The sequence below is a fragment of the Dehalobacter sp. genome (assembly GCF_030063005.1).
GTDB classification, from domain to species: domain Bacteria; phylum Bacillota; class Desulfitobacteriia; order Desulfitobacteriales; family Syntrophobotulaceae; genus Dehalobacter; species Dehalobacter restrictus.
Genome location: NZ_JAPDHR010000036.1, coordinates 1 through 48,930 on the forward strand (window position 1 = coordinate 1; position 48,930 = coordinate 48,930).

Genomic DNA, 48,930 nt, shown 5'->3' on the forward strand with positions numbered 1-48,930 from the left:
ATATTATAACACATTACCACAAATTGCTCAATACTAAATAGCAATAATTTGACGATTTTCTAACAAAAAAAGCCCTGTTTTCAAGGCTTTCAAAGATTTTAATATTTATGCAAGTGTCAAAGACCCGACATGTTATATATTTGAAAAAATGGATGAATTGCGAAATGCCTATAGAGAGGCGTTATTTTCTGGCTCCCTAAATAAAAAAGCAAGTTTGGCGGACTTATTTTCAATGTCCTTATTTACAAGTAAAGCTAATGCAGAAAAAGAAAGGTATACAATAACTTTTGTTTGACAGCCAAAGAATCTATACGGTATAATGAACAAAACTCAAAAGTACCTTTTGGGAGAATGAAAATGCTTAACGGTAAGAGAATGCTAGAACAAATCAATAGCTTTACGTTTAGAAGCTTTAGCCAGTGCTATTATTACTTTTATTTTAGCACCGGTTATTTTTGGTTGTTCTACAATCGAATACTTTCTCTCTTCACTAATGAGCATCCGGAAAAATGCCTTGCGGCCTGATCCCGGTCGAGAGGAACCCGAATACGAATTGCGATACCGTTAAAGAAGGCTCATTAGAAATAATGAGCCTTCTGTTTTTATTCAAGCTTGCGTAGTATCATGTAAGTAAGTAGGACAGTTTAGGAGGTAGGGAAAATGATTATTGTAATGAGGCCAAAGACGCCACCAGAGGAGATCACGAAAATGAAACAGAAGATATTGGACCTGGGATGTGAGGTTCATGAGTCTTTAGGCGTGAACTACCATATTCTTGGATTGATCGGGAATACCAGCAGCATTGACCCGGACACGCTGCATGCAAATGATTATGTTGAAAAAGTCATTCATGTTCAGGAGCCTTTTAAAAAGGTTAACCGTTTATTCCACCCGGAAGATACGGTCATCAGTGTCGGGGACAGAAAAATCGGCGGCGACACCTTTGCTGTGATTGCCGGACCATGTTCGGTAGAAAGTGAAACGCAAATCGTCGGCATTGCCGAAGCGGTCAAAAAATCCGGGGCTGCTTTTTTAAGAGGTGGCGCTTTTAAGCCGCGTTCCTCACCGTACAGCTTTCAGGGTTTAAGAGAAGATGGTCTGGAACTTCTGAAAATAGCCAGAACCAAGACAGGACTGCCGATTGTATCGGAGTTAATGTCAACCGAATATCTGGAGAGATTCGTTGAAGACGTGGATATTATTCAGATCGGCGCCCGCAATATGCAGAACTTTGAACTCTTAAAAGAAGTCGGAAAAATCCAAAAACCGGTGATCCTAAAAAGAGGGTTATCCTCGACGATTGAGGAATTATTACTCGCTGCGGAGTATATTCTGGCGCATGGCAACGAGAATGTTATTTTCTGTGAAAGAGGCATCCGTACTTTTGAAAATTACACCCGGAATACGCTTGACCTGACTGCTGTGCCGGTGATCAAGAAACTGAGTCACCTTCCGGTCATTGTTGATCCAAGCCACGCGGCAGGGCTCTGGTGGCTTGTCGAACCGATGGCTAAAGCAGCGATGGTCGTAGGTGCCGACGGTGTCATGATCGAAGTGCACAACGACCCGGCCAATGCCAAATGCGACGGGCAGCAGTCTATTAAACCGGAGAAATTTCAGGCTTTAATGGACTCGCTGAGACAGCTGGCGGTTATACAGAACAAGATTATTTAATTAATGAGATGATCCCTGGAGGTGGATTTCTTGGAAGAACCGGACTTTGGTAGCATGGAAATTACGGTGGTAGGTCTGGGACTTATTGGCGGATCATTCGCCATGGCTTTGAATAAACTAAAACCAAAGAGAATCTGGGCAGTCGATGTTAACAGCAGCGTACTGGAACAGGTAGAAAAAACGGGTGTGATCAGCAAAGGATTCACGGAGGCAAGCATTCCGCTGCAAAGCTCGGATATTGTTGTGATCTGCATCTATCCGGAGCTTGCCGTTCAGTTTGTGAAAGACAATCTGGCCTATTTTAAAAACGGTGCCCTGATTACAGATACGGCAGGACTCAAAGAACAAGTCGTTCAGGAGATTAGTTCAGTCTTAAGGGAAGATTTGAGCTTCGTCGGGGGACATCCGCTGGCTGGCAAAGAATCCAGCGGATTTGCCTATGCTTCTGAAGAGATTTTCCGGGGGGCCAACTATCTGATTACCCCAATCGACGGGACGAAGAATGAAAGCTTGAGACTGGTGGAAAGGTTGATTCTTGGTCTCGGCTGCAGACAGCCAATCCGAATGGAACCGCATAAACATGACGAAATAATTGCGCTGACAAGCCAGCTTCCTCATGTCATTGCGGCCGCCCTGATGAACAGTTCCGGCTCCGAGGATACCGGCAGCTTTGTCGGAGGCAGCTTCCGCGATGCAACACGGGTGGCGAGAATGAATGCCGAGCTCTGGAGTGAACTTTTACTTGAGAATAAAGACAATATTTTAGAACAGATTGACGTGTTCACCGAAAACGTTCGGCTGATCAGGACAGCGATCGCGGAAAAAGACCAGAATTCGCTGAAAGAAATGCTTGAGAATGCCGGCCGGGGCAGAGAAAAGTTTTAAGGAGAGATTTTCTTGACGTGCTTACGCTTGCAACCTTCAACCTTAACAGGGGAGATCAGGATACCTCCTTCTAAAAGCATCAGTCACCGGGCAGTGATATGCGCCGCGCTGGCTGAAGGAATCAGCAGCATTGACAATCTTGTCTTCTCTGAAGATATTTCTGCAACCTTGGACGGGCTGGTGTCTCTGGGTACAACCGTCGGAGAAGTCTCGGTGAACCCTGGTGAACCAGGCGCGCTTTGGCTGGAAGGGAACCCGAAGCTTCAAATCGCGCAGGAAACAATCAACTGCCGGGAATCCGGATCTACGCTGAGATTTCTGATACCGCTGGCCACACTGACAGGAGGCCCGGTGACCTTTACCGGTGCCGGCAAGCTGGTGGAGCGCCCGCTGGACGCATATTATGAGCTGTTCCAACTGCACGGAATCGAATATCAGACCCGGAACGGTTATTTGCCCTTGACGATCAAAGGGAGGTTTTCACCGGGTGAGTATAAACTGAAAGGCAATGTCAGTTCTCAATTTATTACAGGACTTATGTTTTTACTGCCGCTCTTGGACGGAGATTCCAGAATTGTCATTACAACGGAACTGGAATCCCGCGGTTATGTTGACCTGACCATCGATGCGCTGGAAAAGTCGGGAATAACCGTACAAAACAACGCATACCGGGAATTTTTTATTCCAGGAAAGCAGCGGTATAAGGCAATTAATTGCCGCATTGAAGGAGACTACTCCCAGGCCGCGTTCTGGCTGGTGGCAGGGACACTGGGGTCCGGTCTGAAATGTCTAGATATCAACGCTCAATCCTTGCAGGGGGATAGGATGATCCTCGATATTATGTTGGCGATGGGTGCCCGAATTGTTTGGACGGATGATAGTTTGGGAGTCCTGAGCGCCCAGACTGTGGGAACAGTGATCGATGCCGGGCAGTGTCCGGATCTGGTCCCTGTACTTGCAGTCCTGGCTTCTTTAAGCAAAGGAACAACCAGAATCATTAATGCCGGAAGACTCCGGATCAAAGAATCGGACAGACTCAAAGCAACGGCATCAGAGCTGAACAAACTTGGGGCCAGGATTCAGGAGCTGCAGGAAGGGCTCCTCATCGAAGGGGTAGAAACCCTGCATGGCGGAACCGTCGACAGTTGGAACGATCACCGGATCGCGATGGCCATGGCTGTGGCCTCCATCAGGTGTACAGAACCTGTGTTTCTAACCGGAGCCGAAGCCGTAAAAAAATCATATCCGCATTTCTGGCAGGATTTTTGCAAATTGGGAGGTAGAGCTGATGAGTGGAACATGGGGTGAATACCTTAAACTATCGTTGTTTGGGGAATCACACGGAAAATGCATCGGGATCGTACTTGATGGTCTACCGGCGGGACTAAAGCTTGATTTGCCCTTCATCGGCCGGGAACTGGCCAGAAGGGCACCAGGGAAGAATCCGCTTTCAACCCCGCGAAAGGAAAAAGACGAATTTGAAATCCTGAGTGGTTTCTTTAAAGGAACTACGACTGGAGCCCCACTCTGCTGTGTGATCTGGAATAAAGACCAGCACTCCGGGGATTATTCCGAATTGAAAGACACGGTGCGGCCCGGCCATGCGGATTATACCGCGATGGTAAAACACAGAGGCTTCAACGACTACCGGGGCGGAGGGCATTTTTCAGGCAGACTTACAGCGCCGCTGGTATTGGCTGGCGCGATTGCCAAGCAAGTCCTGGAGAAGAAGGGTATTATGATCGGCAGCCATATTTTAAATATTGGCGGTATAAGAGAGGATCATTTTGATAGCCTCCGAATTGATTCAGGGTTGCTTTGGAAACTGACAGAGCAGGAATTCCCGATTCTATCGGAAGAAGCGGGTATTCGGATGAAACAGGAGATTCTCCAGGCCAAAGCTAAAGAGGACTCTGTCGGCGGTGTGATTGAAACTGCCGTAGTCGGTTTGCCCGCCGGTTTGGGGTCACCATTCTTTGACTCAGCTGAAAGTAAAATTGCCCATCTGCTGTTTGCTGTTCCGGCGGTGAAGGGAGTCGAATTCGGTACTGGGTTTGCAATTACGCAGATGAAAGGATCCGAAGCCAATGATCCGTATGCTCTCGCAGATGATAAAGTAGTGACGCTTTCCAATCACAATGGCGGAATTCTTGGAGGGATCACGAATGGAATGCCTTTGCTATTCCGGGCTGCCGTGAAACCGACACCTTCGATTGGCAAAGTGCAGCAGACGGTGAATATGGCCTCCAGGGAAGAGACGCAAATTACGGTTCAGGGGAGACACGACCCTTGCATCGTCCCCCGGGCGGTTCCTGTGGTAGAAAGCGCCGCTGCACTGGCCTTATTGGACTTGATGATAGAAAAGGATGGGGTAACGTGGATGAACTAGAAAATCGGAGACTGCAGGACCTCAGGTCTAAGATAGATGAAATCGATACCGAGCTGCTTCGCCTTTTTGAAGCAAGAATGGAGACCGTCATTGAGGTAGCCGAATATAAGATTTTGAACAGCATCAATATTTTGGATGAATCCAGGGAGAATAAAGTCCTGCAAAAAATTGAGCAGGTCAAAAACAAGGATCTGGCTAAGACAGCAGAAGAATTCCTCAAAGCCGTCATGAGTATTAGCAAAGGTGTTCAGGCCGAACGCTTTTTCAGGCCAGAAACAGGTTCCTGGCAGGTCATTCCGGAAATTGAAGAGGAGTCGAAAATTGAAGAACCGGGAAAATGTGTTTCCGGAAATGTGATCGGGTTTCAAGGAATTCCGGGTTCCTATAGTGAGCAGGCGCTTAAGGAATATTTCGGGGAAGGCAAGAATACCAAGAATTATGTGAACTTTGAAGATGTGTTTCAGGCGTTGGCTGCAGAAGAGATTGATTACGGGGTTCTTCCGCTGGAGAATTCTTTTACCGGCGGTATTGCCGACGTCTACGACCTGCTTTGCCGGTTCGGCTTTTATATCGTTGGTGAAAAATGTATCCAGATCGATCATAACCTGTTGGCGGTTAAAGGAACAAAACTCGAAGATATCAGGGAAGTATGCTCCCATACCCAGGGTTTTCAGCAGTCCAGTAATTTTTTAAGAAAACATCCCGAATGGAGCCAGGCGACCTGCAGCAATACCGCGGTAAGTGCCAAGAAAGTCGCCGATGCAGGTTCGAAAGCCCTGGCATCCATTGCAAGCAGGCGAGCGGCAGAGCTCTATGGTCTGGACATTCTGGCTGAAAAAATCAATAATAACCCGGCGAACTTTACCCGGTTTATCATTATCGGCAGAAAACCTGAGCTTAGAAGTGCGTGTAACAAGATCAGTCTCGTTGTCGCCATTTCCCATGAACCCGGTTCATTGTACAGGGTTCTCAGTCATTTTGCCCGCAATGGGCTGAATATGATGAAGATTGAATCTCGTCCGATGACGGATAAGACCTGGGAATATCTCTTCTATATTGATTTCGAGGGTAATCTGAATAATCGTGTGGTCAAGAAAGCCGTTGAGGGGATCGAGAAAGAAAGCGCTTACTTCCAGATGCTCGGAAACTATCCGTTGGATAAACAAGACAGGTAAAAATAATAAAATAAATAATAAAACTGAATATCAAGTTGTTTCAGGGATCCATTAATTCTTAATTACCCCAGACTAACCCGATAAGTCGATCACCGGAGTAAACTCGATATTCAGTTAATAAAACAGAGAAATCAGATCGGAGGCGAAACGATGATCGTCGGACATGTGAACGAATTGGCAGGGGTCCCTATGCAGGGAGCAGGAATACAGGGTGCCATCAAAAAAGTACTGGTATCTCCCAAAGAAGGCTGGGAGGGCTGGACGATGCGGCTCTTTACGCTTGAACCAGGGGGCTTTACACCCAGACATACGCATGATTGGCCCCATATTAATTATATTGCTTCAGGCGAAGGTACACTGCATTTAGACGGTCATGATTATGCCCTGAAGGAAGGCGCGTATGCCTATGTTCCCGGAGGTGCGCTCCATCAATTTCAGAATGACTCCGGGAAAGAATTTTCATTCCTATGCATTGTACCCGAAGAAGGAGATAAGTAACCTTTATCTTTGCCTTGGATACTATCAATTGAGAATGTCAAGATCGCTTCATTTTTCAATTTGTTTGAATAAAGATTTAGGGGCTGCCAGAATAAGTGGCAGCCTCTTTCAATACGTTCTTTTGGTATGTTTCTTTGTTCAAATAATTGTTACCTTACCCGGACGCCGGGTTCGATGCCCCACGGTCCTCGAAGCCGAACAGTTTGGCAGGAATTGATTCCACCAAAGGTAAAGCCTGCTGATATTAGAAAAAGCTGAGATGTCCCGCTTCTCTTAGGCGCTTCTACCTGTGTAGTAACTCATAACGTTTTGAACAAAATTTCTTGTTTCGGCAGGCATTTTCACAAGATCCTCCAGCCCCTGGACGCCTCTGGCCCGGATTGTTCCTGATCCAGCATTATAGGCAGCCAGAGCCATCTCCGTAGATCCGTAACGGTCGATCAGCTGCCGTAAATAACGCGTTCCACCGTCAACATTCTGTTCAATATTAAAGGGGTCGGTTACGCCCAGCCCTGAGGCTGTTGCCGGCATCATCTGCATGAGCCCGATTGCGCCTGCTGAAGAGACCGCGTTCGGGTTAAAGGATGATTCCTGACGAATGACGGCTGAGATCAAAGATTTTTCCACACCGTATTTTTCCGAAGCTCCCGTAATCGCAGCTTTAATTGAAGCATCAATCGAAGACGCGTCGAAAGAGCTGTCTGTATTATTCGTGTTGTTCATGTTATTCATGTTGTAAGCACTGTAAGCACTGTTGTATATCTGCCCGGATGAGGGCATGTTATTTGTTCCTAGGAAGTCCCCGGTTCTGGTCAGGCTTTCGGTTCCGTCTCCTGTGTTGAGCAGTGAATTCTGCAGATTGATAAGGTTATAGAGATAGAGCATTTGCATCTGGTCAGACGTGTTGGAAGGATCCGTTTGATCCATCTGACTTGACAGATCCGATGTGACATTGCTGTCTTGCTGCATGGTCTCCAACAGCATTTTATAAACCATCTGAAAAGCTTCGGAGTTTTCAGAAGTGCCTTCCAGGGCCTGGACCATATTTTGAAGCTGCAGCTGCAGCAGTTCATTTTGAGCATCAATTTTCATACGATCACCCCGGTAAGCTTGTTTTTAGAAAGATGGAAACGTACTGTTTGTCTTAACTATTATTATGCGATGAACAGACGCTGAAAGCAAGCATGGGATTGTCTTTATTTACCTGCACAATTTCCCGCGGACTTGTTTTATAATAGATGAGTACTTATACAATACAACTGCAGCAGGTGGGATAATAAAGGTGAAACCTCTTTTTGAAAGATCGACAACCCTATTTGAGAAAGTTTTCTTAACTTTGGTTATATTGAGTTTGATAGCATTCTTAGTTGGCTGCAATGTGGATCTGGACATCCTTGTCTATGCGGGATTCGGCGCGTATGTAATCCTTGGCTTCTTTGCTTTTATGCAGCCGAAAAAAATGATGGAAGTACTGAAAAAAGAAAATGAAGATTTTTTAGTCAGAAATCAAAAAAGAATCCCGCTAATTAAAACAGGATTCAGATTTGGTGGATTCACACTGGCCGTTCTTGGGATAGCGCTCGGCTACATTTTCACTGTTTATTATTAGTCTTAGTCTTGCCTGTGGGCCTTGTAGGGATTTCCTTACAATTTTGTACGAAATTAAGATTTGAACCCGGTTTCAAACGCTCTGATCAGGGCGTAAGCTGTATCAGCGCGGGTCATAGGCTGAAGCGGATAAAATTTGTTGTTGTCCGCTTTCAGAATGCCGAGACCCGTGGCGAGTGAAGCGTATCCGCGCTCTTCAACCGGGACATCATCGAAGGAAGTCTGGAACATTGGGTTCAGCGCGGCAATCTTTTCGAGCCCGAGGAAGCGGACGATGATTTGGCTGCACAGTTCTTTGGTAACGATTTGGGACGGGCCAGGTTATCCTGAATCCATCCTTCTTCTTTAGCTTTTTTTATGACATCGGTATCGGGAAGATTGTTCTCCGAGCCGTTTTTTATTGTGTAAAGAGCCCGCAGGAAGGCACTGGCAGTGATATTTTCGGTCGGCCGGAACTGGCTTCCGTATTCACCGAATAATCCAGCCATCCCCAGCACGGTGATTTCTTTTTCCGCAGTGTTTCCGGCAATATCTGTGAAGATATGAGTCTGAGGCTGATCTTTTAAGGAATTTCCCTGGAAATCCAAAAATGATCCGGTTCTGGCATCTATCAGGCCGGAGGTTTGACTGCTTTCTGAGGAGGGCTGATAGACAAGCCGGACTTCCTTGGCTTCTCCTTGATCGTACAACAGAACATAGGTCAATTGCATAGGTCTAGCCTGGAAGAGTATTTCCTGGACTTTGGCTGGAGACATTGCTTCCGACAATTGCGGGAAATCGAGATTCCACCAATTCAGATAATAAGAAGTGATTTTCTTCGTCTGCAAGTCAACAGTAATGCTGATGTTATTGGAAGGGAACAGAATGCCGTTGACGATCCGTTCATAGTTGAACGTGATGCTGGTGAATTCTGCTGATTTGACGAAATCAGCTGTGTTGTCCGTATTGAGTTTAACCTGCTGAGATTTGGCCGGCTGGATTTTTCTGATAAAATCCAGCGCAATGGTCTGGGCCTGTTCGCTTGTAATCGCATTCAGGCTTCCGTCGGTGTTTGCGGAAGAGGAGTAAACAGAGAAAGAGATTAATTCGCCGCTGGCTGCATTGACCCTGGAATTAATCGTTTGGGCTCCGGACCCGCTTGGGGTTCCCCATTCAAAGGACCATACCTTTCCGCCGCGTAGACTGTAGTCCTGGTAAAGATTGATGCTTTTCAACGTAACGTTCGAAGGGATTTCTACCCACTGCTTGACGGCCTCAATCGCTTTTTCCCTGGTTAAAAGCTTCGCATTTTCGGCGATTTCCTTTTGTTCCTGCGGCGTTAAAGGAACGGATTTGGCTGCGCTTTCAGCCGAGCCAAGTCCACCCAGCGCCCGGTCATTCGTAAACAGCCATTGACCGGAGTTCAGGACCAAGGGTTTTCCGGTGAATGCATCGATTGTTCCACCGTTTTTCAGGGTATAAACCAGCTGGACTTTCTCACTATTTTGTGCTGTGGTCAATGGCTTATAAGCCGGTGCCAGAAAGTATTGCAGTTCCAAAAGTTTAGCGGTATTAAAGTATTCAGTTGCTTGCCCGGCATTGATGATATTATTCACTTCAGGGATCTTAAAATCATTCCAGATGATGTTATAAGCAGTGACCTTGCCGCTCGAAGCACTCACCTGTACACTGACCAGGTTGCCCTGAAACGGGATGCCGTTTTCAAACCGCTGCCAATTGTAGCTGTAAATGGTCTCGCCATAGAGATTGATCGGAACAATCGCCTTATTCTCGAGGAATTTCAATTTGGCATATTTCGTCCCGGTTAATTTTTGGACAGTAGCTTCCGCGACTTGTCTGGCCTGTTCCGGGGTTATCCGCGGAAGTGTATAGGCCTGATTGCCCTGGACAGACTGCCAGGAATATATGGACAGAATTTCTCCGCTGACAGCGTCGACCTGGGCTGAAAAATTACCGCCGGAGCTGCCGGAAGTGTTCCAGTCCAGCGACCAAACCTGACGGGACTGATAATTGCTGAAGCTTGAAGTGAACTCGGTCAGCTCTTTAGAAATTTCAAAATTTTGTTTGACAATCTGCAGGGCTTGTTCCAGGGAGATTTTTGTTTCCGCCGAACCTGTCTGAGGCGTTACGGTATCAGCGCCCAAAAGCGGTACCGGCAGCTGGAAGATCAAAACAAAAACCAGAGGAAGTATTAACCAGCGATGACGTTTCATTTTTCCAACCATCCTTTCACAACATTTTGATCTGTATGCGTTTTCTTGCTAAAATAGACTGTAATAAGGCAGCGATTATGACGCAGCCGAAAGAAAATATTTCCTGTTTTTCCGCAAACTGATTAATCAAAAATTTTAGAGATCACCAATGCCAAGAAACCAATGCCAAGAAAGTGGAAACTAGAAAGGAATCGGATTCAAGGCGGTTGAAATGCTGGAGGCTAAAAAGAAAAGTAAATAACAGATAGCTAATGATTAGCTGTCAAATATGAAAAATTGAGAATAGGAGTAAGAAATGGAACCATATTTGATCTCGACAAAAGAAATCCAGGTAAGTTATGCCGATACCGATATGATGGGCGTAATCTACCACGCCAATTATCTGAAATGGTTTGAACTCGGAAGATGCCAGCTGGTCGAAGATGCCGGATATCATTATCTGGATATGGAAGAAGCCGGGTATTATGCTCCGGTCTATCAAGTCGAAGTAACCTATAAAAAAGCGGTACACTACGGTGATCGTGTGTTCGTGAAAACCTGGGTCGAAGAAAATCAGGGTTTATGGACGGTATACGGCTACAAGGTTGTTAATGACAGCGGTGAAGTCTGCGCCGAAGGACACACGAAACATATTCTGGTCCGGAAAGACAATTTTAAGCCTGTCCAATTCAAAAAAGCATTTCCTGAATGGTTCCGCCGCTACGAAGAAATCAAGAAAAAATAGACACAAAACATATTGCTTATTTTTTGTTTGGTATTATCAATTTTGTTCCAATGCGTCGTAACGGAGGTTACCGATTTTTCCATGATCATTGCGCTATAGTAGAGATATCAAAATGACGAAGATCAAGGAAAAGGTGATAAATATGATCAGAAAGATTATAGAAATCGATCAGGAAAAATGCAACGGCTGCGGGTTATGTGTAAACGCCTGTCATGAAGGTGCGCTGCAGCTGATTAATGGCAAAGCCATTTTGGTCAGTGATGCATATTGTGACGGGCTTGGTGACTGCCTGCCGGGATGTCCGACAGGTGCAATTCAGATTATCGAAAGAGAAGCCACAGGCTATAACGAAGAGCTGGTCAAAGCCAAGCTCGCCCAGAAAAAAGAAAAACCGGGTTGCTCTTGCCCGGGCACCATAGCCGCAATGATCAAAAAAACGCCTGCAGGGGAAAAACAGGATTCCGGAGATATCGGGGCTGAACGCCCGTCGGAACTCAGGCAATGGCCGATTCAACTGAATTTGATTAACCCGCAGGCTTCTTACCTGCAAAATGCTGATCTGCTGGTTGCGGCAGACTGTACTGCCTATGCCTATGCTTCTTTCCATGAGAAGTTCATGAAGGACAGAATCACGCTGATCGGCTGTCCCAAACTCGATGACAATGATTATTACACGGAAAAGATCGCGGAGATCATCAGAATCAATCATCCGCAGAGTATCAAGGTGGTCCGAATGGATGTACCATGTTGTTCCGGGATTGTACGGGCTGTAAAAACAGCCATGGTCCAGGCTGGCATTTCGGTGCCGTACAGTGAAGTCATCATCGATTATCGGGGAACGCTATCCTGTTAAATCGAGCTAACGGCAACGAATAAGAAGGTAACGCTTATTCGTTTCTGACAAGTGATTGAAGTGCTAGGGCGTAGATCTCAGTGCACTTGATCAGATGTTCAATCTCCATATATTCATCAGGCTGGTGCTCAACTTTAGGCATCCCGGGAAAAGTCGGACCAAAGGCAACTGCGCGTTTGAAAGCTTTGGAAAAAGTGGTTCCGCCCATTCCCAGAGGTTTTGTTTCAGTGTCTCCGGTAAAATCCTGATAGACCTGTATGAGTCTGCGAATATTGGGATCATCTTCCGGGAAACTCAAAGATTCCAGTGAATCGATGATTGTAAGGTTTCCCTGGAAAACGCTAAAGGCTCTCTCGATTTTGGGTTTGATTATGTCAAGCCGCTCCTTGGCCGGGAAACGAATATCCACCTTCAGGATAATGTTCTTCTCGTCAATCAGGATATACCCGGGGTTAACAGTAAGTTTACCAGTCAGTTGATCTTCAAGACTGAGGCCCAGGGATTCACCATAATATTCCATTGCCATGCTTTGGGCATAGGCTTGGATGAACTCCTTTTGCCCGCCTTCAAGCTCCAGCAGACTTAAAAACATAATGAGCTGGGAAATGGCATTTCGTCCTTCATTGCAGATAAAGGCATGGGCGGATTTTCCCTTGGATATAAGTTTGCAAACAGAAGCATTTTTTTCAAGAGAGATATCATATCCTGTTTGTTCTTGGAATAGCCTGAGTTCCTTTTTGATCTGTATTTTTTGGTCATCATTCAATCTGAGTGTAGCTTCGCAGTAATCAGGAACAATATTAAGGGACTGTCCTCCCCCTTGCATGGTTTCAATCGTAATCCCACTATAGCCGGAGGATTCCAGACTTAATGTTTTCTTGATTTCCAGCCAGACCAGGCCCTTCTCGGCAATTACAACCGGGAATTTCGAATCGGGAACAAAAGAAAAATCAGGTTCTTTAATTTTTTTCAATAATTTGGGCGTTGTATGCCAGATACCCTCTTCATCAATCCCAATAATAATCTGAACCTTACATTCAGAGCTAATTCCTGATCCGGAATCCTTTAAGGCTTTTAAAGCATAGAGGGCTGAGAGCGCCGGCCCTTTGTCATCGATTGCGCCCCGACCATAAATTTTTCCTTCCTGAATCAGACCTCCGAAAGGGGGGGATTTCCAGCCGCTTCCCTCAGGGACAGTATCAAGATGAACAATCATCCCGTAGGTTTTTTCCCCTTCTCCATATTCGATTACTCCACCCAGATTTTCTACGTTATGTGCCGAGAATCCCATGCTATGAGCCAGGGCAAGGTAATATTCCAAGGCTCTTTGGGTACCATCCCGATCGCTAGAGACACTTTTAATCCGAATGCAGTCTTGCACAGACTGAATCAAATCTTCTTTAAAAGAATCTATGGCATCTTTTAACCCCTTCATAAAACCTCCGTATGCTTGCATTATTGTCTGTAGATATTACTAGTATTGTTATTGGAACTTTGAAATATGATTTTTATTCTGAACTTTCGGTTCTGATGGAAAATGTTCCAAGAAAATAATATTTTGGCCAAGGTATATGTTAATAAACAAAAATTATTGCGGCGTATGAAGGAATACGTCGCAATAATTTTTATTATGCAGTTAAACTATACTTTCTAGCTTGGTATATTAATTTTATGAAGCTCTGGCCATTCCAGCCACCATTTGTATTTATCAACAATTTCAGTCCCGTAGCCGAACATATCATCAATGGCTTTCAGCATTGTTGAAGCAGTTTCTCCTTTACTGCCTATCCACAGGCCTGCTTCATGGAACCAGGAGTTTTCTTTGGAATTCCATGGACAGACTTTCATACACCTGCCGCAGTTGACGCCTTCCTCATTACTGCAACGGAATACGGCACATTTTTTGTAGTCGCTGTTCCACCGCAGGTAGCCGTTCATTTCCACTGGCTCTTTATCTGGGCTGATAGCTTTAGAAGGACATTCAACAGCACATTTCATGCAAACCCTGCAAAAATCCAACATTCCAAAATCAATGGGTTTATCGGCAACCAAAGGCAAATCGGTGGTAACCGCAGCACATTTGTTGCGGAATCCCATTCTGGGATGAGCAACACAGTCTCCGGTACGGGTATGTTCACCCAGTCCGGAAGCTATAAGTGCCGGAGGAACGGCAAGACCATAATTGCCAAAATGATGGGCTCTCGCATTATAGCCTATATTTCGAATATATCGCGCCATAATGACGGCAATATTAGCTGTGGCATGATAACAACGCATTGACTGGCTTACAGATATTCCGTCATACCCAGTCGATGCCAAATAGGTTTCCAAATGCTGTTCAACCGCGACAGTAATGACATAGGGGTACTCCGGTTCTGTATTTGGTACTTCTGCGATCGGCGTTTGTGGCGGAAGGATACCGGCAGCTATTACAGTTATGGGAGGCATACACTTCGTGCCGTAATAACCGTATGAAGGCATTTGGCCTATACCAACATCATCTGCCCTGAGATAATAAGCGAGATCTTTGATATGCTGGGACATTTGTTCGGGGTCGGGAATAGGAAGTTTATCTTTTCTCGGCGTGCCCATGACAGTCTCATCTCCACTAATCATCCCAAGAGCCTGCATTATGCCACCCGTTAAAGGACTTCTTTCGCCCTGACTAAGGAGTCCGAATCTCGCCTTATCACCCAGTAGACCTCTGGTAGCAAGCCCGAAACCCGAATTAAATTCTCCCGATTTTTTGATCGGCCCAACAATTTTGCTTGTTCCCAACCACTGATCGTTATTTTCTACAAAGTGAACCGTGGCACCACCATAATGGTTTACAGGGCGTAATTTCGACCATTGTCCTTTGGCAGGTGTATAGCTTAGGTCATGAATAGCCGCGTTTGCCACCTTGGACGGGGCTGCGATTGCCCCCATGACACTCATGGCGGCAGCAGCTGCCCCCGTTTTAAGAAAACCGCGGCGGCTCACTTGATATTGCGGCTTGGTTTCTTTTTCCCCATTTTTTGAAATCTCCGACATCAGTTCTCCTCCTTTTAAGCCTGAATTGACTCTTTTGCCTTGCTTTTTGCGCCGATAAAACCTAATATGCGGGCCAAAACAACGGCCAATATCACTGAGATTCCTCCGAACAGGAAAATCGCTGTGCTTGTTGCCTTGACATGTCCTACGCTGGCATTAATGTAAACAAATGAAATCCCCATGCATGTGATTAAAAACCAAATTACATATAATGCCCAAACCAGCGCGGTCTGCCAATTTTTCTCTTTTTTGGCACGCGGCTTGATAAAAAGGATACCGGCCAAAAAAAGAATCCCCGCTAAAAAAATTAAGAATGTACTCATCATTCTCACCTCCTTAAATTTTGCTGCCTGTTTTATAAGATTATTGTATTGGTCATTACATTATCGGTTATAAGTCCCGGATTACATTGCGTATTGGGTGGAACATTTTTTTTATGAAGAAAAAAATAAACCGCCTTTCGGCGGTATTTAATGATTCATCCAATCCTCAATCAAAGCTTTTAGTTGTGGTAAGTCATATATAATAATCTTATTCCTTGTTTTATTTAAAATGTTTTCTTTTTTTAGATATCTTAAGATTTTATTGACCGTTATAAAGTGAACCCCTGTTATTTCGGAAATTGCCCTTTGAGATATTTTCACATCGATTTCATAAACATTATCAACCAGTTTCCCTTGTGTATTGCAGAGTAAATAAAAGAATCGTAAAATCCTGACGGATGGCTTATAAAGAACCGCCTCACTAGCCTCATGCATGAAATAACAACGTTTGGATGAAAAACACGTAATATATTCTAAAAGCAATTCTTTGTTCTCATGAAGGAGCATAAGAAATTGAAATTTTTCAAAAAAACAGACGCTGCTATCTTCCTCCGAAACAACATGAACATAAGAGCTTGTAAATATGCCAAGGGCTTCATCTATGAAAGTGTACGGATCCGCATGATACATAAATTTTTGCTTTCCATTCTCATGCATGAAGCTGATACCCAATTTTCCCGAAAGTACTAAGATGATACTATCAATGGTTTCTCCAAGGAAGACGATGGATTCCCCTTTGCGATAATGACGGATGATTCCCAAATGAAGGTAATCACGCAATTTCAACATCGGATAAAAATTTTGGGGCAAAATATAATGATCATTCATCATTTTTCCCATGTTTATCTCCTCCCGAAAGAGTCTTCCAATAAGATTTTAATAAGATAGCAACTATTTATTATTATCCTAGACTTATTTTGGATCGAGGGCAAGAAATATATTTTAGTAATTACTAATTCCTCCTGTGTTTAGCTTAAATGCCTCCTGGCTGTAACCGGCAAAGTTTACTCTGTTCCCATCATGTATGGGTCGCTAGAAGTTCTGAGGAGGTTCTGGTTTGGGCAAAAACTTTGCTTTGAAAAGGGTAAATCTGATTTACTTGACTTCAACACTGTACTAGTGTACTATTTATATAGTTAACTAGTACGATGTTAAAGGGGTGACATAATGAATTTTGATAATACTGCGCCGATTTACATTCAGATTATGAATTTGATTAAGAAAGACATAATTCTAGGAAAAATGAATTTAGGCGAAAAACTGCTGTCATCAAGGGAGTATGCCCAAAACCTGAAGGTGAATCCCAATACCATGGTAAGGGTCTTCAATGAACTGGAACGGGAAGGAGTGACCTTTACCAAACGAGGAGTAGGAACTTTTATTACAGAATCGGAGGAGAAGGTGGAGATTATGAAGAAAGAAATGGCAGAGGATATCGTCAGAAACTTTATTGAAGGAATGATGGAATTGGGATTTAATTTTAACGACATGATTGCGCTGATAAAAAGCAGGCTGGATAAGGAGGCTGTTCAATGACATCTGTATTAGTTGCTGAAAATGTCAGCAAAGGATTTTTCCGGAACAAGGCACTGCACGACCTGGATCTGCAGATTGAAGAGGGCAAAGTGTACGGGCTGCTCGGTCCTAACGGCAGTGGGAAAACCACCTTTTTCAAGATTGCCGCAGGGCTTTTTAAGCCAACTTCCGGCAGAATGACGGTTATGGGTTATCCCATCGGGGCAGAAACCAAAAAACTCACGGCTTTTATGCCAACGGATGATTTTCTGTTCGGCTGGATGAAAATTGACGGGATCCTCAGTTTTTACACAGACATGTATGAGGACTTTGATCAAAATAAAGCACTGGAATATTTAACGTTCATGGAATTACAGGAAAATATGAAAGTCAGCAGTTTATCCACGGGCATGAAAGCCAGGCTCAAACTGGCCGTAACGATGGCCCGGAAGGCCAGGCTTTATCTTCTGGACGAACCGCTGAATGGGATTGACCCGATTTCCAGGGAAAAAATTGTAAAGATGATTATGGGTGCTTTCCGCGATGACTGTGCAGTGATTATTTCGAGCCATCTGGTCAGTGAATTGGAAACGATTCTGGATGAAGTAATTTTCCTGGATCGCGGAACGGTCGTCCTGGCTGGTGATGCGGAAAAATTCAGACTGGAGAAATCCTGCTCGATTGAGGCACTGTATAAGGAGGTTTACCATGGCTAATCTGATAAAATATGAATTTATCCGAAAATGGAGGGGCCTGGGCATTTTTATGGCCATCGTCCTGATCCTGAATGCATTTGTTTTGGTGAAGCTACAAATTGGTATGCATACAACCGAAGAACAGATGATCGTGCTGGGGGCATTTTTTTCGGGAATACTTGGTATCTTTTTTGTGCTGTATATTATTGATGTGATTATGATGTACAGCCGCGATCTAGATCATAAGACAGGATATATGTTTATGCTGACACCGAACAGTGGTTACAAAATCCTTGGGAGCAAGGTTATTACTGCAATATTGGAAGGATTACTGTTTCTACTGGTCTATATTCTGCTGCTTGCAGGCAATTTTATGGGGTTTTACGGAGAACCTCTTCGGGCTTTGGTCGGAAGTGATCTCTTTTCTAACATCATCAGTCAAGTCCATCTGGAAGGGATTAATCTGACTTCTTATTTTGCAGTGAGTCTGTTGATGATGTTTGTATCGATTGTGGGCTTGTTTTTAATGGTCTATGCCGCCATATCCATTCGCAAGAGTATCCTTGCTGAGAAAAAATTCGGCGGTTTGATCAGCTTCATCATCTTTATGCTGTTAGCCTGGGTTGACAGTGCCATAACAAATACGCTGACAACGGATATATTTAGTGCCAATTCGATGATCAGTCCAGGGGTGCCAAGCTATACGTTTCTTTTAATTCAAATTTTAATTCAGGTGGTGCTGGGTGCCATTTTCTTCTGTGTTTCCGCCTATTTGCTTGAGAATAAAATGGATATGTGATCAAAAAAATATCTGAATAACAAAAAAAGCTGCTGCAGACAAGGATCCGATGTCTGCAGCAGCTTTTTTCTAGGTATAGGCATTTCTTCGGCAAGTGTTGATACTACTTCCGGAGGGGACGCAACAATTAAAGAACAATTCGGATCAGAAGAGTCTGAGGACATCAGTGTCTTATATTTCTTTATAAAATTGAGGAAATGATAAAAATCGTTATAAACCGCTTAAATGCAATATAAATTATGGCATTTTAATGGTATAATTACACCAGTCAAAGTACCTTTAATCTTGATAACAAGGAGTTCACATGAGGTTAGTCAATATCAAATACGTTCAGGAAGGATCTGTGCTGGCCAGACCGATAAGAAACTCCTACGGCAGGATACTTCTCGGTAAAGGAGTCGAGCTCAATAAGAACTATTTAGCAAAGCTTAAAGATATCGGCTACGATATGGTATTCATTCAAGATGAACGGTTTCAAGATGTTGAAATCGGTTATGCCATTATGGACAAGACCAAAGAGATTGCATATAATGCGGTTCGGGGAGTTACCGATGAACTGGAGAAACATCCGGAGGCAGAGATAGATGCGGATTCAGTCCGTTTTGCGGTTCTGAATCTAGTTCAGGATTTGTTGCACAGTTTTGATATCCTTAGTAATCTGACTGATATTAACGGCTACGACGAATATACGTATCATCATTCGATCAACACCACAGTCCTGGCTTTGATGCTCGGAATCGGCAAAGGTTTTACACAAAACCAGCTTTTGGAGCTTGGGATGGGAGTTCTGATGCATGACATCGGAAAAACAAAAATATCGAAAGAAATTCTAAACAAAAAAGGTAAATTGGAAAAAGAAGAATTTGAGCAGATTAAGACCCATCCGTTGCATGGTTATGAATATATCCGCGGCAATCGCGATTTCAGCATCCTGTCTGCCCATGTTGCGCTGCAGCATCATGAGAAATGGAAGGGCGGGGGCTACCCCAGGGAACTAAGAGAGAATGAAATTCATGAATACGCTAGGATCGCCTCTGTCGCCGACGTGTATGAGGCCTTGACCAGCAAGCGCCCTTATCGCGATGCAATGCCGCCTTATCTGGCATACGAATATATCATTGTTCATTCAGGGCTGCAGTTTGACCCTGAAATTGTCCGCATTTTTGCTCAGTCTGTGGCGCCGTATCCGACAGGAACAGGTATAGAGCTTAGCAATGGTTTGCGCGGTGTTGTTATCAAACAAAACCCTATTTTGCCAACAAGACCGGTGGTCAGGGTAATCACTCAAGGCAATCAAGCCCTGGACAATCCGGACGACCTGGATTTATCCAAGCATTTATCTACGATGATCACCAGCATTGTGGATCATTGATGAAGTATTATTCCTCTACGAAAATTGGAACGAAGGCGGCAAGAATATGGATATCCAAGGCCTAAATGTATGAACCGATAAGGAGACCTTTCGTAGCTTTGCTGTGGGAGGTCTCCTTATTATTGGTCATATTCCGAACATTAGAACAAAAAAACAAAATAATGTTCGGATTCTGATTGACCCTGTATTTGTTGTCGGGTAAAATATGTTTAGAATTTATTGCAGATAATATGGTGAATTTGTGATTATTTCTGCTCACAAATAAGGAAAAGCATTTAAAGGAGGAAATAACGAATGATCTCTGTTGGTGTAATCATGGGTAGTGATTCTGATTTTTCCATCATGGAAGAAGCAGCAAAAATCCTGCAGCAATTCTCAGTACCCTTTGAAATGAAAATATCTTCTGCTCACCGTACGCTGAAAAGAACCGTGGAATGGGTGGAAAGTTTTGAGAAACAGGGAGGAAAAGTGATCATCGCCGGGGCCGGTATGGCTGCGCATCTTCCAGGTGTGATCGCCGGAGCCACGACGCTCCCTGTTATTGGTATCCCGATCAAGAGTGGTGCTTTGGAGGGTGTAGATGCGCTTTATGCGATTGTGCAAATGCCTCCCGGTATCCCGGTCGCCACGGTCGGGATCAACGGTGCCCGCAACGCAGCGCTCTTGGCTGTAGAAATGCTGGCGATCGCTGATCTGGAACTGCAGAACCAGCTGAAAGCTTTTAGACAAAAAATGGCGGCAGATGTTGAAGCCAAGGACAGTGCACTTCAGGATAAACTGAAAGCTTAGAAAATATTTAAATAAAGGAGAATTTCTGTGATAGAAAGGTACACGCTTCCCGCTATGGGGAGACTATGGCAAGATGAATACCGTCTAACGCTCTGGCTGAAGATAGAAATTGCAGCCTGCGAAGGATGGGCGAAAAAAGGAAAGATCCCGCAAGAGGCTGTCGAAGTAATCCGTCAGAAGGCCGCTTTTTCCTGGGACAGGGTCAAGGAAATTGAAGAAGTCACCCAGCACGACGTATTGGCCTTTTTGACCAATGTCGCTGAGAACGTCGGCGATGAAGCCAAATATATACATCTCGGACTGACCTCTTCCGATGTACTGGATACATCGCTCTCGCTGCAGCTGGTTGAGGCTTCCGATATCCTGCTCGAGAAGATGGATAAGCTGATTGATGTTTTGGGCAGAAAAGCCCTCGAATACAAAGATACGCTGCAAATGGGAAGATCGCACGGGATTCATGCCGAACCGATTACATTCGGCCTGAAATTCGCACTCTGGTATGACGAAATGAAACGGCAGAGGGAGCGGCTGAAATATGCGCGCGAAGAGATTCGGGTAGGCCAGATTTCGGGTGCAGTCGGCACGTTTGCGAACGTTGATCCTGCCGTGGAAGAATGGGTCTGTGAGAGCCTGGGCTTAAAGCCGGCTCCAGTGTCAACCCAGATTATCCAGAGGGACAGGCATGCATTCTATGTAGGCGTGTTGGCCGGAATCGCTTCTTCACTTGATAAGATTGCCACGGAAATTCGTAATCTGCAGCGGACGGACGTCCATGAGGTCGAAGAACCTTTTGGTAAGGGACAAAAAGGCTCTTCAGCGATGCCGCATAAGAAAAATCCGGTTATTTCGGAAAGAATTTGCGGAATGGCCCGCCTAATCCGCGGGAATGCCCAGGTCGCTTTTGAAAATGTCGCACTCTGGCATGAAAGAGATATATCCCATTCCTCAGCTGAACGCGTGATCCTTCCTGACAGCACCATTGCGCTGGATTATATGCTGCATAAGATGATTCAGACTTTGGAAGGATTAAGAGTGTCCCCGGAACAGATGATGACAAATATTGAAAAGGTCTATGGTCTGATCTTCTCCCAAAGGGTTATGCTGTCGCTGGTCGATAAGGGCATGAGCAGGGAAACATCCTACGCGCTGGTACAGAAAAATGCAATGAGAGCCTGGGATACCAAGGTGCCGTTTAAGGATTATGTGCTTCAGGATGCTGAGATCATGCAGTTCCTAACCAAAGAAGAAGTTGATGCGCTGTTTGATTATGAGTATCATACGAAAAACATTGACTATATTTTCCGCAGAGTCGGACTACTGAAATAATAAACATAATATCAACTTTTTGGAAATTACCTATTTAAATCACATTGTTATAGGTAGCCTTAAACTCGAACGGTTTATTAAACGATGAAAATTGAATATGGATGTAAATTTAGACATTATTACTGGAGGGTTATGATATGGAAAAGCTCGCAATGCTGTATGAAGGCAAAGCCAAAAAAATCTATGATACGAATGACAAAAATGTTTTCTGGGTCGAGTACAAAGATGATGCAACTGCCTTTAACGGGATAAAAAAGGGTACCATTGTTGACAAAGGGATTATCAACAACAAGATGTCCGCGATGATGTTTTCCTATCTTCAAAAGAATGGCGTCGATACACATTTTGTTGAGCTTTTAAGTGACAGGGAACAAATTGTCCGGCGCCTGCAGATGGTTCCGCTGGAAATTGTTGTCCGCAATATTGTTGCCGGCAGTCTCGTAAAGAAGGTTGGCAAAGAAGAGGGCTATTCCCTGGCTTCGCCTGTGCTTGAGCTTTATTATAAGGACGACGCGCTCGGTGATCCGATGGTCAATGAAACCCATGCGCTTGCGATGGGATGGGCAACGATCGAACAAATCAACAAAATGAAGGAAATTGCTTTGAAGGTCAATGAGCTTATGACCAAAATTGTTGCCAAGGCCGGGATTGACCTGGTTGACTATAAGCTGGAGTTCGGTCTGATTGACGGCAAAGTCATGCTCGGAGATGAGATTTCTCCGGACACTTGCCGCTTCTGGGACAAAGATACCGGAGAAAAGCTGGACAAGGACCGTTTCCGCCGGGATCTTGGCAAGATTGAAGAAGCGTATGCCGAAGTCTATACCCGTCTGAAGGACGCTCTAGAAAATGCTTAAAGCGATTGCTAAAAATACAATGCTGGAAACATAACTGCTAGAGGACAGAGACAGTATATACAGTAGATGAAAGGAGTTCTTGACTGTGGATTTGCTCTGGGATGACAAGCCCAAAGAGGAGTGTGGTCTCTTCGGAATCTTTGCTCCTGAAAAGGAAATTGCCCGTCTGACTTATTATGGCCTTTATGCGTTGCAGCACAGGGGACAGGAAAGTGCGGGGATTGCTGTTTCCGATGGAAGAAAAATCGTTGTAGAAAAAGGAATGGGCTTGGTATCTGAGGTATTCTCGCCTGATTTACTCGCAGGACTGCAAGGGAAGATGGCGATTGGACATGTCCGGTATTCAACGACGGGTTCAAGCCTGTTATCGAATGCACAGCCGCTGGTTGTTCATTTCCAGAACGGAATGATGGCGCTGGCGCATAACGGAAATCTGACGAACGCCGTAGAAATCAGACAGGAGCTTGGCAGTCAGGGAACAGTCTTTCAGACAACCATTGACAGCGAAGTGATTCTAAATATGATTGCGCGTTACCGCAGGCATAGCCTGGAAGATGCGATTATCAAAACGATGATTGATATCAAGGGAGCCTACGCACTGCTGATCATGGCTGAAGACAAAATTGTCGGGGCGAGAGATCCCCATGGCCTGAGGCCCTTGTGCATCGGACGGCTGGGAGAGCGGTACTGTTTCGCTTCCGAAAGCTGTGCGCTCGATACGATCGGTGCGGAATTTGTCAGGGACGTTAAACCAGGAGAAGTCGTGACGATCGACGACGCAGGGCTTCATACCCGTTTCGGTACGCCGCAGGAACGGATTGCCCCCTGCTCTTTTGAATATATTTATTTCGCGCGGCCTGACAGTACACTGGATAATCTGAATGTCTGGGAAAGCAGGAGGCAAATGGGTGTTCAGCTGGCGAAAGAATGCCCGATTGAGGCTGATGTGATTATTCCGGTTCCGGACTCCGGGACACCGGCCGCCCTGGGCTATGCCCAAACGCTGGGTATCCCTTTTGAGGAGGGGCTGCTCAAAAACAGGTATGTTGGACGGACGTTCATTCAGCCCACGCAGGAGTTAAGAGAAGTTGCTGTCCGGATTAAGCTGAATGCCAACAAGCAGGTCATCCATGGACGCAGGGTTGTGATGATCGATGATTCGATTGTCAGGGGGACAACAAGCTCCAAGCTTGTCGAGATGGTCAAAGGATGCGGCGCCAAGGAGGTTCATCTTCTGATCAGCTCACCTCCGGTGAAGTATTCCTGCTATTATGGCATCGATACGGCCGAAAGGGAAAAATTGATTGCTAATCAAATGAACATCGATGAAATTCGCAGGTTTGTCGGGGCGGACACCCTGTACTATCTGTCGGAGGAAGGGCTGAAAAAGGCTTTGGGTAGTGATTCAGTTTGTCTGGCCTGTTTTAACGGTGATTATCCGACCACTGTCCCGAAGAAGTTTTCCAAAGAAGACATGGAGTGTTAAACTAGCCGTTAGGAGGAGTAATCATGGGAATTACCTATAAAGATGCCGGTGTGGATATCCAGGCCGGAAATGAAGCTGTAGAGAAAATTAAGCCTGCGGTAGCTGCAACCTGGCGGCCCGGAGTTTTAGGGGGACTCGGCGGATTCGGCGGATTGTTCAGTCTGGATCTGCAAAAATATTCTGATCCCGTGCTGGTTTCCGGTACGGATGGTGTCGGAACAAAATTGCGGCTGGCTTTTCAGTTGGATAAGCATGATACCATCGGCCAGGACGCTGTTGCGATGTGCGTGAATGATGTTCTGGTCCAGGGCGCCGAGCCATTGTTTTTTCTGGATTATCTTGCGGTAGGGAAACTGGTTCCGGAAAGAATTGCTTCCATTGTAGGCGGCGTGGCCGAAGGCTGCCGTCTGGCAGGCTGTGCACTGATTGGCGGAGAGACTGCTGAGATGCCCGGTTTCTACGCTGAAGAAGAATATGATATTGCTGGCTTCGCTGTCGGTGCGGTGAACAGGGACAAGCTGATTGACGGCTCGGACATCCGCGAAGGGGATATCCTTCTGGGATTGAAGTCCAGCGGACTGCACAGCAACGGCTTTTCTTTGGTCCGTAAGATTTTTGCGGAATACCCCCTTGACAAGGTATTCCCCGAACTCGGGAGACCGCTCGGGGAAGTATTGATCACCCCGACCAGAATCTATGTAAAGTCAGTGCTGGCGCTTCTGGACAAGATTGCTGTTCCGGGTATGGTACATATTACCGGTGGCGGTCTGACTGAAAATATTCCAAGGGTTCTGTCGTCCGGACTCGGAACGGAGATCGTCACTTCCACGTGGCAAGTTCCGCCGGTATTTGAATTAATGCAGAAGCTTGGCAATGTTGAAGATGAGGAAATGTTAAGGACGTTTAATATGGGAATCGGGTTTGTTCTGATCATTCATCCTGAAGATGAAAAGCAGGCCATGGATATTCTGGCTGCAAACGGCGAAGAGCCGATCAGGATAGGCAGTGTGATTTCCGGTCAAGGAGTGAGCTATCGATGAAAGCAGCCGTACTCGCTTCAGGGCGTGGCAGCAACCTGCAAGCCTTGCTGGACGAATGGCAGGATGGCCAGCTCCCTGTAGAATTTGTCGGCGTAGGTTCGAATAAAATAGACGCAGAGGCCCTGACTAGGGCAGAAAGATTCGGTATTCAGGTCCGGACTTTTCCGAGGGAAAGCTATGCAGACAATAGCTCTCAGGAAACGGATATCTTAAACTGGCTTGAAGTCATCGGTACGGAACTGCTGATTCTGGCCGGTTACATGCAGGTGTTAAGCTCGGATTTTATCCGCAGGGCCGAATATCCGATTCTGAACATCCATCCTTCGCTGCTGCCGTCTTTTCCGGGCTTACATCCCCAAAAACAGGCAGTGGAATATGGTGTTAAAGTCAGCGGCTGCACGGTGCATTTTGTGGACGAGGGAATGGATTCCGGACCGATTATCCTGCAGGAGACGGTGCCGGTTTTTGCTGAGGATGATGCCGACCAGCTGGCTGCAAGAATTCTGAAAGTTGAGCACACGATATATCCAGAGGCAGTCAGACTGATTGCGAATGGGAAGATAAAACGAGAGGGAAGAAGAGTGATCGTCCTCAGAGACTCATAATCGCGCGTAAAATTATCATATAACGAACGCAGTATTAGGAAAAATATGCCGTTAGGATATATAAGATTTAGGGCTGACATGGCACTAATGTATTGGCGATATCAAGGATTATTCCGGGATATTATTCTATAGGATAATTCTGAGTATTGTTCTGAGGAGTTATTTTGAGAAATGATGATAGGGGGTTGGACATGATGGCGAAAAAGGCAGTGATCAGTGTTTCGGACAAAACGGGTATTGTGGAATTTGCCGAAGGCCTTGTTGCCGAGGGGTTTGAACTGATTTCAACAGGCGGTACGTATAAGACATTGAAAGAAGCGGATATTCCTGTTCGTTATGTCAGTGAAATTACAGGGTTTCCGGAAATTCTTGATGGCAGGGTAAAAACCTTGCATCCGAAGATTCACGGCGGAATCCTGGCAATGGATACTGAGAAACACCGGGCGCAGTGCGCGGAAAACGGAATTGATTTTATTGATTTGGTTTGCGTAAATCTTTACCCTTTCAGAGAAACGATTGCCAAAGAAGGGGTTACCTTCGAAGAAGCGATCGAGAATATTGATATCGGCGGACCGACCATGGTCCGTTCAGCTGCGAAAAATCACAATAGAGTAACCATTATCGTCAATCCGGAAAACTACGGCAGGGTGATTGAGAGCCTCAGGGAGAACGGTCTAATCCCATTGGCCTTGCGGAAGGAACTTGCAGCCGAAGCGTTTGCGCATACGGCGGAATATGACCGTCTGATTGCTGGATATCTGGAAGGTCAAATCGGTACAAAAGCCTCTTTTCCCCAGCATCTTCGTCTCGTGGCGGCGAAGGTGCAGGATCTTCGCTATGGAGAAAATCCCGGGCAGCTGGCGGCCTTTTATGCAGACCCGGAGGCCGGAAAAGGGACACTTGCTTATGGCCAGCAGCTCCAGGGCAAGGAGCTGTCCTATAATAACTGGATGGACATGGACGCGGCCTGGAAAATCGCTATGGAATATGACAAGACAGTCTGTGTAATCATTAAACATACCAATCCATGTGGTGTTGCGCTTGGGAACTCACTGCTGGAAGCTTATCAAAGAGCGCTGGAAGCGGATCCGGTCTCGGCGTACGGCGGAATTATTGCACTTAACCGCGTGGTAGATGAGGCCACAGCTGAAGCGATTAAAGAGAAATTCTACGAAGTGGTCATTGCTCCGGATTTCAGCCCGCGGGCGAAGGAAATTTTGGCTGTGAAAGTTAACCTTCGTCTGTTCGCAGTTGGCAGGGAAGCATGCGGTAAGACCCGGGGTTGGAAAATCCGTACAGTAAACGGCGGTTTTCTGGTTCAGGATGAGGATGAAGGGACGACACCGTCTGTCGAATGGGAAGTCGTTACAGAAGCCAAGCCGACTGAAGATGATTTGGCGGAACTGGAGTTTGCCTGGAAAGCCTGCAAGCATGTCAAATCCAATGCGATCGTCATTTCGGCGAAGAGACAGGTCATCGGTGTTGGAGCCGGCCAGATGAACAGAGTCGGCTCGGCGAAAATTGCGCTTGAGCAGGCTGCAGAAAAAGCACAGGGTGCCTATATGGCTTCGGATGCTTACCTCCCGTTCCCGGATACGGTCGAACTGGCCCATTCCCATGGGATCAAAGCCATTGTTCATCCCGGTGGTTCTATCCGGGACAAAGAAGTGATTGAAACAGCCAACAGGCTTGGGATGATTATTCTCCATACCGGAAGAAGGCATTTTGAGCACTAAGAATAAATATTACTTATTGAGGTGGGAAAACGATGGCTGACTTGTCTGGTTGTCAAAAAGACGGGAAGAAAATTTTGATTGTAGGCTCAGGAGGAAGGGAGCATGCTCTTGCCTGGAAAATCAATCAGAGCACTTCTTGTCAGAAACTCTTTGTAGCTCCGGGTAACGCAGGAACAGAGCAATGGAATGTCCCGATCAAGGCCAATGAACTTGACGCTTTGGTTGACTTTGCCAAGGATGAAGGGATTGATCTTACGGTTGTTGGTCCTGAGGAACCGCTTAGTCTGGGAATTGTCAACGCTTTTCAGGCTGCAGGTCTCAGAGTATTTGGCCCGTCCGGAGCGGCGGCGACACTTGAAAGCAGCAAAGCTTTTGCCAAGGAAATTATGGTACAGGCGAAGGTCCCGACAGCAGACTACCGGACTTTTACCGAGAAGAGCGAAGCAGAAAGATACATCAGACAAACCGGCGCTCCGATTGTCATTAAAGCGGATGGTCTGGCAGCAGGTAAAGGGGTTATTGTGGCAGCTACACTGGAAGAGGCGTTTGAAGGTATCGAGACCATTATGGGTGGGGCCTTTGGTGCTGCCGGAGACAAGGTCGTGGTAGAAGAATTTCTGGAGGGGCAGGAGGTCAGTCTGCTGTGCTTTTGCGACGGTGAAAAGGCTCTCCCGATGACCCCCGTTCAGGATCACAAGAGAGCACTCGACGGGGATATGGGGTTAAATACAGGCGGAATGGGGACTTATTCTCCGCCTCCTTTCTGGACCAAAGCATTGGAACAGGAAGTTATCGATACGATCGCTCAGCCGACGCTTTCTGTTATGCGCCAAAGAGGAACCCCATTTACCGGCGTACTGTTTTTAGGCTTAATGATTACGGCCAAAGGCCCAAAACTCCTGGAATACAATGTCCGGTTCGGTGATCCTGAGACACAGGTTGTGATGACCCTGCTCAAGTCGGACTTGATCCCAATCTTCGAAGCATGTATCGACGGGAAACTGTCCGAAGTCAAAGTCGAATGGCACGATGGCACCGCGCTGTGTGTGGTCATGGCAGCTCCAGGTTATCCGGGTGAATACAGGAAGGGGATTCCGATCAGTCTTACGGTGACCCAAGAAAACCAGGTAGTTTTCCATGCCGGCACGGAGATGGAAGACGGAAAACTGGTCAGCTCAGGCGGCCGGGTACTTGGAGTTACCGTCCGTGATGCATCCATCGCGGCAGCCAGGGAGAATGTCTATGCACTAGTGGACAGCATCGATTTTCCTGATGCCCATTTCCGCACCGACATAGGGATTAAAGGACTCAACATGTGATGATCCAATTCCGGAGCTTATTCCAACCGGAATTGAATGAGTTTGGGATTGTATTAAAGATGAAGGAGGTTTTAGAATGTTTATCAGCGAATTGTTCCAACAGAAAAAGGTCGTATCTTTTGAGATTTTCCCACCAAAGCTTACTTCATCTATAGAGGTCATTTACGATACGATTGATGCTCTGGCACCGCTCCGTCCTGATTTTATCAGTGTTACCTACGGTGCCGGAGGAAGTACCAGCAAAACGACCGCAGAAATTGCATCCATTGTTGAGAATAAATACAACATTAATTCTTTGGCCCATCTGACCTGTATTACCTCTTCCAAAGAACAAATTGAGGGAACACTGACGCAGCTGGCAGACAGCAATGTCTCCAATATTCTCGCGTTACGGGGAGATATTCCAAAGGGTTCGGAAGAGACCGGCAGGGTAAGGGATTTTCAATATGCTTCCGATCTTGTCGCGTATATCCAGAACAAACATTCTTTCTGTCTGGGCGGCGCTTGTTATCCGGAAGGCCATCCCGAGTGCCCCGATAAAGACCAGGATATTGAAAACCTTCGGCGGAAAGTGGATGCCGGAGTCGGGTTTCTTGTTACACAGTTGTTCTATGACAATGACGCCTTTTTTCGTTTCCAGGAAAAAGTTGCTAAGCTAAACATCAATGTTCCGATTCTGGCAGGGATCATGCCAATCACTAATCGGGTTCAGATTGAAAGAATATTAGCACTGTCGAATGCACGGATGCCGCAAAAACTGATTAAAATACTTGACAAATTTGAGCATAACATGGAAGCTTTAAAAGATGCCGGTATTGCTTACGCGACCAAACAAATTGTGGAATTGCTTGCGAATGATATTGACGGTGTCCATATCTATACAATGAACAAACCGCAGATTGCGAAGGACTTAGTCCGCAACCTCGATTCTCTTTTCTATGCGGTGAACAGCCAGGAAACCAGGAAGGTAGGCAACCTGGATTAATCTAAAGCGACAGGACTGCAGAAATGGATAATCATCGAATTGATTCAAAGTTAATCGCTGAAATTCTGGGGGTATCTGTGCCAAGTATCCGCAACTGGGTCCGGCATGGCTATCTCCATCCTTCTGATCCTGACGGAAAGGTCTTTGATCTTGATGAGGTGCTCCTACTTCGGGAACGGATTGCGCAGGGAGAGCTTGACCGCTTAAGAAAAAGAGCAAACAAAGCCGGTGCTGATAAACGATTTGTCCCGACAGAATACATCCCAAACGAAAGAACACGTAAGCAGATCATGGATCTATTGGCTTATCTGCTCCGGCACAACATAGACCGGGGATGGGCAGTCTTCATTCTGGCTTTGAATTTTTTTCGGAGATCGGGAGACATATTGTCCGACGACCTGAAACAAATTATTGATTTCCCGGAAGCTATTTTCCAGCGACAGCATGTCCGCATAGAGCTGAAGAATTTTTATCAGGATATACTCAGGACATCTAAAAAATCTTCTTTAGAATCTTCTTTGAAGTTTTCGTACGGCAGGCCGGATTCACAGCACCTTGAATATCTTTTTAACATCCGTTTTTCTTTAGAAGAAGATATACTCGGTGTCATCTATCAATCACTGACCATGGAGGGAAATAAAGCTCGCCTTGGTTCTTACTTTACCCCACCAGGCATTGCGTATGACGCTGTCCGGGCTTATATCCGCAGCGGACAGAAGGTGCTTGATCCTTGCTGCGGCACGGGACAGTATCTTTTATCCTTTGCCCGGAATATGGACGAACCCGAAAACATCTACGGGATGGACCTCGATCTGACATCGGTAAGGATTGCCAGACTCAATCTTCTGTTGACATGTTCCCGGGATTTTCAGCCTAACGTTATTCACTGCAATACTTTAACCGATATGCGACGGGAATCTTCTGCTTTCGGGAAATTTGATTTTGTCGCCACGAACCCTCCGTGGGGAGCGGAGATTGATCTGGGTGTCCGCCAGAAAATGGCTGTGGAGTTTCCAGAAATAACTTCTGGGGAGTCCTTTTCTTATTTTCTCAGGGCGAGTCTTGATCTGCTGAAAGACGGAGGGGTTATCTCATTTATTCTGCCAGAATCCATTCTGAACATCCGTGCTCATGCCGATATCAGAGGATATTTGCTTGAGAATTGCCAGATCATCAGGATCGAATATCTGGGCAGGAGATTTAAAAATGTCTTCTCAGCCGTGGTCCGCCTCGATCTCAGAAAAGCCTTGCCATCGGTGCAGGACCAAGTTCTGGTGAAATTCCCGGAACAGGAATACCTGGTTTCTCAGGAAAGGTTTCGGAGTAATGACTGGCACATTTTCGATATTTACCTGAGCAGCCAGGAGGAAGTTATTTTCAGCAAGGTCTATTCGACCAGACATACTTACCTGAAAGATAAGGCCGGCTGGGCCTTGGGAATCGTCACCGGAGATAATCGGAGATACCTGCTTCAGATGAACGGGCCGGGTGCTGAGCCGGTCTACAAGGGCTCGGATGTGGACAGGTTCGTTCTGAAGAAGCCGTCTTCTTTTTTACGGTTTCAGCCGGACAAGTTCCAGCAAACAGCACCGGAGCAAAAATATAGGGCGGCGGAGAAACTGATTTACCGTTTCATTTCTGAAAGACTTGTTTTTGCCTATGATGATCAGGGCAGTCTTACCCTGAACAGTGCCAATATCCTGATCCCCGAACCAGGAAACTATCCGGTGAAATTAATTCTTGCTTTATTTAACAGCAGCCTTTATCAATTCCTTTTCCGCAAGAAATTTCATACCCTGAAAGTGCTCCGGGGAGATCTGGAACTACTTCCGCTGCCCTTATGGGAACAGGCAGTGATTGACCATATCCTGCAATTAACAGACCGAATCATCGTTGGGGAAGATCAGTTTGAAATCCTAGATGAATTCATTATGGAACAGTTTAGGCTGACGCCCGAGGAACGCCGTCATATCAGAGATTTTTCCGCATGAATAGATGACGGGTTATCTGCTATAATTGATACATCCAATTTTTTGACATCAGCAGGGAGGAGCCTTGAAATTGAGCGGATACGCAGAGGTGCTGATCGATGTCGCCAACAGGCGTCTTGATCAGAGTTTTCATTATTACATTCCGGACAATCTCGTAATTCATTTGGGGATGATGGTGGTTGTCCCGCTTAAGTACAGAAAAGTCCGGGGCCTCGTTGTCAGTATCAGTTCCGACCCGCCTGAACTCGACGGTGAGCCCAAATTCCGCAGCATAGAAGCGGTCTTGGAGGAAAACTATCTAATTCCACTGGAGCTCATAGAATTGGCCTGCTGGCTTTCGGAGACGACGATCTGCCCAAAAGCGCAAGCCCTTCATTCAGTGTGGCCTTTTTTAAAGGGAAAGGGAGAAACCTGGATGACTTCCATGGCCAGCATGGACGATGAGGACGTTAAAGTTTTGGAGCTTCTCGATCCGGATACATTTCAGGTCTTAAAAACCCTTAACAGGTCGCGCCGGGGAGGTCTGCCGGAAAATGTCCTGCTAAAAAGAAGCGGAGCGAAGAAAGAACTGCTTGAGGATATGCTTAAGCAGGGATGGATCAAAAAAGAAATCCGGTTTTCCGCAAAAGCAGGCAGTCCCGACATGAATGAAAGAAAAAAAAATAACATAGAGAATAAAATTGATATAGACACAGATAAAGACATAGACGCCGATACAAGAAACAATATTGAGCAGATAACAGCTGGTTCCGTTTGGCACATTACAGGCACATTAAGTCCTGCCCAGGAAAAAGCTTTCCAGGATATTCTGGCGTTTCGCAATAAAAATGATGGCGGGACGGTTTTGATCCATGGGATAACCGGCAGTGGCAAGACAGAGATTTATAAAGAGCTGGTGGCAAAGGTACTGGCTGAAGGCGGCGATGTTATTCTGCTTGTACCTGAGATTTCACTTACTTCTCAGATCTCTAGAATATTTCTGGAACAGTTCGGAGATATTGTCGGAATTATTCATTCAGGCATCAGCTCCGGCGATAAACTAGCAATTTGGGAGCAAATTCTGCAACGGAATAAGCGCGTTATTATCGGAGCGCGCTCCGCTGTTTTTGCGCCTCTGTCAAACCTTAAACTGATCATACTGGATGAGGAACACGATAACGCTTATAAACAGGATGAAAACCCAAAATATCATGCGCGGGACGTCGCACGGAAAAGGATGGAAGACAGAGGCGGGCTTGTACTTCTGGGCAGCGCTACCCCATCCCTGGAAGCGTATGCGGCGGCCCAAAGGGATAAGATTGGTCTTGTGTCACTGGAAGAACGCTTCAATCAACGGGCTTTACCCGCTGTCGATATTGTGGATATGAAACAGGAACTGGCCAGCGGCAATAAAACAATGTTTTCCATGGTACTCAGAAACAAGCTTCAGGAGAGAATCGACAACGGAGAACAAAGTATCCTTTTTCTGAACCGCAGAGGTTATTCCACTTTTGTATTTTGCCGTGAATGCGGGTATGTCGCACGCTGCCCACATTGTGATGTTTCCCTGACATATCACAGTCATAATCAGCAGCTGTGTTGTCACTACTGCAATTATCAACAGGATGTTTTTCACCGCTGCCCGGAATGCAACAGCCGATTTATCCGTTTCTTCGGCCAGGGAACTCAAAAAGTTGAAGAAGAGGTTTCCGCTTTGTTCCCAGGAGTTGAAGTCTTACGGCTGGATACCGATACGACCTCCGGTTCTCGGGAGTACAATAGAATTCTAGAACGGTTTCGCAGCGGAGAGGTTCCGATTCTTGTCGGGACCCAAATGCTGGCTAAAGGGCTGGATTTCCCGAACGTTACCCTTGTCGGTGTAATCTCTGCCGACCAGCTTTTCAATATGCCCGACTTTCGATCCAGAGAACGAGCTTTCCAGCTGCTGACTCAGGTTGCTGGCAGGGCAGGACGTGGGGCTAAAGGCGGCGAAGTGGTGATCCAGACCTATTCACCTGAAGAAAGATCGATCCAGCGGGCAGCCAAACAGGATTATGCAGCCTTTTTTTGGGAAGAGATCACTTACCGCAAACAGCAAAGTTATCCGCCGTTTGCTCATATCATCAGGATCATGATTTTTCATGAAAAAGAAGATCGGGTAATCAAAGCGGCTCAGGACCTGGCCAACAGCATCCGTCTGGTGCTTGCTGATCTGAATCAGGAATATGTGATTCTGGGCCCGGCACCGGCTGTTTTGACCAGGCTGAAGAATGAATTTCGCTGGCAGGTATCGGTCAAAGGAAAGAACCCGGCGGTCCTCCGCAGGATCGTCCACCAAGGAGTCCGGGCTTTCTATCTTGGAACGGCCAGCTCAGGGATCAATATCAGTATTGAGGTGAATCCGCTATCTTAAATACAACATATTTGAGGTAGGTCAGCGTGCCACAGTAGCGCTTTCGGCCATTGTGTCATCCCTGACACGTGCTCTTAAGGTGTTAATTGCTTTCAGGCTTTCAGAAATGTATAATTCTATTATATGGTTTTATTATGGGATATTATTTTAGAAATTGCGTGAGAAGGGAGCGGATCCAGTAATGGCCGTTTACCAGATAGTAAAAATTGGAGAAGACATCCTGCGGGAAAAAGCAATAGAAGTCAAGAAAATTACCCCGAATATCATTAAATTGCTCGATAATATGGCTGAGACCATGTATGAGGCGAAAGGGGTAGGGCTGGCAGCTCCTCAGGTCGGCGTATCCAAAAGAGTTGTGGTGATCGACGTGGGAGACGGTCTTTTGGAACTGATCAATCCGATGGTTATCAAAAAAACCGGTTCGGAAGTAGATGAGGAAGGATGTTTAAGTGTCCCAAATAAGACTGGCCGGGTGAAACGGGCGGCCGAAGTGGTGCTTCAGGCCATGGACCGCAATGGAGAGATGAAGGAATATCATGCCGATGGTTTCCTGGCCAGAGCGATGCAGCACGAAACAGACCATCTTGACGGGATACTTTTCGTCGATATTGCAGACAAGATTTATAATGTGTAGTACCTTAGTCCGCTTGACGCTGAAATTGTAGCACGCAGACAAAATATGGGGTATAAGATATAAGATTTATGGCTAAGATTTGCTAAAGGCGCGAAGAGAAAGTCTTTGCATTTAGAATACGGAACGGGAAGTGACAGTGTCAGATGCGGCTTGTTTTTATGGGAACACCGGATTTTGCGGTGCCTGTCCTGGAGGCGCTCTATGCATCAGGACATCAAATCGGCGGCGTTTTTACCCAGCCCGACAAACCTGCGGGAAGAGGGAACAAATTGAAAGCGAGTCCGGTCAAAGTACTGGCTGAAAAGTATGGACTTGCTGTATTTCAGCCTGCCAGGATTAAAGCACCCGAAGCGGTCGACCAGATCAGGGATTTGCAGCCGGACTGCATTGTGGTGGTCGCTTTCGGACAAATCCTGTCCAAAGAGATTCTGGAAATACCACCTTTTGGATGCATTAACGTGCATGCCTCACTGCTTCCGGCTTATCGCGGAGCAGCTCCGGTCCACTGGGCCGTGATGAACGGAGAGTCTAAAACCGGTGTTACAACCATGCTGATGGATGAAGGTCTGGATACGGGCGCAATGCTTATCAGCAAAGAATATGCAATCGTACCGGAGGCCACAACGGGTGAAGTTTACGATGCGCTGGCCCAAATCGGCGCAAAGGTGTTGATTAATACACTCGAAGGATTGCAGAATGGGACCGTTCGGCCGGTACCGCAGCCTAAAGTATTTTCGTATGCACCGCTTCTGAAAAGAGAACATGAGCAGGTGGACTGGTCCTGGGACGTAGCCAAAATCCATAACAGGATTCGCGGACTGAATCCCTGGCCCGGTGCTTTTACCCTTTTCCGGGGAGAACAGGTTAAAATATGGCTAAGTGAGCTGTCCGGAAAACCTGCCTTATCCGGACAGACTGCGCAAAACGCTTTGCCGGGAAGCATTTTGTCCCTTGCTAAGGGAGGACTGCTGGTTCAGACCGGGGAAGGTATTATAAAAATTTTAGAGCTTCAGCCTGCTGGGAAAAAGAAAATGCGTGCCCAGGACTTTTATAATGGATACAGACCTAAAGCAAATGATCGTTTTGAGTAAACGATCGCACTCATCTTTCCTTCTTTTAAGCAAAATCTAAGAATAAATGGATATACTTCTAATAGTTAAACAATGATTGTTTTAGTGCCTTGAATTATACATAAGAAGCATGACTCCTATGCTATTTGAGCAGGTCTAGCTTTTTAAGGAGGAAGATTATGTTTTTATTTGATTACACGATTATACTGCTAATTCCAGCGATTATTCTTACTGTCTATGCTCAGGCCAAGATCAGTGGTGCTTACGGCAGATATTCCAAAATGAGGAGCAGTTCGGGAGCGACGGGCGCAGACGTGGCCAGAGCGCTGCTGAATGAGAATGGCCTTTATGATGTTCAGGTAGAGCAGGTTGCCGGAAACCTTACGGATCACTACGACCCGAGGACTCATGTTGTGAGGCTCAGCAGCGGTGTATATAACAGTACGTCCATTGCAGCGCTGGCTGTCGCGGCTCACGAAACAGGTCACGCTGTGCAGCATGCTGACAGCTATGTTCCGTTGAAGCTCAGGTCGGCCTTTGTGCCAGTGGCTTCATTCGGCAGTCAGGCAGGACCCATCTTGATCCTTGTTGGACTGTTCCTGCCGTCTATATCCTTCTTGTTGGATATTGGGATTTATGTTTTTGCGTTTGCAGTTTTGTTCCAAATCGTTACGCTTCCTGTTGAATACAATGCCAGTAACAGAGCCTTAGCTTTTCTGGGAGACAGCGGCATTATTAAAGATACAGAAGAGATGACAGGTGCAAGAAAGATGCTCAGTGCGGCAGCCCTGACCTATGTCGCCGCAGCACTGACTGCGATCCTGACTTTGCTGCGCTTTGTGTGGATTGCACAAGGCCGGGATGATTAATACCGAATCAAGAGAATAAAAAAGATTGGGATAGAAAAATGACGGAGAAGAATAACCCTATTACTGAAGAAAAAACCAAACGTACGCGGAAACGCATAAACGATCAAAACGCACGGCTGATAGCCGTGCGTATTCTTACGCGGGTCGAAAAAGAAGGGGCCTATGCCAATCTTCTTTTACGTTCCCAGCTTTCAGGACTGACCCAGAGCCGGGACAGGAATCTGGCTACTGCTTTGGTCAACGGGGTATTAAAAAACAAATTGACGCTGGATTATGCGTTGAGAAAACATCTGAATAAGCCGATGTCCGCATTGCCGCAGGAAGTCAGGGCGGTTTTAAGGACCGGTGTTTTTCAGATACTACTCATGGACAGAGTGCCGGTGCCCGCCGCGGTCAATGAGAGTGTTGACCTGATGAACCAACTGAACCGAACCTATTCCCCCCTTGTCAACAGTGTCCTGCGCAAGGCGGCTGAAACAGGCTGGAATTTTGAATGGCCAGACCAAAAGAAGGAAACGGTCCGCTATCTTTCGGTCAGATATTCCCATCCTGAATGGATGATCAAGCGCTGGCTGGCAAGGTGGGGGCAGGAAGAAACAGAAGCTTTGCTCAAAGCCAACAACGAACCTTCCCTTACTTCTATCCGTGTAAACACCCTAAAGACAACAAGGCAGGAACTAAAAACCTTATTGGAAAGTCAGGAAATTGAGGTCGTGGACGGAGAATACACACCGGAAAGTTTAATTCTGAAAGATTTTGGCGGATTGGACCAACTTTGGGAATTCCAAAACGGATATTTCACGGTTCAGGATCAGAGTTCTCAGTTGGCTGCTCATCTATTGGGAGCGCGGGAAGGGGACAGCGTATTGGATGTCTGCAGTGCCCCGGGAGGGAAGACAACCCATCTGGCGCAATTGATGAAAAACAAGGGAACCATTGTTGCTGTAGATATGTATCCCCAAAAGCTTGATTTGATCAAGGAATCAGCCGAGCGGCTCGGAATTACAATGATAAAAACTGTTGAGAGCGACGCCCGGATTTTGGAAGGAATCGGAGAGAAGTTTGACCGGGTCCTGGTTGATGCGCCCTGTTCGGGCTTGGGTGTGCTTAGAAAAAGAGCTGATCTGCGCTGGCAGAAGAGAGAAGACGAGATCAGCAAACTGCCAGAACTCCAGCTGGCAATCCTGCTGAAAGCTGCCGATCATGTGCGGGAAGGCGGAGAGCTTGTTTATTCGACCTGTACCACGGAGCCGGAAGAAAACTTTGAAGTGATTAAAGCTTTCCGGCAGCTTAAGCCCGAGTTTGTTTCCGTCGACTTGTCGGGAAGTTTGCCTTTTGCAGCAGAGGAGAGAGATCTGAAACAACTCCGGAAAGGGGTATGGCAGATCCTGCCTCATCATCACAATATGGATGGATTCTTTATCGCTAAGTTTCGAAGGCCATGGATGGCCTAGTGACGCGATGCTACGGATAGCAAGGAGCGGCAAGAAGATTTTATAGCAAGTCTATGTGCTTTAATTGACAAAGCTTTACGTCTGGCGGAAAAACATGTTTAAGATCATGAAATTGGGAGAATAATACTAATTATGGAAAAGTTGGATTGCCGCGGTTGTCTTGAAGGAGAGATGCGTGCAGCATGCCTCGAAAACGGCTTAAAAAAGTTTAGGGCCAATCAGGTTTTTAACTGGGTTAATGCCAGAGGAGTTCATCATTGGGATGAAATGAAGAATATCGGGAAACAGGACAGCGAACGGCTTGACAGGGTTTTCTTTATCCAGCCGCTGACTGTTTTAAAAGCGCAGCGCTCTGCCGATGGGACCCGGAAGTTTTTATTTCGCCTGGCTGATGGAGAAAGCATTGAAACGGTTCTGATGGACTATGATCATCTGACAAGCCGGGACAGACACACGTTATGTGTCTCGACTCAGGTAGGATGCCCTGTGGGATGCCCTTTCTGTGCAACCGGAATGGATGGATTCCGCCGAAACTTGACTGCAGGAGAGATCACCGGCCAGGTGCTCGAAATCAGTCGGCTGCTTCAGCAGGAAGACCCGAAATTCACGGTAACCAATATTGTTTTCATGGGGATGGGCGAACCTTTTCTTAATTATGATGCGGTGATGAAAGCGATTCGAATCCTGAACAGCGAGAACGGTCAGAATATCGGCATGCGGAGAATGACCATCTCGACGAGCGGTGTTGCCCCCAAGATTATTCAACTGGCACAGGACAACCCGCAAGTCGGTTTGGCTGTATCGCTTCATTCAGTCAGAAATGAAGTCAGGGATACGCTGGTTCCTATCAACAGGAGATATCCATTGCAGGAACTGCTGGAAGCCTGCCGGTATTATTCCGATCAGACGAACAGAAGAGTTACATTTGAGTTTGCTTTACACCAACAGAATGTCTCCAAAGAGGAAGCAGAAAAACTGGTCGTTCTCCTTAAGGGCATGCTGGCCCATGTCAATTTGATCCCCATTAATCCGGTAATCGGCAGCGACGTTCAAAAAGCGGGCAAAGAGCGGTTAACGATGTTCAAAAGGGTTCTCGAAGCGGGCAAGATTCCTGTTTCGATCAGAGAAGAAAAAGGCCTGGACATTGACGCAGCCTGTGGTCAGCTTAGACAGCGTTTGGAGTGTGAGGAGTATGCGTCTCTTAAACAAAGTTGAATCGATCGCCGAACAGATGGCTACATTTTTGTTCAGCAAGTCGGTAGGTACGATTCAGCCTGTTCAGGTTGCCAGGGAACTAAATAAAATCATGCTGAAAAATAAACAGGTCAGCATATCCCATGTCTATGTCCCGAATGTTTACACCGTAAGTTTAAACCCAAAGGATTATGCGGTATTGGAAAGTTTTGGAGAGACACTGCTGGTGGAGCTGGCCAAACATCTCTATGACGAAGGGACCAGGCAGGGCTACACTTTTCTGGCGCTTCCGGTTGTGCGGATGCAGCCTTCGGAGAAGATGGATGCTGGCTTAATTAAAACCCAGATTGAGTTTAAAGATTCTGTTGTCGCCAATTGGCGGATTAACGAAGAAAAACCGCCTGCGGAAGATGAAGAAATGGAAAAAACAACAGTTCTGGCGGATGCTGCAAGATTAATCATGGCATCATCCAAAACAATCGGCAGGAAAACTCATCCTTATCTCGAAGTTATAAAAGGGACAAATGAAGGTGAGATTTACGATCTTAATAAGGACGAGTATATCGTCGGACGCCAGGAAGATTGTGATATTGAAGTCGGAGACCTGGAGATCTCCCGTCACCATTTGAAGCTTTATACAGAGAATAGAAGGTGGTTTGTTCAGGATCTAGGCAGTACCAACGGTACCTATCTGAACAAATTAAGGGTTGACCGCTATATGGTAAATCCTGGGGACAGGATAAAGGCCGGACAAACGCATTTTCAATTTCAGGTAGATAAGTAAAGTCGGTGATTGAATGCAAATGCTTACGGTAGTTGGAAGGATTGTATTTGTTGGTTTTATCTATCTCTTTCTCTTACGGATATTGACGGTTATGCTGGCCGATTTAAGGTCGAAGGGAATCATGAGCAAAACCGAATCTGATCTTGGCTGTATCGAGGTCTTAAGCGGAGCTGAAAAGCTGCCCAAAGGACGCAAGATCAAGATTGATTCCCGAGGGCTTTCCATCGGAAGAGGAAAGCACAACGATATCGTCGTTCCGGACCATTATTGTTCGCTGGATCATGCTGAATTCAAGCACAACAGAGGGATGACAACGCTGGAGGATGTTGGGAGCACGAATGGTACCTGGGTGAACGGAGAACGGATCAACTCCCAGGTCCAGCTTGTTTCCGGTGACTTCATCAAGATAGGCAGCATTACTTTTCTATATTCGAGGTGGGGAAATGAAAGCAGTTAGGATTTATGAGACCGGTTGTGTTAGAAAAAACAATGAGGATTATTTTCTTATATTGCCGGAGGAGTCATTTTTTGCGGTGGCCGATGGAATGGGTGGACATAATGCCGGGGAAATAGCTTCGAGGATCGCGGTCGAACAATTAGAGGAAAAAGCAGCTGAATTAAAATCTACGGATATTCAGGATATGCAGGACTGGATCGTTCAGGCTGTGAATCAGGCCAACCGTGAAGTATACGAAGTATCGCTTCGGACTGAAGGGACGGAAGGCATGGGAACAACTCTGACTGCTCTGATGATCTATGACAATAAAGCCGTTGTTGGCCATGTGGGCGACAGCAGGATTTATTTATGGCGAAATCAGACCCTCACGCTCCTGTCGGAGGATCATTCGATGGTTAACGAACTTGTCCGCCTCGGGGAGCTGACGGAGGAGAAAGCCAAAAATCATCCGCACAAGCATATTTTGTCCAGAGCGCTGGGTGTGGAGCTCAACATTGATGTAGATTGTTTCCAACTTAAAGTACAGGACGGAGATGTTTTTCTTCTGTGCACGGATGGCTTTTCAAATGAAATCAGTGATCAGGAGATTGCTGCGGAGTTTTCCGAGGCTAAATCATGGGATGACCATCTCGAAACCTTGAAGAATGTTGTGATCGAACGGGGGGCTCCGGATAATTTTACGGCTATATGCTGTATTGTGGAGCGGTGAGAACATGCTACATCGTCTATCTTTGAGAGTTCTGACTTTAGTAATTCTATGGATGGGACTTGGTGTACTGAAACTTGATGATATGACTGAAAGCGGTTTTTTCCTGCAAGGAGCTGTATTTTCTTTTTTGATCCTAGCAGGTGCCTTGTTTGAAATATTTTTTTGCTATCAGGGAGATCCGTATCTCCTGCCGGTAGTTCAGACCATCCTCGCGATTGGCTTGGTTTTTCTAACAAGGATCAATCCTGCCCTGGCGGCGGACCAATTTATCTGGGCGAATCTGGGCTTGATCATTTACTATGCTGTCTTTCTTATTTTACGAGATTACCGCAAGCTTGGTGAGTATCAGTATCTCTGGGGAATGCTGGCCTTGCTTATGCTTCTGCTGACGCTGATATTTGGGACCACCATCAATGGTGCGACAAGCTGGTTTAGGTTTGCCGGGATGGGTTTCCAGCCCGAGGAGCTCGTCAAAGTGGCCCTGCTTCTTTTCCTGGCATCCTATTTAAGTGATAATAAAGAGCTTTTACGTTTTGGAACGATTCAGGTTGGGAAATTTTCTCTGCCTGATGCCAAAACAATGGGCCCGTTTGTTTTTATCGGCGTATTTGTTCTCGGATTGCTGGGTGCCCAGAAAAGCCTTGGAACGGCGCTGGTATTCTTCCTTCTCATGGTGTTTATCTTGTATGTCGCAACCGAAAGACTGCTTTATCTCGTGGTTTCCGTTCCGCTGGTCATGGTGACCGGGGCAGCTGGTTATATCCTGTTTGATCATGTCCGCGTAAGGGTTGCTACCTGGATTAATCCGTGGCTGGATGCCAGCGGCGGGGCTTATCAGATCTCCCAGTCGATCTTTGCCATAAGCGGGGGAAGGCTTCTCGGGACAGGTCTCGGAAATGGGATAGGTGCTTACCAGATTCCGAATGCGGACACTGATTTTATCTTTTCGGTAATTGCTGAGGAAATTGGTTTTATTGGCGCAATGGCAGTCATCAGTCTGTTTATTATTGTTGTAATGCGCTGTTTCTGCGTCAGCACCAGAGCTGTGGATCGGTTTGGCCAGATCCTGGCGGCGGGAATAGGCATTCTGATCGGTGTGGAAGCGCTGATCATCCTGGCTGGGGTGACCAAAATGCTTCCGCTTACAGGTCTGCCTTTGCCTTGGATGAGCTACGGGGGAAGTTCCATGGTCGGACACTTTTTACTCCTTGGGATTCTGGCCGGCATTTCTCATAGCTCAGCTTTCTCCGTGAGTCAGATACCAATTGGAAAGCAGGCAGATGCCTTATGAACAATGGAATCCGCAAAATTGCACTGATCATGGTTTTTAGCTTTGTTTTTCTAAGCCTGGGTCTGGTATACTGGCAAGTGGTTAAGGCCGATGAGATGCTGGATAATCCAGCTAACCGGCGCGCGATTTATTTAGAGGAAAGAATTACCCGGGGCGGCATTTTTGACCGCAACGGCGTTGTTCTGGCAAAGACGGAGCAAACCGCTGACGGAAAAGTCAGAACGTATCCGCAGGGTGAGATGTTTGAGCCTTTACTGGGGTATGCCACAGTAAAATACGGTTCTGCCGGCCTTGAAGCAACGGAGGCGGAAACACTTCTCGGAATGAAGAATCCTTCCATTCTCAGACGGATTCAGAATGCATTTGAATTGCAGAGAACAGGTAATGACCTGATACTGACACTTGATTCCCGTCTACAGGAGACTGCTTATCAGAGTTTGCAGGGCAAGACCGGAGCAGTGGTGGCAATCGATCCACAAAACGGGGATGTTCTGGCGCTGGTCAGTCAGCCAAGCTATGATGCTGGAGCAATTGAACAGGACTGGGACGAAATTATTGCCGAGGCGGACAGTCCGCTGGTGAACCACGCTTTCTCGTTGTTTCCTCCAGGATCAATTATGAAAGTTGTTACTTCAGCAGCCATTTTTCAGGCAGGACTCGACACGACAGAACTTTATGATTGTGAAGGTTCTACTGTGATTAACGGGCAGACGATCCAGGAACAAAATGATAAAGCGCACGGCTGGGTCAATTATGATCTTGCTTTGGCCTACTCCTGCAATACTTATTTTGCTCAGTATGGGATCAAAGCTGGTGTGAATCATTTTTTGGAGGCTGTGTCCAATTTCGGATTTGGCAGGGATATCCCGTTTGATCAGTATGTTCCGATCAGTTCAATTACCAGAGATGACCCTTTGCCGGAGAACTTAAGCCTCAATTTGTTTGCCGAGAGTACCTTCGGTCAGGGTCAGGTAATGGTTAGTCCTTTCCATATGGCCTTGATCACAGCCGGAGTTGCCAATGACGGCAAAATAATGGTTCCACATTTGATTGACAGTGTGCTCGATTCCAAGCAAAATAGTATCTATCGAAGGACACCTGAAGTTTGGCTGACGCCTCTCAGTAAGGAAGAAGCAGAAAAAATAACAAGCGGCATGGTTTTGGCTGTCAATAAAGGAACAGCATCTCCCGGAGCCATATCTGGGGCCCAAATAGCAGCAAAAACCGGCTCGGCTGAACCGGGCGGAGACGGGGATACCCACGCCTGGTATATTGCTTTCGCTCCTGCGGAGAATCCGGAAATAGCTGTAGCGGTCCTGGTGGAACATGGCGGAACCGGCGGCGGAGCGGCAGCGCCGATCGCTAAAGCAGTCATAGAGAAAGCACTTGAATTGAAAGAAGGTGAAAACTAATGGAAAAGATGTTCGGAGGAAGATATGAAATAGAAGAAAAGATTGGGGCCGGAGGGATGGCAATCGTCTACCGGGCCAAGGATACATTACTGAACAGAACCGTTGCTATCAAGGTCCTGCGGGAACAGTACGCTTCCGATGAGGGTTTTATCCGTCGTTTTCGCCGGGAAGCGCAGTCTGCAGCCAGCCTGTCTCACCAGAACATCGTTTCGATCTATGATGTGGGCAGAGACGGGAACGAAGATTATATTGTCATGGAGTATGTCAAAGGCCAGACGTTAAAGGATATTATCCGTACGCAAGCGCCTCTTTCCCAGGATAAGGCGATTCATATTATCCGTCAGATTGCTGAAGCACTGGTTCATGCACATGCCAACAATATTATTCATCGGGATATCAAACCGCAGAATATTTTAATTGCATCGGATGGAAGGGCCAAAGTTACTGATTTTGGGATAGCCAGAGCCGCCTCTTCGGCAACCGTCACCCATACCGGGGATATCGTCGGCTCAGTGCATTACCTGTCACCGGAACAGGCCAAGGGTTCCCAAACCACGGAACAGTCCGATATCTATTCGCTTGGAATCATCCTTTATGAACTGATTGCGGGAAGGCTTCCGTATGACGGAGATACCGCGATTACCATTGCCTTGAAGCATATCCAGGAGGAAGTCGAGCTGCCCGGGAAGCTTGTTGCCGGAGTCAGCCCGGAACTGGAAACAGTGATCATGAAAGCACTGGCCAAATCACTTCAAGACCGCTATAAAAGTGCAGCGGAATTTCTCGAGGATCTCGACAGGATCGAAGCCGGAGAGACCATTGTTTGGGAAAAAAGACAGGCCAGAGACCATGAAGATACCATGCAGACCCAGGTTCATAGGGGCTTGAAGGATAAAGTAATCCCGAATGAGGCCAAGAATGATGCGCTTCTGCGTACCAAAAAGCGCAAGAAAAAAATTCCGATGCTGGTTATGATTGCTATTGCCGCACTGATTGTAGTTGTCGGGACATCCTCAGGAGTTTGGGTTTTCACCCATACACAGGTGGTTAACGTTCCGGATCTTACCGGTAAGACTGTAGAAGAAGCTACAATCGAATTGACCAAAGCCCGTCTGGCTCTCGGCAACCGGACCGAAACCTACAGCGATAAAATTAAGCAGGGTGGGATTGTTTCTCAAAGCATTAAGCCAAAGAGTGAAGTTAAGGCTGGAAGGTCAGTGGACATTGAGATCAGCAAAGGGGTAGAATACATTAAAGTACCGAATGTAACAACCGGGTATCCGCTTCAGGAAAACGCTGAGAGTACGCTTAAGGAAGCCGGTTTTACGAATATTTCGGTCAAAACAATGCTGAGCGCTTCCATTTCGAAAGGACATGTTTTTGGACAATCGGTTGCGCCCGGTTCGACCTGGACAAAGAACGGAGAGATCGAACTGTTTGTCAGCGAAGGAATTCAACCAACGATTACCGCTATGCCTGATTTTACAGGCATGTCACTGGAGTTTACCACGGATTACCTAGAAAAATACGATATGAAAGTAATGCCGATCATGGAAGAATCGGATTTGTTTCCGGAGAAAGCCGTGATTACCACTGAACCCAAACCGGGCAAACCAATCCAGCAGGGTTCGGAAGTGACCATTGTTGTGTCTCAGGGACCGGGGCCCCCGGCCTAAAATGACCCAAATATCTGATGCAATCATTTTTTTGACATGATAAGAGGTACAGGAGTAATTTGAATTAGAGCGGAGGAAAGAACAGGATATATGCTGATTCAGGGAACATTGATGAAAGGATATGCCGGCTTTTATTACGTATACGCCGATGACCGGGTATGGGAATGCTCCCTGCGCGGTCGTTTTCGTGTAAAAAAGCAGGAATTTATCCCCGGCGACAAGGTGATGGTTCTTCCAGGAACAGGGGATAAGGCCACGATTGAAAAGGTACTCGAACGTCAAAATTCTCTGGTCAGGCCGTATATTGCAAATGTGGATCAGGTTCTCTTGGTCTTCTCCCTGAAGACCCCTGATCCGGATTACAATTTGCTGGACAGGCTGCTCATTCAGGCCGGAGAAGCAGGAATCAGCATTTTGATCGTATTCACCAAGGAAGATCTGGATGTTGGAAATAAAACCCCGTCTGTCGATTACCGCAGGATCGGCTATGAAGTCGTCCAGGTGTCGAATCGGACGCTGACAGGAATTGATGAAATTGCTGAAAGGCTCAAGGGCAATGTGTCTGTGTTAGCAGGACCTTCCGGATCTGGCAAATCCAGCCTGATCAATGCTCTGAATCCCGGGAAGGCACTTAAAACAGGTAACGTCAGCGACAAAATCGGCCGGGGAAGGCATACAACCAGGCATGTCGAGCTTCTTTCCGTAGCAGGAGGACTTGTTGCAGATACGCCGGGATTTTCATCCCTGTACCTGCCCGAAATGAAGAGAGAGGAACTGCAGTCCTACTTTCCTGAGTTTGTCCGGATTAAACAGGAATGCCGCTTTTCAAGCTGCCTTCATGACAAGGAACCTGACTGTGCTGTAAAAGAAGCCCTGAGCGAGAGCCTTATTAGTTCTTCCAGATATGAGCACTATCTGCAGTTTTTAAAAGAAGTCATCGAACATGAAAAAAAATATTAGATGTATCAGAAGGTAACTTAGAATTTTTTTGATACCCCAATAAAGGGTTTCAGGGCTGAACGAAGAATAATTACAGAAAACCGTACAATAATGATAAGAAACTGCACGCAGCCAAAGAAACAGCACCATAGGTTTGGAAGGAGGATCTTTATGGCTTTGACGATTGCCCCATCGATACTGTCTGCCAATTTTGCCAGATTGGGAGAGGACGTCAGTCTTGTTGAAAATGCGGGGATTGATATGCTGCATATAGATATTATGGATGGACATTTTGTTCCGAATATCTCGATAGGGCCTGCCGTTGTTGGATCGCTCCGCAAGGTCTCCGCGCTGGAGTTTGATGTTCATCTGATGATTGAACATCCTGAAAAGTATGTTGAAGATTTTGTGAAGGCAGGTGCCGACTCGATCACAATTCATGCTGAGGCGACCAGGCACCTTCACCGGGTCATCCAGCTGATCAAATCCCTGGGGGCGAATGTGGGCGTTGCACTGAACCCTGCAACCCCGCTGGAAATGCTGACATATGTTTTGCAGGAACTTGATGTTGTGCTGCTGATGACTGTGAACCCTGGTTTTGGCGGCCAAAAGTTTATTCAGGAAGTCTTGCCGAAAATCGTAGCACTGTCGGGGATATTGAAGGAAGTAAACCCGCTTTGCCGTATTGAGGTGGATGGCGGAATTAATGTTGAGACAGCCCGTCTGGTAAGCAAAGCCGGGGCCGAGATATTAGTAGCTGGTGCAGCTGTATTTAGTTCTCCGGATCCGCAGCAGGCGATTTACGATATCCTTGAAGCAGCCAAAGAGGAACAGCGTGACAACAAAAATAAAAGATTCCGGGGGATCAAGCAATGAAGGTTGCAGTCGTGGCAAACGGAGAATGGGATGCTGCGTGGGGCCGCGGCGAACTCGCCGGGAATCATATCGAGATGTTGATCTGCGCGGACGGAGGCGGCAACAAGGCCATCGCTTCAGACAGAATCCCTGATGTATTGATCGGGGACCTCGATTCCATTACAAAAGAAAATCTGGAAAAATGTATAGCGGCCAAAACAACCGTCAAACAATATCCTTGCGAAAAAAATGAGACGGATTTAGAGCTCGCTGTGGCCTATGCAGATACATATTTAGATTCTCAGGGATGTTTCCAGGACGAAATCGTCCTTTATGCCGCCGGCGGTAAAAGGCTGGATCACCTGATGGGGAATATCTCAATCATGATTGCGTATGCTGAGAAAGGCAGACGGCTGAAGATGAAAGACCCGAAATCTGATGCTTGGGTGATGCTTCAGGGTAAAGAGAACATCAAGGGCAGCATTGGTCAGCAGTTGTCGATCGTCGCCTTATCCGATGATGCGCGGGTATCTGCCGAAGGGCTGTACTATCAGCTGGATATGCTAAATCTTGCGCATAATTCTCCGCGTGGAATCAGCAATGTGTTTACGGATAAAGATATTTCGATTGAAATTCATGAAGGCAAAGTTCTGATCTATGTTCAAATGCCTTGTTAATCTTAAAACTTACTCCTTAAAATGGGTTGAAAAGCAAAAACCCCGGCTTTAAAGTCGGGGTTGTTTTAATCCAATCACAGTCGTTTCACGATGAAGTTAGATTGCTCGTTTCACTTTACCTGAACGAAGGCATCTTGTGCAGACTTTGACATGGGTGGGAGTACCGTTCACTACAGCACGGACACGCTGGAGGTTTGGTTTCCAGGTACGCTTGGAGCGAATATGGGAGTGACTGACACTCATCCCGGAAGAAACTCCTTTTCCGCAAACATCACAAATACTAGCCATGATTTCTTCTACCTCCTTTTCACCCAAAAATGACACTATTACAGTTTAGCAGAACTTAAAAGAATTGGCAAGAGCAGGTTTTTATTATCTGACGAGGTTTATATAGGTCTTATACAATCCTGCAAATGCAAATATTTTACTCATATATTATACTACATTTACCGGGTACTGATAAGAAAAAATAAGGAGTTGTTCCCTGAGGTATTCACATAGCCTCAATTGACTTTGTAAATGCAACCTATACATTACTGGGTGATTGCATTTAAATCTTCAAACAGGATAGTGGCATTAAGTCTTACAATCGAAAGTCTCCTTTTTCTTCACTCCCCCATGGGGGAG

46 protein-coding genes are annotated in these 48,930 nt (G+C 46.3%); 38 read left to right on the top strand and 8 right to left on the bottom strand.

Annotated elements, in window-relative coordinates; genetic code table 11:
• The first annotated feature begins 660 nt into the window (after positions 1-660).
• The 6 genes from aroF (at position 661) to OKX56_RS10235 (ending at position 6,621) form a co-directional block, all read left to right on the top strand.
• Positions 661-1,674: a 3-deoxy-7-phosphoheptulonate synthase gene (aroF, locus tag OKX56_RS10210; RefSeq protein WP_019226378.1), complete on the top strand. Its 1,014-nt coding sequence runs from the start codon at positions 661-663 to the stop codon at positions 1,672-1,674.
• A 21-nt stretch (positions 1,675-1,695) separates the two neighbouring features.
• Positions 1,696-2,559: a prephenate dehydrogenase gene (locus OKX56_RS10215; protein WP_242837038.1), complete on the top strand. Its 864-nt coding sequence runs from the start codon at positions 1,696-1,698 to the stop codon at positions 2,557-2,559.
• Between the two features lie 12 nt (positions 2,560-2,571).
• Positions 2,572-3,867: a 3-phosphoshikimate 1-carboxyvinyltransferase gene (gene aroA / locus OKX56_RS10220; RefSeq protein WP_019226380.1), complete on the top strand. Its 1,296-nt coding sequence runs from the start codon at positions 2,572-2,574 to the stop codon at positions 3,865-3,867.
• A complete protein-coding gene (gene aroC, locus OKX56_RS10225) occupies positions 3,848-4,948 on the top strand; it encodes a chorismate synthase (protein WP_019226381.1) in 1,101 nt (366 codons plus the stop codon). Before aroA ends, aroC begins: the two co-directional genes overlap by 20 nt.
• On the top strand, positions 4,936-6,123 hold the full coding sequence (pheA, locus tag OKX56_RS10230; RefSeq protein ID WP_019226382.1) for a prephenate dehydratase: 1,188 nt from the start codon (positions 4,936-4,938) through the stop codon (positions 6,121-6,123). Before aroC ends, pheA begins: the two co-directional genes overlap by 13 nt.
• A 150-nt stretch (positions 6,124-6,273) precedes the next feature.
• Complete coding sequence (locus tag OKX56_RS10235) at positions 6,274-6,621, top strand: cupin domain-containing protein (protein WP_019226383.1); 348 nt, start codon at positions 6,274-6,276, stop codon at positions 6,619-6,621.
• A gap of 273 nt (positions 6,622-6,894) precedes the next feature.
• Here the strand turns inward: OKX56_RS10235 and OKX56_RS10240 are convergent, their stop codons facing one another.
• Complete coding sequence (locus OKX56_RS10240; protein ID WP_019226384.1) at positions 6,895-7,713, bottom strand: lytic transglycosylase domain-containing protein; 819 nt, start codon at positions 7,711-7,713, stop codon at positions 6,895-6,897.
• 190 nt (positions 7,714-7,903) lie between these two features.
• Between OKX56_RS10240 and OKX56_RS10245 the strand changes: the two genes are divergently transcribed.
• Positions 7,904-8,230 (top strand): hypothetical protein, encoded by a 327-nt coding sequence (locus OKX56_RS10245; RefSeq protein ID WP_019226385.1) that lies wholly within the window; start codon positions 7,904-7,906, stop codon positions 8,228-8,230.
• Positions 8,231-8,283: 53 nt separating this feature from the next.
• On the opposite strand, the gene OKX56_RS10250 is transcribed toward OKX56_RS10245, so the two are convergent.
• Together OKX56_RS10250 and OKX56_RS10255 are read right to left on the bottom strand one after the other, a co-directional pair.
• Positions 8,284-8,460 (bottom strand): S-layer homology domain-containing protein, encoded by a 177-nt coding sequence (locus OKX56_RS10250; protein ID WP_287896377.1) that lies wholly within the window; start codon positions 8,458-8,460, stop codon positions 8,284-8,286.
• A gap of 5 nt (positions 8,461-8,465) precedes the next feature.
• On the bottom strand, positions 8,466-10,442 hold the full coding sequence (locus tag OKX56_RS10255; RefSeq protein WP_287896378.1) for a PepSY domain-containing protein: 1,977 nt from the start codon (positions 10,440-10,442) through the stop codon (positions 8,466-8,468).
• 295 nt (positions 10,443-10,737) lie between these two features.
• On the opposite strand from OKX56_RS10255, the gene OKX56_RS10260 reads away from it, so the two are divergent.
• Both OKX56_RS10260 and OKX56_RS10265 read left to right on the top strand, forming a co-directional pair.
• Positions 10,738-11,166, top strand: a complete 429-nt coding sequence (locus OKX56_RS10260; protein ID WP_019226387.1) for an acyl-CoA thioesterase — start codon at positions 10,738-10,740, stop codon at positions 11,164-11,166.
• 142 nt (positions 11,167-11,308) lie between these two features.
• A complete protein-coding gene (locus tag OKX56_RS10265) occupies positions 11,309-12,019 on the top strand; it encodes an ATP-binding protein (protein WP_025205359.1) in 711 nt (236 codons plus the stop codon).
• 34 nt (positions 12,020-12,053) lie between these two features.
• Here OKX56_RS10265 and OKX56_RS10270 read toward each other — a convergent pair whose 3' ends face one another.
• The 4 genes from OKX56_RS10270 to OKX56_RS10285 form a co-directional block, all read right to left on the bottom strand.
• On the bottom strand, positions 12,054-13,454 hold the full coding sequence (locus tag OKX56_RS10270) for a Sapep family Mn(2+)-dependent dipeptidase (protein ID WP_019226389.1): 1,401 nt from the start codon (positions 13,452-13,454) through the stop codon (positions 12,054-12,056).
• A gap of 215 nt (positions 13,455-13,669) precedes the next feature.
• A complete protein-coding gene (locus OKX56_RS10275; RefSeq protein WP_019226390.1) occupies positions 13,670-15,052 on the bottom strand; it encodes a reductive dehalogenase in 1,383 nt (460 codons plus the stop codon).
• Between the two features lie 14 nt (positions 15,053-15,066).
• Positions 15,067-15,375, bottom strand: a complete 309-nt coding sequence (locus OKX56_RS10280) for a hypothetical protein (RefSeq protein WP_019226391.1) — start codon at positions 15,373-15,375, stop codon at positions 15,067-15,069.
• A 147-nt stretch (positions 15,376-15,522) separates the two neighbouring features.
• Positions 15,523-16,215: a Crp/Fnr family transcriptional regulator gene (locus tag OKX56_RS10285; RefSeq protein WP_019226392.1), complete on the bottom strand. Its 693-nt coding sequence runs from the start codon at positions 16,213-16,215 to the stop codon at positions 15,523-15,525.
• Positions 16,216-16,542: 327 nt separating this feature from the next.
• Between OKX56_RS10285 and OKX56_RS10290 the strand changes: the two genes are divergently transcribed.
• The 29 genes from OKX56_RS10290 (at position 16,543) to OKX56_RS10430 (ending at position 48,303) form a co-directional block, all read left to right on the top strand.
• Positions 16,543-16,911, top strand: a complete 369-nt coding sequence (locus OKX56_RS10290; protein ID WP_019226393.1) for a GntR family transcriptional regulator — start codon at positions 16,543-16,545, stop codon at positions 16,909-16,911.
• A complete protein-coding gene (locus OKX56_RS10295) occupies positions 16,908-17,606 on the top strand; it encodes an ABC transporter ATP-binding protein (protein ID WP_019226394.1) in 699 nt (232 codons plus the stop codon). The genes OKX56_RS10290 and OKX56_RS10295 overlap by 4 nt, the downstream gene beginning before the upstream one ends.
• On the top strand, positions 17,599-18,384 hold the full coding sequence (locus OKX56_RS10300) for an ABC transporter ATP-binding protein (RefSeq protein WP_019226395.1): 786 nt from the start codon (positions 17,599-17,601) through the stop codon (positions 18,382-18,384). Before OKX56_RS10295 ends, OKX56_RS10300 begins: the two co-directional genes overlap by 8 nt.
• 304 nt (positions 18,385-18,688) lie before the next feature.
• Positions 18,689-19,756, top strand: coding sequence for an HD-GYP domain-containing protein (locus tag OKX56_RS10305; RefSeq protein ID WP_287896379.1), 1,068 nt, complete (start codon positions 18,689-18,691; stop codon positions 19,754-19,756).
• 294 nt (positions 19,757-20,050) lie between these two features.
• Entirely contained in the window at positions 20,051-20,545 is a 495-nt protein-coding gene (purE, locus tag OKX56_RS10310) for a 5-(carboxyamino)imidazole ribonucleotide mutase (RefSeq protein ID WP_019226397.1), read from the top strand.
• Between the two features lie 27 nt (positions 20,546-20,572).
• Positions 20,573-21,871, top strand: a complete 1,299-nt coding sequence (gene purB / locus OKX56_RS10315) for an adenylosuccinate lyase (RefSeq protein WP_019226398.1) — start codon at positions 20,573-20,575, stop codon at positions 21,869-21,871.
• 137 nt (positions 21,872-22,008) lie between these two features.
• Entirely contained in the window at positions 22,009-22,728 is a 720-nt protein-coding gene (gene purC / locus OKX56_RS10320) for a phosphoribosylaminoimidazolesuccinocarboxamide synthase (RefSeq protein WP_019226399.1), read from the top strand.
• 85 nt (positions 22,729-22,813) lie between these two features.
• Positions 22,814-24,214, top strand: coding sequence for an amidophosphoribosyltransferase (purF, locus tag OKX56_RS10325; protein WP_019226400.1), 1,401 nt, complete (start codon positions 22,814-22,816; stop codon positions 24,212-24,214).
• 23 nt (positions 24,215-24,237) lie between these two features.
• Positions 24,238-25,254 carry a phosphoribosylformylglycinamidine cyclo-ligase gene (gene purM, locus OKX56_RS10330; RefSeq protein WP_019226401.1) on the top strand — a complete coding sequence of 339 codons (1,017 nt, stop codon included), beginning with the start codon at positions 24,238-24,240 and terminating at the stop codon, positions 25,252-25,254.
• Entirely contained in the window at positions 25,251-25,859 is a 609-nt protein-coding gene (gene purN, locus OKX56_RS10335) for a phosphoribosylglycinamide formyltransferase (RefSeq protein ID WP_019226402.1), read from the top strand. Before purM ends, purN begins: the two co-directional genes overlap by 4 nt.
• Positions 25,860-26,053: 194 nt before the next feature.
• The gene (gene purH, locus OKX56_RS10340) at positions 26,054-27,595 is read left to right on the top strand and encodes a bifunctional phosphoribosylaminoimidazolecarboxamide formyltransferase/IMP cyclohydrolase (RefSeq protein WP_025205360.1); all 1,542 of its coding nucleotides are present in this window, start codon (positions 26,054-26,056) and stop codon (positions 27,593-27,595) included.
• 32 nt (positions 27,596-27,627) lie between these two features.
• A complete protein-coding gene (purD, locus tag OKX56_RS10345; protein ID WP_019226404.1) occupies positions 27,628-28,914 on the top strand; it encodes a phosphoribosylamine--glycine ligase in 1,287 nt (428 codons plus the stop codon).
• A 76-nt stretch (positions 28,915-28,990) separates the two neighbouring features.
• Entirely contained in the window at positions 28,991-29,899 is a 909-nt protein-coding gene (gene metF, locus OKX56_RS10350) for a methylenetetrahydrofolate reductase [NAD(P)H] (RefSeq protein WP_019226405.1), read from the top strand.
• A 23-nt stretch (positions 29,900-29,922) separates the two neighbouring features.
• The gene (locus tag OKX56_RS10355) at positions 29,923-31,890 is read left to right on the top strand and encodes an N-6 DNA methylase (protein WP_025205361.1); all 1,968 of its coding nucleotides are present in this window, start codon (positions 29,923-29,925) and stop codon (positions 31,888-31,890) included.
• A 70-nt stretch (positions 31,891-31,960) separates the two neighbouring features.
• Positions 31,961-34,282, top strand: a complete 2,322-nt coding sequence (gene priA, locus OKX56_RS10360; protein ID WP_019226407.1) for a replication restart helicase PriA — start codon at positions 31,961-31,963, stop codon at positions 34,280-34,282.
• Between the two features lie 181 nt (positions 34,283-34,463).
• Positions 34,464-34,916: a peptide deformylase gene (def, locus tag OKX56_RS10365; RefSeq protein ID WP_019226408.1), complete on the top strand. Its 453-nt coding sequence runs from the start codon at positions 34,464-34,466 to the stop codon at positions 34,914-34,916.
• Positions 34,917-35,059: 143 nt separating this feature from the next.
• Positions 35,060-36,007 (top strand): methionyl-tRNA formyltransferase, encoded by a 948-nt coding sequence (gene fmt, locus OKX56_RS10370; protein ID WP_019226409.1) that lies wholly within the window; start codon positions 35,060-35,062, stop codon positions 36,005-36,007.
• A 158-nt stretch (positions 36,008-36,165) separates the two neighbouring features.
• Positions 36,166-36,855: a zinc metallopeptidase gene (locus tag OKX56_RS10375; RefSeq protein ID WP_019226410.1), complete on the top strand. Its 690-nt coding sequence runs from the start codon at positions 36,166-36,168 to the stop codon at positions 36,853-36,855.
• Between the two features lie 38 nt (positions 36,856-36,893).
• Positions 36,894-38,309 carry a 16S rRNA (cytosine(967)-C(5))-methyltransferase RsmB gene (gene rsmB, locus OKX56_RS10380; protein ID WP_019226411.1) on the top strand — a complete coding sequence of 472 codons (1,416 nt, stop codon included), beginning with the start codon at positions 36,894-36,896 and terminating at the stop codon, positions 38,307-38,309.
• Between the two features lie 132 nt (positions 38,310-38,441).
• Positions 38,442-39,524, top strand: a complete 1,083-nt coding sequence (gene rlmN, locus OKX56_RS10385; protein WP_019226412.1) for a dual-specificity RNA methyltransferase RlmN — start codon at positions 38,442-38,444, stop codon at positions 39,522-39,524.
• Positions 39,502-40,287 carry an FhaA domain-containing protein gene (locus tag OKX56_RS10390; RefSeq protein WP_019226413.1) on the top strand — a complete coding sequence of 262 codons (786 nt, stop codon included), beginning with the start codon at positions 39,502-39,504 and terminating at the stop codon, positions 40,285-40,287. The genes rlmN and OKX56_RS10390 overlap by 23 nt, the downstream gene beginning before the upstream one ends.
• Before the next feature lie 13 nt (positions 40,288-40,300).
• On the top strand, positions 40,301-40,744 hold the full coding sequence (locus OKX56_RS10395) for an FHA domain-containing protein (RefSeq protein WP_019226414.1): 444 nt from the start codon (positions 40,301-40,303) through the stop codon (positions 40,742-40,744).
• Positions 40,731-41,453: a Stp1/IreP family PP2C-type Ser/Thr phosphatase gene (locus tag OKX56_RS10400; RefSeq protein WP_019226415.1), complete on the top strand. Its 723-nt coding sequence runs from the start codon at positions 40,731-40,733 to the stop codon at positions 41,451-41,453. The genes OKX56_RS10395 and OKX56_RS10400 overlap by 14 nt, the downstream gene beginning before the upstream one ends.
• Before the next feature lie 4 nt (positions 41,454-41,457).
• On the top strand, positions 41,458-42,744 hold the full coding sequence (locus OKX56_RS10405; protein ID WP_025205363.1) for an FtsW/RodA/SpoVE family cell cycle protein: 1,287 nt from the start codon (positions 41,458-41,460) through the stop codon (positions 42,742-42,744).
• The gene (locus OKX56_RS10410) at positions 42,741-44,156 is read left to right on the top strand and encodes a peptidoglycan D,D-transpeptidase FtsI family protein (RefSeq protein ID WP_019226417.1); all 1,416 of its coding nucleotides are present in this window, start codon (positions 42,741-42,743) and stop codon (positions 44,154-44,156) included. Before OKX56_RS10405 ends, OKX56_RS10410 begins: the two co-directional genes overlap by 4 nt.
• Positions 44,156-45,832: a Stk1 family PASTA domain-containing Ser/Thr kinase gene (pknB, locus tag OKX56_RS10415; protein WP_019226418.1), complete on the top strand. Its 1,677-nt coding sequence runs from the start codon at positions 44,156-44,158 to the stop codon at positions 45,830-45,832. Before OKX56_RS10410 ends, pknB begins: the two co-directional genes overlap by 1 nt.
• 90 nt (positions 45,833-45,922) lie before the next feature.
• Entirely contained in the window at positions 45,923-46,792 is an 870-nt protein-coding gene (rsgA, locus tag OKX56_RS10420; protein WP_019226419.1) for a ribosome small subunit-dependent GTPase A, read from the top strand.
• A 150-nt stretch (positions 46,793-46,942) separates the two neighbouring features.
• Positions 46,943-47,647 (top strand): ribulose-phosphate 3-epimerase, encoded by a 705-nt coding sequence (gene rpe / locus OKX56_RS10425; RefSeq protein WP_019226420.1) that lies wholly within the window; start codon positions 46,943-46,945, stop codon positions 47,645-47,647.
• Positions 47,644-48,303 carry a thiamine diphosphokinase gene (locus OKX56_RS10430; protein ID WP_019226421.1) on the top strand — a complete coding sequence of 220 codons (660 nt, stop codon included), beginning with the start codon at positions 47,644-47,646 and terminating at the stop codon, positions 48,301-48,303. Before rpe ends, OKX56_RS10430 begins: the two co-directional genes overlap by 4 nt.
• Positions 48,304-48,399: 96 nt before the next feature.
• Here the strand turns inward: OKX56_RS10430 and rpmB are convergent, their stop codons facing one another.
• A complete protein-coding gene (gene rpmB, locus OKX56_RS10435) occupies positions 48,400-48,591 on the bottom strand; it encodes a 50S ribosomal protein L28 (protein WP_015044215.1) in 192 nt (63 codons plus the stop codon).
• Between the last annotated feature and the right edge of the window lie 339 nt (positions 48,592-48,930).

What these genes read in the sequence shown, in the direction of transcription:
- aroF (WP_019226378.1), top strand. Translation starts at nt 661, where the DNA reads ATGATTATTGTAATGAGGCCAAAGACGCCACCAGAGGAGATCACGAAA.
- aroC (WP_019226381.1), top strand. Translation starts at nt 3,848, where the DNA reads ATGAGTGGAACATGGGGTGAATACCTTAAACTATCGTTGTTTGGGGAA.
- OKX56_RS10235 (WP_019226383.1), top strand. Translation starts at nt 6,274, where the DNA reads ATGATCGTCGGACATGTGAACGAATTGGCAGGGGTCCCTATGCAGGGA.
- OKX56_RS10240 (WP_019226384.1), bottom strand. Translation starts at nt 7,713, where the DNA reads ATGAAAATTGATGCTCAAAATGAACTGCTGCAGCTGCAGCTTCAAAAT.
- OKX56_RS10250 (WP_287896377.1), bottom strand. Translation starts at nt 8,460, where the DNA reads ATGTTCCAGACTTCCTTCGATGATGTCCCGGTTGAAGAGCGCGGATAC.
- OKX56_RS10255 (WP_287896378.1), bottom strand. Translation starts at nt 10,442, where the DNA reads ATGAAACGTCATCGCTGGTTAATACTTCCTCTGGTTTTTGTTTTGATC.
- OKX56_RS10260 (WP_019226387.1), top strand. Translation starts at nt 10,738, where the DNA reads ATGGAACCATATTTGATCTCGACAAAAGAAATCCAGGTAAGTTATGCC.
- OKX56_RS10265 (WP_025205359.1), top strand. Translation starts at nt 11,309, where the DNA reads ATGATCAGAAAGATTATAGAAATCGATCAGGAAAAATGCAACGGCTGC.
- OKX56_RS10270 (WP_019226389.1), bottom strand. Translation starts at nt 13,454, where the DNA reads ATGAAGGGGTTAAAAGATGCCATAGATTCTTTTAAAGAAGATTTGATT.
- OKX56_RS10275 (WP_019226390.1), bottom strand. Translation starts at nt 15,052, where the DNA reads ATGTCGGAGATTTCAAAAAATGGGGAAAAAGAAACCAAGCCGCAATAT.
- OKX56_RS10280 (WP_019226391.1), bottom strand. Translation starts at nt 15,375, where the DNA reads ATGAGTACATTCTTAATTTTTTTAGCGGGGATTCTTTTTTTGGCCGGT.
- OKX56_RS10285 (WP_019226392.1), bottom strand. Translation starts at nt 16,215, where the DNA reads ATGGGAAAAATGATGAATGATCATTATATTTTGCCCCAAAATTTTTAT.
- OKX56_RS10290 (WP_019226393.1), top strand. Translation starts at nt 16,543, where the DNA reads ATGAATTTTGATAATACTGCGCCGATTTACATTCAGATTATGAATTTG.
- OKX56_RS10295 (WP_019226394.1), top strand. Translation starts at nt 16,908, where the DNA reads ATGACATCTGTATTAGTTGCTGAAAATGTCAGCAAAGGATTTTTCCGG.
- OKX56_RS10300 (WP_019226395.1), top strand. Translation starts at nt 17,599, where the DNA reads ATGGCTAATCTGATAAAATATGAATTTATCCGAAAATGGAGGGGCCTG.
- OKX56_RS10305 (WP_287896379.1), top strand. Translation starts at nt 18,689, where the DNA reads ATGAGGTTAGTCAATATCAAATACGTTCAGGAAGGATCTGTGCTGGCC.
- purE (WP_019226397.1), top strand. Translation starts at nt 20,051, where the DNA reads ATGATCTCTGTTGGTGTAATCATGGGTAGTGATTCTGATTTTTCCATC.
- purC (WP_019226399.1), top strand. Translation starts at nt 22,009, where the DNA reads ATGGAAAAGCTCGCAATGCTGTATGAAGGCAAAGCCAAAAAAATCTAT.
- purM (WP_019226401.1), top strand. Translation starts at nt 24,238, where the DNA reads ATGGGAATTACCTATAAAGATGCCGGTGTGGATATCCAGGCCGGAAAT.
- purN (WP_019226402.1), top strand. Translation starts at nt 25,251, where the DNA reads ATGAAAGCAGCCGTACTCGCTTCAGGGCGTGGCAGCAACCTGCAAGCC.
- purH (WP_025205360.1), top strand. Translation starts at nt 26,054, where the DNA reads ATGGCGAAAAAGGCAGTGATCAGTGTTTCGGACAAAACGGGTATTGTG.
- purD (WP_019226404.1), top strand. Translation starts at nt 27,628, where the DNA reads ATGGCTGACTTGTCTGGTTGTCAAAAAGACGGGAAGAAAATTTTGATT.
- metF (WP_019226405.1), top strand. Translation starts at nt 28,991, where the DNA reads ATGTTTATCAGCGAATTGTTCCAACAGAAAAAGGTCGTATCTTTTGAG.
- OKX56_RS10355 (WP_025205361.1), top strand. Translation starts at nt 29,923, where the DNA reads ATGGATAATCATCGAATTGATTCAAAGTTAATCGCTGAAATTCTGGGG.
- def (WP_019226408.1), top strand. Translation starts at nt 34,464, where the DNA reads ATGGCCGTTTACCAGATAGTAAAAATTGGAGAAGACATCCTGCGGGAA.
- fmt (WP_019226409.1), top strand. Translation starts at nt 35,060, where the DNA reads ATGCGGCTTGTTTTTATGGGAACACCGGATTTTGCGGTGCCTGTCCTG.
- OKX56_RS10375 (WP_019226410.1), top strand. Translation starts at nt 36,166, where the DNA reads ATGTTTTTATTTGATTACACGATTATACTGCTAATTCCAGCGATTATT.
- rsmB (WP_019226411.1), top strand. Translation starts at nt 36,894, where the DNA reads ATGACGGAGAAGAATAACCCTATTACTGAAGAAAAAACCAAACGTACG.
- rlmN (WP_019226412.1), top strand. Translation starts at nt 38,442, where the DNA reads ATGGAAAAGTTGGATTGCCGCGGTTGTCTTGAAGGAGAGATGCGTGCA.
- OKX56_RS10390 (WP_019226413.1), top strand. Translation starts at nt 39,502, where the DNA reads ATGCGTCTCTTAAACAAAGTTGAATCGATCGCCGAACAGATGGCTACA.
- OKX56_RS10395 (WP_019226414.1), top strand. Translation starts at nt 40,301, where the DNA reads ATGCAAATGCTTACGGTAGTTGGAAGGATTGTATTTGTTGGTTTTATC.
- OKX56_RS10400 (WP_019226415.1), top strand. Translation starts at nt 40,731, where the DNA reads ATGAAAGCAGTTAGGATTTATGAGACCGGTTGTGTTAGAAAAAACAAT.
- OKX56_RS10405 (WP_025205363.1), top strand. Translation starts at nt 41,458, where the DNA reads ATGCTACATCGTCTATCTTTGAGAGTTCTGACTTTAGTAATTCTATGG.
- OKX56_RS10410 (WP_019226417.1), top strand. Translation starts at nt 42,741, where the DNA reads ATGAACAATGGAATCCGCAAAATTGCACTGATCATGGTTTTTAGCTTT.
- pknB (WP_019226418.1), top strand. Translation starts at nt 44,156, where the DNA reads ATGGAAAAGATGTTCGGAGGAAGATATGAAATAGAAGAAAAGATTGGG.
- rsgA (WP_019226419.1), top strand. Translation starts at nt 45,923, where the DNA reads ATGCTGATTCAGGGAACATTGATGAAAGGATATGCCGGCTTTTATTAC.
- rpe (WP_019226420.1), top strand. Translation starts at nt 46,943, where the DNA reads ATGGCTTTGACGATTGCCCCATCGATACTGTCTGCCAATTTTGCCAGA.
- OKX56_RS10430 (WP_019226421.1), top strand. Translation starts at nt 47,644, where the DNA reads ATGAAGGTTGCAGTCGTGGCAAACGGAGAATGGGATGCTGCGTGGGGC.
- rpmB (WP_015044215.1), bottom strand. Translation starts at nt 48,591, where the DNA reads ATGGCTAGTATTTGTGATGTTTGCGGAAAAGGAGTTTCTTCCGGGATG.